Source organism: Limosilactobacillus pontis DSM 8475, assembly GCF_001435345.1.
Classification (GTDB): domain Bacteria; phylum Bacillota; class Bacilli; order Lactobacillales; family Lactobacillaceae; genus Limosilactobacillus; species Limosilactobacillus pontis.
Genome location: NZ_AZGO01000065.1, coordinates 77,550 through 135,220 on the forward strand (window position 1 = coordinate 77,550; position 57,671 = coordinate 135,220).

Consider the following 57,671-nt stretch of genomic DNA (forward strand, 5'->3'; position numbering starts at 1 on the left):
AATATGAATGAAGAACAAGCTAAACGCTATCGTCAGGCCACAACACTAATGAAGCAGGAGAAATGGGGGCGTGCTGCCGATATCCTGGATGACCTGGTCGAGGAAACCGCGGATCCCGTGGCCACCCGTCAATTGGTTCGTGCCCTCGCCGCAGACCACCAGTATGTCCAGGCTTTAAGCAACGTTTTAGAGGATCCCAACTTGTTTGGTACGGACAAGGAAAGTGCCGAACTGGTGGTGCGTTTGATGGTGCAGAACCAGCGTTTCATGTTGGCCCGACTCTTCATCGCTAATGGATCAGCAGAATGGCGGAACCCCCTGCTGATGATTGCCAAAGACGGCGAGCGGGCTGCTCAGGTGAAGTACCGCCAGACCATCCAGCAACGACTGAAAGAATTTTACCATCTCGGTGATGGCACCCTGCTGGAGCAGCGTCAACGCCTGATGGATGCCTATGACCTCCCACTGACCAGCTTTCTGTTGGGGACCCGCTTCGTTCTCCGGGATCCCTTTGTCAACTATTTGATCAAGGCCGACATCATCGAAAGCCTGCGTCGAATCGGGGTTGATACCCAGTTGAGTTACCTTTGGATTGATAATAACGAGTACCAGGCAAACCCCGCCACGTTGCCCGACCAGGAGGCGGAGCCAGCAGTCAAGGCAGTGCGGTCGATGATTGCTAAGCGTCTGGCTGATTCGGACGCGATTCGCTACCAGATGGCGAGCCAGCAACTGGATCTGCAATTGATATTTCTTTATCCGCGGGCAGGGGAAGTGATTGCTGATCCTAACGAGTGGGCGACTGTCCTGCTGGCGGCCCTTGATGGTCAGCAATTGGGGGATGCGACCCCAACGCAAAGTTGGCAGCGGCGCCTGATGAGCTTGATTTCAACCCTAGCCCAAAACGATAAATAAAGTTTTTCTAATTTAGGCGAAAAACATCGGCAAATTTATTTACAAACCGGAGGATAGTTGATATTATATTTAAGAATTCTTCTTCAAGCCTTTGATATAAAGCTTTCAATTGGCGAAAAGAAGTAGTACAATATTCCCAAGGGTGTGTCAGTTGTTTTTCTGAAATAACTGACATTATACTTGTAAATTAATAGGAGGTTCTCATTAATGGCTGAAAAAGAACATTATGAACGTACAAAGCCCCATGTAAACATTGGTACTATTGGCCACGTTGACCATGGGAAGACTACTTTAACTGCTGCTATCACCAAGGTACTGGCAGCCAAGGGTCTGGCAAAGGCAGAAGATTACGCTGATATCGATGCTGCTCCAGAAGAAAAGGAACGTGGTATCACTATCAACACTGCCCACGTTGAATACGAAACTGAAAAGCGTCACTACGCACACATCGATGCGCCAGGTCACGCCGACTACGTTAAGAACATGATCACTGGTGCTGCACAAATGGATGGTGCTATCCTGGTTGTTGCCGCTACCGATGGCCCTATGCCACAAACTCGTGAGCACATTCTTCTTGCCCGTCAAGTTGGTGTTCAATACATCGTTGTATTCCTTAACAAGACCGACTTGGTTGACGATGACGAACTGGTTGACTTGGTTGAAATGGAAGTTCGTGACCTTCTTAACGAATACGATTTCCCTGGTGACGATGTTCCAGTTATCCGTGGTTCCGCTCTGAAGGCCCTTGAAGGTGACCCAGAACAAGAAAAGGTTATCCTTCACCTGATGGACGTTATCGATGACTACATCCCAACTCCAAAGCGTCCTACTGACAAGCCATTCATGATGCCTGTCGAAGACGTCTTCACCATTACTGGTCGTGGTACTGTTGCTTCTGGTCGTATCGACCGTGGTACTGTTAAGATCGGTGACGAAGTTGAAATCGTTGGTTTGACTGAAGATGTTCTGAAGTCAACTGTTACCGGTCTGGAAATGTTCCACAAGACTCTTGATCTTGGTGAAGCCGGGGACAACGTTGGTGTCCTTCTTCGTGGTATTTCACACGATCAAGTACAACGTGGTCAAGTTCTTGCAGAACCAGGTTCGATCCAAACTCACAAGAACTTCAAGGGTGAAGTTTATGTTATGACCAAGGAAGAAGGGGGCCGTCACACGCCATTCTTCTCCAACTACCGTCCACAATTCTACTTCCACACCACTGATGTTACTGGTACGATTGAACTGCCAGATGGTGTAGAAATGGTTATGCCTGGTGATAACGTAACGTTCACTGTTAACCTGCAAAAGCCAGTTGCCCTTGAAAAGGGTCTGAAGTTCACCATCCGTGAAGGTGGACACACTGTTGGTGCCGGTGTGGTATCAGAAGTGCTGGACTAATTTTCAATTAGGCTTTCGCAAAAGGAATTCGGCTTGCCGGATTCCTTTTTTGCTTTAAAAAAGCCCGTGATGTCTGGCAATTGGTTGCAATTGCGTGACAGCTACGGTAAACTAGTAAAGTATGTAAAGACCAACCTATTAAATAGGAATGGTCAAATTGATTTGTTATTGGAGGAAATAAAATGTCAGCAAAATGGGAACGCGATAGCGATGCCAGCAAAGGTACATTGACATTTGATATCGATGTAGACACTATTAAGAAGGGGATCGACGAAGCCTTCGTTGAAACCCGGAAGAAGATCACGGTGCCAGGTTTCCGTAAGGGCCGTGTTCCACGCCAAATCTTCAACCAGATGTATGGTGAAGAATCACTCTACCAAGACGCCTTGAACAAGGTTCTGCCAGACGCATACAGCGCTGCAGTTAAGGAAACTAAGATCCAACCTGTTGCTCAACCACAAATTGAAATCAAGAGCATGGAAAAGGGCCAACCTTGGACGTTGACGGCAACTGTTGATGTTATGCCAGAAGTTAAGCTGGGTGACTACAAGGGGATGGAAGTTCCTGAACAAGACACCACGGTTTCCGATGCCGACGTTGACTCTGAATTGGAAAAGAAGCGTCAACAGCAAGCTGAACTGGTTCTCAAGGAAGATAAGCCAGCCGAAAAGGGTGACACGGTTGTTATCGACTACGAAGGTAGTGTCGATGGCAAGAAGTTCGACGGCGGTTCCGCTGACAACTACTCCCTTGAACTGGGCTCCGGTTCATTCATCCCAGGTTTTGAAGACCAGCTAATCGGCCACAACTCCGGTGATGATGTGGACGTTAAGGTTACCTTCCCAGAGGACTACCACGCCAAGAACCTGGCTGGTAAGGATGCCGACTTCAAGGTTAAGATCCACGAAATTAAGGAAAAGCAACTTCCTGAATTGGATGATGACTTTGCCAAGGACGTCGACGAAGACGTTGACACCCTCGACGAACTGAAGGACAAGACCAAGAAGCAGTTGCAAGAAGACAAGGACAACCAAGCCAAGGCAGCCATTGAAGATGCTGCTATTGAAAAGGCCGTTGCCAACGCTGAAATCCAGGCCATCCCACAAGCAATGTTGGATGATGATACTAACCGTCAGATGCAACAATACCTTGCTGGAATGCAACAACAGGGGATCAGCCCACAAATGTACTTCCAGATCACTGGTACCAAGGAAGACGACCTGAAGAAGCAATTCGCCAACGATGCTGAACAACGGGTTAAGACTAACCTGGTTCTGGAAGCCATCGTTGATGATGCTAAGCTGGAAGCTAGCGACGACGAGATCAAGAAGGAAATCGCCGACCTGGCAAAGCAATACGGCATGAAGGAAGACGCCGTTGAAAAGGCACTGTCCAAGGACATGCTTTCTCATGACATCAAGATCAAGAAGGCCGTTGACTTAGTTGCCGATTCAGCAAAGCAGGTTAAGGAAGACGATAAGAAGTCCAATAAGTAATCCTTAGCTTCTGTCACAGCTGAAGTGTCCAATCAATTATGATTGGACACTTTTTGTTTAGCTGGGAACCACTTTGTTCGAAATTACGGACTAATTTTGTTATGATTATTTCAGAACTTTAGAGGAGGTTTCTTAATGTTTGAAGATACCAGTGGAATGGATTCGATTCACTGCTCGTTTTGTGGCAAGTCCCAAAACGAGGTGAAGAAGATCGTTGCCGGTCCGGGTGTGTACATCTGTAACGAATGTGTTGACCTTTGCAAGCAGATCATTGACCAGGAACTGGCCGATGACCAGGCGGACACGGACTTTCGGGTGCCGACCCCGGAAGAAATTGTCAAGGACCTCGATGATTACGTCATCGGGCAAAGCGACGCCAAGAAGACCCTGGCGGTGGCCGTCTACAACCACTATAAGCGGGTTAACGCCATGATGGATGGTGATAACAACGATACCGAACTTCAAAAGAGTAACATTGCGGTGATTGGGCCAACCGGTTCGGGAAAGACCTACCTGGCTCAGTCGCTAGCACGGATTTTGAACGTGCCGTTTGCAATCGCCGACGCCACCACCCTGACCGAGGCCGGCTACGTCGGTGAGGACGTGGAAAATATCATCCTGAAGCTTCTCCAGGCTGCCAACTTTGACGTGGAGCGGGCCGAGAAGGGAATCATCTACATCGACGAAATCGACAAGATCGCTAAGAAGGCGGAGAACGTCTCGATCACCCGGGATGTCTCCGGTGAAGGGGTTCAGCAGGCCCTGCTGAAGATCCTGGAAGGGACCATTGCCAATGTACCACCGCAGGGCGGTCGGAAACACCCGCAGCAGGAATTTATCCAGGTGGATACCAGTAATATTCTCTTTATCGTCGGGGGAGCCTTCGACGGGATCGAGACAATTGTTAAAGAGCGGCTTGGTGAGAAGACGATTGGGTTTGGGACCGACTCCAACGAGGCCAACAACGTTACCGAGAAAAGCATTCTCCAGCACGTCATCCCCGAGGACCTGCTCAAGTTTGGGCTGATCCCCGAGTTTATCGGCCGGTTACCGGTGATGACCGCCCTAGAGAAGCTGGATGAACACGACCTGGTTCGGATCTTGACGGAACCGAAGAACGCCCTGGTTAAGCAGTACCAGGAGTTGATCCGTCTGGACGGCAGTAAGCTTACCTTCACTGAAGGCGCACTGAAGGCGATGGCCCAGCAAGCCATTGCCCGTAACACCGGTGCTCGTGGCCTGCGTTCCATCATTGAAGGGGTTATGCGGGACGTCATGTTTGAACTGCCGAGCCGCGAGGACGTGGCTGAGGTGGTCATCGACAAGCGTTGCGTCACCAACCACAAGGAGCCCCGCTACGTGATGAAGTCAGCCAAGCAGGCAAAGTGAGGGATCTCAGATGGAAGTGCATAACGTTAACCTGACCATCAGTGCAGTAGCTGCTGACCAGTACCCGAAGACCGACTATCCAGAGATTGCCCTAGTGGGGCGCTCCAACGTCGGTAAGTCATCGCTGACTAACGTTCTGATCAACCGGCGAAATTTTGCGCATACGTCCAGTCAGCCGGGGAAGACGCAGACCCTGAATTTCTATGATGTTGAAGACCGGTTCTACTTTGTCGACGTGCCGGGATATGGATACGCCAAGGTCTCCAAGAAGGAGCGCGAGCGGTTTGGCCAAATGATCGAACAGTACCTGACCCAGCGGGAACAATTGTGTGGGGTTATTCAGCTGGTGGATGCCCGCCATGTACCCACGGCTGATGACGTTTCAATGTATGAGTGGCTAGACTTTTACCACATCCCAATCCTGGTGGTGGCGACCAAGTGTGATAAGGTTAAGTCCAACGTTTGGAATCGCCAGGAGAGTCAGATTCGCAAGCGTCTAGGGATGGCTCCCGGGGCACCACTCATTCTTTTCTCGGCAACCACCAAGCATGGCAAGGATCAGGTATGGCAATGGATTGATAAACAGACGGGGATGAACTAAGTGGAGTTTAATGATTACCAAAAGGCAGCGAAGCGTACCCTCTATGGGAACGAACAGGTACTGACCAATTGTGCCCTCGGCCTGGCCGGTGAGGCGGGCCAGGTGGTCGACCTGGTGAAGAATTATACCTTCCGCAGTAAGCAACTGGACCGGCAGGAGCTAATTCACGAGATGGGTGACGTCCTCTGGTACTTATCACAGATTGCGGAATGGGCTGACATTCCCTTTGATGAGGTTGCCAAGGCTAATATTGATGAGCTGAACCGGCGCTACCCAACCGGTTTCAAGAAGTAGTAAAAAATGCGGAAACGACGATGCAGCGCCTGGTGCGCCGTGATATGCTTCAGTCATTTCCGCATTTTTATTATTTTGTCTTTTTGGTGGCATCTTTACCAGCCTTGTCTGGATCTTTTTTATCAGCTGGCTTCTTCTTCAGTGGCTTGGTTCGGGGATCAACGGCGAACTGGTCGAAGAGCTTGTCGAGCTGCTGGCTGCGACGTGTTACGAGTCCCATCTTCATCGCTCCTTTAGTGTTTTACCAAAATGCTAGCATAAACCGGCCGACTTGTCCAAACAGCTGCCAGCACATTCATTGCCTTTTCGGCGGATTTTAATCTATAATATTATGATTAGCAAGTTGATCGGAGGGTTATGATGGCAAGTGAATACCTTGAACATAAGCTAGCGTTGCTACCGGATAAGCCCGGCTGCTACCTGATGAAGAATATCAACGGCCAGATCATCTACGTCGGTAAGGCCAAGAACCTGAAGAACCGGGTCCGTTCCTACTTCAAGAGTAGCCATACCGGGAAAGTGGCCAAGATGGTCTCGGAGGTGGCCGATTTTGAGACGATCATCACCTCCACCAACAAGGAGTCCCTTCTGCTGGAGATCACGTTGATCCAGAAACACCAACCCTATTTCAATATCAAGCTGAAGCGGGGGACGGGCTACCCCTACATCAAGATCACCAACGAACGGGACCCACAGACGATGATCACTGGGAAGATTAAGAAGGACGGGGCCTACTACTTTGGTCCCTACCCGAACGTCTACGCGGCTGAGGAGACCCTCCACTTCATCCAGAAGGTCTACCCCCTGCGCCGCTGTCACGGCTACCAGGGCCGGCCATGCCTTTATTACCACATGGGCCAGTGCCTGGGAGCGTGCTTCAAGCAGGTACCAGGGGAGGAGTACGCCCGGCAGATTCACCGCATCAAGTCCTTCTTAAACGGGAACACGGCGGCGGTCAAGCGGCAGTTGACGGCCCGGATGCAGAAGGCTGCGGCAGCTCTGGAGTACGAGCGGGCGGCTGAGATCCGCGACCAGCTCCACTACATTGAGGTGACGGTTGAAAAACAGAAGATTATTTCCAATGACAAGACACCGCGGGACCTCTTTAACTTCTACATGGACAAGGGCTGGCTGTCGATCCAAGTTTTCTTCATCCGTCAGGCGCGGTTGATGAAGCGGGAGAAGCGTCTTTTCCCGATTGTCGATACCGCCGTTGAGGAGATGACCAGCTTCATCCTCCAGTTCTACAACCGGCGTAACAACATCCGACCCCGGGAGATCCTCCTGCCGGCGGGCCTGCCCAACCAGGAGATTAGTGAGATCCTGGGTATTCCGGTCCGAACACCGGAACGGGGGGAGAAGCGCGACCTGATGGAGATGGCCGCCGAAAATGCCCGGCTGACCCTCGACGAGAAGTTCCGCCTGCTGGAGATGGACCAGAGTAAGACTACCGGGGCGATGAAGGAGATTACCGACGCCCTGGGGCTACCGGCGGGGCATAAGATCGAGGCCTTTGACCACTCCCACATCCAGGGAGCCGATCCGGTCAGCGCGATGGTTGTTTTTGTTGACGGTGAGCCCGCCAAGAAGCTTTACCGCAAGTACAAGCTCCAGACGGTGATCGACCACGCCGATGAGGCGGCCAGCACCCGGGAGGTCATCCGCCGACGTTATTCGCGCCTGTTGAAGGAAAACAAGCCGATGCCGGATATGATCTTCATGGACGGGGGCGAGATCCAGATGAACGCCGTCAAGGACGTCCTGGAGAACGAGCTTGGCCTGGATATTCCGGTGGTTGGGATGGTCAAAAACGACAAGCACAAGACCGCCGACCTGCTCTTCGGTGATCAGGACCAGCACGTTAACCTTGACCCGCGCAGTCAGGGCTTTTACCTGGTCCAGCGGATTCAAGACGAGGTCCACCGCTTTGCGATTACCTTCCACCGGCGGGTCCACACCCGGCATTCCCTGAGTTCCCGCCTGGACGAGATTAAGGGGGTCGGGCCACGGACCAGGACCAAGCTGCTCAAGCAGTATGGTTCGATCACCAAGATTGCCCAGGCCTCGGTGGATGACATCCACGCCCTGGGGATTAACCGATCGACCGCCCAGCTGATCAAGCTTTCCCTGCAGAAAAATGCGGCGGTCGCCAAGGGAAGCAGTCACAATTGATTTTGACGCCTTACTGATTTTCCAATATACTAATAAGGAATAACGATAGAACGGAGACAAATCGTATGAACACGTTTGTAGATCAGATTAAAATCGAGGTGCACGCTGGCAAGGGTGGCGATGGCATGGTTGCCTTCCGGCGTGAGAAGTATGTTCCAAACGGGGGACCCGCCGGGGGTGATGGCGGCCGTGGTGGCAGCATTATCCTGAAGGTCGACGAGGGCTTGCGGACGTTGATGGACTTTCGCTACCACCGGATCTTCAAGGCGAAGAACGGTGGCAACGGGATGAACAAGCAGATGACCGGGCCCAGTGCCGCCGATACGGTGATTGCGGTACCCCAGGGAACAACGGTTCGTGACCTCGATACTGGGGAGATTATCGGTGACCTGGTAGAGAAGGGCCAGGAACTGGTCGTTGCTCGTGGTGGTCGTGGTGGTCGTGGCAACATTCACTTTGCTAGTGCCAAAAATCCGGCACCCGAGATTGCCGAAAACGGTGAGCCTGGTGAGGACCACTACCTGGAGCTCGAATTGAAGATGCTGGCTGACGTCGGCCTGATCGGCTTCCCGTCGGTTGGGAAGTCGACGCTCTTGTCAGTAGTGACGGGGGCCAAGCCAAAGATCGCGGCCTATGAGTTCACCACCCTGGTACCCAACTTGGGGATGGTGATGCTGCCAGACGGTCGTGACTTTGCCATGGCTGATATGCCCGGCCTGATTGAGGGGGCCGCCAAGGGGGTCGGTCTCGGCCTGAAGTTTCTTCGTCACATCGAGCGGACCCGGGTCCTCCTTCACCTAGTTGATATGAGCAGTGAGGATCCCGAGCAGGCTATCCAGCGCTACCGGCAGATCAACCATGAATTGGCTAACTACGATCCGGAGCTCCTCAAGCGGCCGCAGATCGTGGTGGCCACCAAGATGGACATGCCCAATGCCAACGATAACTTAGAACACTTCAAGCGGGAACTGGCCGCCGACGACACCCTTGAGCAGACACCACGGGTCTTCCCAATCTCGGCGGTAACCCACCAGGGGGTCCAACAGCTGATGCAACTGACGGCCGACCTGCTCGATAAGACACCGGCTTTCGACAGTGAGAGTCACGACGAGCAGCTGGTTGCCGAGTACAAGGCGGCCGCACCGGACAAGGAAACGGCTGACTTCACCATCAGCCGGGATGAGGACGGTACTTGGGTTCTCGGGGGAGCCAAGCTACTGCGACTCTTTGATATGACCGACCTGACCCATGAGCAGAGTCAGCTTCGTTTTGCCCGTCAGCTACGGACGATGGGTATTGACGATGCCTTGCGGGCCAAGGGAATCAAGGATGGCGACCTGGTTCGAATCAAGAAGTTCGTCTTTGAATTCGTACAATAAAGTTTTTTAGAAGGTAGGAAATAAAACCATGCAACTTGAATTTTTAGGAACGGGTGCCGGCTCACCAAGCAAGCAGCGTAACGTCACCAGTGTGGCCCTGCGCCTGCTGGAGGAGCGCAACGCCATCTGGCTGTTTGATGTTGGGGAGGCTACCCAGCACCAGATTCTCTATACAACCATTCGGCCACGTAAGATTGAGAAAATCTTCATTACGCACCTCCATGGTGACCACATCTTTGGTCTCCCTGGTCTGCTTAGCTCCCGGTCGTTTCAAGGTGGAAATGAACCGCTAACCATCTACGGTCCAGTGGGAATCAAGCGCTTCGTTCAGACGGCCCTCCAGGTCAGTGAGTCCCGGCTCAGTTACCCCCTGCACTTTGTGGAGATCGACCACGAGGGGGAGATCTTTCGTGACCAGGGTTTCACGGTCTACGCCAAGAAGCTGGATCATAAGATTACCTGCTACGGTTACCGGATCGTCGAACACGATCATCCCGGGGAGCTGCAGGTTGATAAGCTACGGGCAATGAACGTGCCATCCGGGCCGGTCTACGGACAATTAAAGGCCGGGAAGACGGTCAAACTTGCCGACGGTCGGACCCTCAACGGTCAGGACTTCATTGGTCCGTCCCAGCCTGGCCGGATCGTTGCCATCCTGGGTGATACCCGGCAGACGAAGAACGCGGTCTGGCTAGCGCGCGATGCCAATGTTCTCGTTCACGAGAGTACCTTTGGCAAGGACGAGGCTAAGTTGGCCCACAACTATTACCATTCGACTAGTAAGCAGGCGGCTGAGGTGGCCAAGAAAGCGGGGGCCAAGCGGCTCTTCTTGACCCATATCTCGGCCCGCTATGCCGGCAAGGCGGCCTACCAGCTGGCCTACCAGGTGCGTAACTACTTTCCGGCAACCCGGGTGGTCAATGACCTGGACGTCTTCGATATTCCGTTTAACAAGCAAGGGGAAAGGAATGGTGAGTGATGTTAGGACGCGTTAAAGCATTGCGATTCTTGAGAAATGAGGTCGTGCTGATCACCGGCGGCTCCAGTGGAATCGGTAAGGCCCTGGCCTTTGAGGCGGCCCGCCGCGGTGCCATCGTCGTGGTGGTTGCCCGCAACCAGGAGAAGTTGGCGGCGGTGGCCAAGAAGTGTCTAATCCTATCCGGCCGGCCAGCCTTTGCATATGCCTTAGACGTGACCTCACCGGATGCCATTGACCGGGTATTGGACAAGGTTCAACACGAGGTTGGGGCCATTGATGTGTTGATTAACTCGGCGGGGCTGGGCGAATTTACCGCCGCCGCCCACGAGAAGTACTCTACGATGGCTGAGATGGTGCACGTCAACCTCCTGGCCCTGATGTACATCAGTCGATGCGTGGCTAAGCAGATGATGAACCAGGGCTACGGGGCAATCATCAACATTTCCTCCCTGGCTGGCAAGATCCCAACCCCGAACAGCGCGGTTTATTCGGCAACCAAGGCCGGGGTGATTCAGTTTGACAATGTTCTCCGGATGGAGGTTGCCGACTACGGGGTCCAGGTTTTGACGGTCAATCCAGGACCGATCACGACCCCGTTCTTCAAGAAGGCCGATCAGACCGGTGACTACCAGGCCCACTTGCCGCAGTGGATGTTCATCGAGCCGGATGACCTGGCCACGCGGATCTGGGACAATGTCGGTCACAAGACCCGAGAAATCAACGTACCGGCCTACGTGGCCTACCTTGGCTGGGCCTACCAGGTCTTTCCGGGGCTCGGTGACTGGGCCATCAAGAAGTTCTTTGATTTTCAGCAGGACAAGAAGAACCTGTAAGTGTTTATTATCAATGTAGAGAAGTGGAGGGTTGTTATCGCAACTGGTACAGCCCTTCCTTATTGCTAGTCAAGAAGGTTAAGGGTGAAAACATGGTTAAGACACGGTTCAAATGGAAATTTGCAGATGCGGCTGATCCGGTAGTTATCAAGGAACTGGCGGCGGGCGCCCAAGTCAGCCCAGTGGTGGCCGACCTGCTTGCTAAGCGCGGTTATAAGACTACCGATGCCGTGCAGTCCTTTCTCAAGGCCGATCCGCAGACGATCCACGACCCCCACCAGTTGCACGACATGGACAAGGCGGTGGACCGAATCCAGGAGGCCATCGAGCGAGGTGAGCAGATCACCATTTATGGGGATTACGATGCCGACGGGATCACCAGCACTGCCGTCATGTATGAGACCCTCCAGGCGGTGGGGGCCAAGGTTAACTATTACATTCCAAACCGGTTCAAGGATGGCTACGGGCCCAATGCGGCGGCCTACCAACGGTTGATTGACCAGGGGACCCAGCTGTTTGTTACCGTTGATAACGGGGTCAGCGGTAAAGACGTGATCGATCCCGTGATGGCCCAGGGGGTTGACGTGGTGATCACCGACCACCATGAGCTACCGGAGGACCTGCCCAACGCGGTGGCGACCGTCCACCCGCAATATCCGGGCAGTGACTATCCCTTCGCCGGCTTATCTGGGGTCGGGGTAGTCTTCAAGGTGGCCTGGGCATTGACTGACGAATTTCCAGCGGAGCTCCTCGACCTGGTAGCGATCGGTGAAATTGCCGACGTGGTTAGTGTTGCCGATGAGAATCGGGCCCTGATCACGATGGGGCTTCAGGAGCTTCGTCAGGGGTTACGGCCGGGCCTGCACGCCCTGGTTGAGGCGGCGGGGTTGAATGAATCGCACCTGACCGACCAGGACATCGGTTTTGGGATTGCTCCGCGGCTCAACGCCCTCGGGCGGGTAGCTGATGCCAGTTTGGGGGTCCAGCTCCTGACCACCCTTGATGAGGAAGAAGGGCAACGGTTGGCCGCCCAGGTTGAGGCGGCTAACCAGCAGCGCCGCCAGCTCGTTGACCAAGTTATGGTGGCGGCCAGCACGCAGGCCCGGGCAGCCGAAAATAAGGATCAACCGGTTCTCGTCCTGCTGGGGCACGATTGGCACCAGGGCATTCTGGGGATCGTTGCCAGCCGGATTCGCGAGCAGACTGGCAAACCAACGATCGTTGCCAGCACCACGGGGGATGGTCAGGTGGCTAAGGCTTCGGGGCGCAGTGACGACCGCTTTAACCTCTTCACCGCCCTGGATGCTCACCGCGACCTGATGACGGCTTTTGGGGGGCACCCGGCCGCCTGTGGGCTCTCCTTTGCGGTTGACCGTCTGGATGACCTGCGTAGTACCCTGCGCGATGAGGCGGCCAAGCAGGACTTCGACTGGCAACAGCCCGCCCCGTTATTCCTGGCCGGGCAATTGAAATCCCAGGAGGTTAGTACCCAACTCTTCGATGAACTGCAGAAGTTAGCCCCCTTTGGCCCCGATAATGAAGAGCCGGTCTTTGAGCTTCATGACGTTCACCCAACTAAGGTAAGGACAATGGGTAAGGATAACAGTCACCTGAAGTTCATGCTACCGGGAAAGCAGGCCGATGTGGCGGTAGTGGCCTTTGGCTGGGGGGACGCTGCTCAGCTGTTTGCAGCCCAGGGCGGTCAGATTGATATTGCCGCTAAGGTGGCCATCAACGAGTGGCATGGTCAACGGCAAGTTCAGCTGATGCTGGTTGATGTTCGCGTGCACGGCACAATGATCCTGGACGAACGGACAGCCCACCTGCGCCCCGACCACTTCCAGTCCGCCGGCGAGTACGTCGTCTATGATGAACGTTTACGGGAGAACGTGGCGCCGCACGTCGGGGTCACGCACACCCTGAGCCCGACGGCAGCCCGGCAACTGGACCTGGCTGGTAAGACGGTGACCCTGGTGGATTTGCCAGACAGCCTGACGAGCTTTAAGCAACTGTTTGATAACGACAGTGGGGCTCCGGCGGTTGTCCGTCTCCTGTTGGCTAGCCGACACAGCGCTTACTTGTCCGGTTTGCCGACCCGGTCTGATTTCGCCCAGGTTTTCAAGTTCCTGAAGCGGTATTCGCAGTTACAGTGGCCCGGGCAACGATTGGCGATGAGTAAATACCTAAAAATGAATGAAGAACGATTAAATTTCGTAATTCAAGTGTTTTCTGAGGCGGGATTTGTTACAATTAGACATGGTGTTTTAAATCTGCAGCCGACGAGTGGTAAGACGGATATAAAACAGACGACACGGTATCAACAACAACTGGCCCGTTATCAGGCGGAGAAAACGTTGCTATACGAAGATGCGGCAACCGTTACCCAGTGGATACTACAGTGCCTTAAGATGAATTAAAGGAGACAATTTTTGTATGACTTTAGACCTCTATAAATACGTTGCTAGTATTCCAGACTACCCTGAAAAGGGGATCATCTTCCGGGATATCTTGCCACTGATGGCCGATGGTGAAGCGTACAAGCAGGCAACGGATGAATTATCTGACTATGCAAAGGATAAGCAGGTTGACATGGTAGTTGGTCCCGAGGCCCGGGGCTTCATCGTGGGTTGCCCGATTGCCCGTGAACTGGGGGTTGGGTTTGCTCCGGCCCGTAAGAAAGGGAAGCTGCCACGTAAGGCGATCAGCGCCAGCTACAACCTTGAGTATGGTACTGCTACCCTGCAGATGGAGGCTGATTCGATCAAGCCGGGTCAGCGGGTGCTGGTGGTTGATGACCTACTGGCGACCGGTGGTACCATTTCGGCCACGATTGAGATGGTTGAAAAGATGGGTGGTATTGTTGTTGGCTGTGCCTTTTTGATTGAGTTGAAGGACCTCCACGGCCGTGAGAAGATCAAGGACTATGATATGAAGGCCTTGATGGAGTTTTAACATGAAGAGACTGGGCATGCTCAGTCTCTTTACTGTATCTGGGCATTAGCCGTAACGGATATCGTTAGGATCCTAATGCCAAACGGTAATGACAACATAAAGAGGTATCGAGATATGATCTTTTTAGTTATTTTTGGTGCGCTGATGTTGATTCTGGGGGGCTTCTACCTAGCAAATTCATGGCAACAGTATCGTGAATGGAAGGGTGGGACGATCATTGTGGTCCTGAGTCTGGCGGCCGTAATCTACGGGACCATCAACCTACCATATTTTCACCGCAGTCAGCAGCGTAGCAGTGAACAGGCCAGTTCCTCCTCGCGGGTCATGCGAGCCGGGCAGGGCAGCAGCTCGTTTTCCAATAAGCTGGGCAGCATCAATCAGCAGAATAACCAGGCTGACACCGAGACCAAGGAGATGGCGGTCCTGCGTCAGTTGCAGAAGGGCTATGCTAAACTGGGGACGGTCTCCTTTGATGAGGATTCTAAGACCTTCAACATTAAGCCAACCGATGACAACACGGTTAAGGCACTGCAGGCCTTGGTTCAAGATCCAAGTCAGGCTGGACAAATGGGGTGGTCAAATCTGACTAAGTCGATCAAGAGCAACTCCAAGCAGGTCGACAACGTTTTGACTGATCAGTACTCAATGAGCATCGTTAATCCAGATAATACCAAGCAGGCCCTCTATACGGCTAAAAATGGCAAGACCACGTATGATATTGCTAACCAGGATAACTAGGTTAGTCCTTCAACTGTTGCACTTTACGCAGGAGAGAAAACTTGCTATAATGTAATAGTTGAATTTTGGAGAGTTGGCAGAGTGGTAATGCACCGGACTCGAAATCCGGCGAACCCGTGTTGAGCGGGCGCGCAGGTTCAAATCCTGTACTCTCCTTTTTCTAAGAATTGTGAAGAATCATAAAAGACGCAAACCCTTTAATATCAAGGGCTTGCGTCTTTTATGAATCATGAGAAAACACCATGAATAATACAACTGCCACACAATCGCCACACATTTACGAAAAAAGCTACCGTTTTGTGTGGCAACTTTGGGTTCGTGTGGCAAATCCGGTCTCATCCTTAGAGCTACAGGGACTTCAGTGCATCGACAATTTGTTCGTCCGTCTTGTTCTTGTACTCGTCAATCAGGGAAGCATAGGTGTTCGAGGCGGTAGACAAATTAGAGTCATTGATATCTGATTCCGCAAAATATTTAAACAACTGGAAATGAACACAACAGGTCCGACAGTAAAACCACCATTCCCAGTGTAAAGTGTGTTAAGATATTAACGTAAGATACGTGGTTGCCCCTTTATCAACATGCGTTGACAATGAGCGACCTTTTTATTTGGAGGCATCACTAGTGGCACATAAATTCTACGCGGTGAAGAAGGGTTATCGACCGGGAATCTACAGCTCCTGGCCGGAATGCCAGAGCCAGGTTAGTGGTTTCACCGGGGCAGTTTACAAAGGCTTTCCCGACTATCGCTCGGCATCTGCCTGGCTGAAGGGGACAGATCGTCGGTCGTCGGAGCACCAACAGTTGAGCCTTTCGCTAGGCGCCAGCACTCCGCCCACTGCGCCAACCATCCGTCTCTACACGGATGGTGGCTCACGGAATCATGGTAACAAGCGCGGCCAGCACGTTAAGGACAATGACAAGGCGGCCTGGGCATACCTGATCGAGTGTCGCCAACAACAGATCACGGGAACTGGCGGGGAGTTTGGTGCGACCAACAACAAAATGGAGGTGACCGCCCTAATCCGCGCCCTGGAATATTTGATTGACCATCAGCTAAATGATGAGCCAATCGTAGCGACTCTGGATTCGCATTATGTCCTGGACCCGATCACCAAGGGCTGGCTCTACGGCTGGCGTCGGCGTGACTGGGTTACCGCTAGTGGGAAACCGGTTGCCAACCAGGAGCTGTGGGCGACTGTCCTCCGCCTGCTACCGCATTTCGCCAAGCTTCACTTTGCCTGGACGAAGGGGCACGCCACCAACCAGGGTAACAACACGGTCGACGAATTGCTGAATAAGACGATGGATCGAATGGAAAGGGATTGAGTGAGTAGGATGAAAATCGGAATTGACAAGATGGCCTTTGCCAGTACGGACCAGTACATTGACTTAACTGAGCTGGCTGAAAAACGTGGCGTCGACCCCAATAAGTACACCATCGGGATCGGTCAGGATCGTCAGGCCGTGGTTCCGCCAACCCAGGACATTGTGACATTGGGGGCACGGGCCGCACAGAAGCTGTTGACCCCTGAGATTGCGCGCCAACTGTCGACGGTCATCGTGGCTACCGAATCAGGGATCGATAATTCCAAGGCCAGTGCCATCTACATCAAGCACCTGTTGGGGCTCGATGACTATGTGCGGACCGTTGAGCTTAAGGAAGCCTGTTACTCCGGAACCGCGGCCGTGCAGTTTGCCCGCGGCCTGGTAGCTCTCAACCCGCAGGAGTCCGTCCTGGTGATTGCGGCAGACATTGCCCGCTACGGTCTTAACACTCCCGGCGAAGTGACCCAGGGGGCGGGAGCGGTCGCCATGCTGATCAGTGCTAACCCACACGTCCTGGCGATCGAGCCGACGAGTGTTGCTTATAGTCGTGACGTCATGGACTTCTGGCGGCCGCTCTACGCTACTGAGGCCCTGGTCGATGGTAAATACTCCACCAACGCCTACATCGACTTCTTCAAGAACACCCTGGCCCGCTATCAGCAACGAACCGGGCGCCGATTAGCGGACTTTGCTGGAATCGCCTTTCACCTGCCATTTACCAAGATGGGGAAGAAGGCCCTGGAGGCGGTGCTGCAGGGCCGTAACGATGAGGTCGCTAACCGCCTTCGCGCCCAGCTGACGGCCAGTCAGACTTACAGTCGGCAGGTCGGTAACCTCTACACGGGTTCGCTCTACCTTAGCCTGATGTCCCTCTTGCAAAACGGCCAAGTCACACCCGGCGATCGCTTAGGGCTCTTCTCCTATGGTTCCGGTGCGGAAGGGGAGTTCTACAGTGGTATTGTCCAGCCGGGCTTTGCCAACTACCTCAGTGACGTTGCGCACGACCTGGCCGGGCGCCGCCAGGTCACGGTGGCCGAGTACGAGCAGTTGTTTAACGGTCAGCTGGGGATGCGAGAGGATGACGTCCAATTCGATACCCAAGCTGATGGGGCCCCGTTTGTCCTGGCCGGACAGAAGGACCACCAACGAATCTACCAACGTCAATAGAAAAAACAACCATCCCCGTGGTTTGACCGCCGGAGATGGTTATTGTGTTTTAAAAAATGTGGTCACGGAAAAGGCCAATTACCTTACCGAGAATTTTAACGTTTTGCAGGAAAATGGGGTCCATTGTGTCGTTTTCAGGTTGGAGGCGGAAACGGTTTTTCTCCTTGAAGAATCGTTTGCAGGTTGCCTCGTTGTCGTCGTTCATCGCAATTACGATATCTCCATTACGGGCGGTCGACTGCTTACGGACGATCACGTCGTCGCCATTGAGGATCCCGGCCTTAATCATACTGCTTCCGCGGATCTTCAGCATAAACAGGTCGTTGTTGTCCTGGATTGACGGGGGGATGGGGAAGAAGTCAGTTGCGTCTTGGACGGCGAGAATCGGCTGCCCGGCGGTGACCACCCCAAGCATTGGGATCTTGGTCTGAATTGGCTTAACCCCTAGCAGGTCAAGCCCCTTTGGTGTGATCTCAAGTGCCCGTGGCTTGGCGGAGTCCTTGCGCAAAAAGCCCTTGTCGATCAGGCGAGTGATGTGACCATGAACAGTCGATGTCGACGAGAGCCTGACCGCACTACAGATTTCTCGAACTGTCGGTGGATAACCGTGTTCGGTAACCTGCTTGTGAATGTAGGAAAGGACCGCCATCTGTTTGTTTTTAGCGGATCGTGGCATAATAACACCTCATTATCATTCTTATTATGTTTAGGATAGCATAGTAATAATGATATTTCAAACGTACGTTCGCAATTATTTTACCGTTAACGGAAAATTTGCAATTAGCCACCAAATTCGGTAAAATCAAGCCGTTGACGGTGTTAGACCAATTGGAGGGAAGACAGTCATGGCTGAATCAGAAGAACAAGATAAGTTATTAAAACGGATCAACGAACTAGCCCATAAGAACAAGAAAGAGGGGCTGACTGAGGCAGAAACGCGGGAACGCGAACGCCTGCGCCGGGAATACATCAAGAACTTCCGTGAAGCAATGCGTAGCAATATTGAGATGATGCGGATCTTCAACAAGGAAGGCAAGGAGGTCACCCCCGAAAAGGTGCGGGAAATCCAACACAAAAAGGGCCTGCGTGACGACTAAGACCCGATTTTCTCTTTTCAAGCCCCTTTCTTTCGTGTAAGATGGAAAGGTAACTAACCAAAGGAGGAATTAGTCGTGGGTATGACAATTTTATGGGCCATCATCGCATTGGTGATTGGCCTGGTTGCCGGTTTCTTCGGCGCTCGTAAGTACATGGAAAATTACCTTAGTAATAATCCACCAATTTCAGAAGAAATGCTGCGGACAATGATGCTCCAGATGGGGCAAAAGCCTTCTAGCCGTAAGCTTCATCAGATGATGCAAACCATGAAGGCACAAGCGCGGAAAGCAAACCGCAAGTAACAAAAAAGGATGCGTTGCCGCATCCTTTTTCTTTTAGAAGTCGTCGTCCGCCGGCTTTGGTGGCATGACATAGTGAAAATCCGGGTTGATCTGCTTGTCCAACTTATCGAAGGCCGTCTGCATCTCTTGTTCGATCTTGGCCTGGTTCTCATCGGTCAGGCGTTGCTTGCGGTCGATGTAGATCGGCTTACCAAAGGCAATGTGCCGGTGCTTACGGGTGAAGAGCTGGCCAAACTTCAATGGTCCCTGATAGACCGCCGGAACGAGGGGTACGTTGGCCAGCTTGGCGATGACAATTGCACCACCCTTGAGCTTGGCGGAGTAACGGGACCCGGACGGGAAGATGATCGTCGATAGGTCGGTCTTACGCAAGATGGTGACTGGCTTCTTGACTGCCGAGGGACCAGGGTGCTTCCGGTCAACCGGGAAGGCGTTGAGTTTCTTGAGAAACCAACCAGCAACCGGATTGGCGAAGAGCTCCTTCTTGGCCATGAAACTAAACTTCTTTGGCCAGACGACTAGGGCGATCAGGACCGGGTCCATCCAGGTCCGGTGGGGGGCCACGATGATGTAGTTGCCATCAGGCAGATTTCCCCGGTTGTAGACCCGGGTACACCCGTTGATTAGGTTGAGCAGGGGGTTGATGAGGTGTACTAAAAAGTTGTAAAGCATGATTGTTCTTCCAATCTTCGAATAATTTTTAATCTCTAGCCTTTAAGTATGACGAAAAAAGCTTCCAGATGCAAGGGGCGAATCACGAAAGGAGCATGACAAGATGGAATCCGCTTCCCTATTAAAAGACGATGAACGCATCGACCAGCTGTACAGCCAGGACGTCCAGATCATCCAGAGCCCGACCTGCTTTGCCTTCTCACTCGACGCGGTCCTGCTGGCCGATTTTGTCCGGCCCAACCACCGGCATAAGCTGCGGACGGTCGATCTCTGTGCTGGCAACGGGGCGATCGGCCTCTTCCTCCACAAAAAACTCGGCGGAACCTTTGCTGAGGTGGAGCTGCAACCACGGATTGCTGACATGGCCCGCCGCAGTGTTGAACTCAACCGGCTTACCGACCGCTACCGGGTCCTCAACATGGATATAGCCGACGTCTTCACGGCGGTACCCAAGGACTCGGCTGATGTTGTTATGTGCAACCCGCCTTACTTTCCGGTGAGTGCCAAGAGTCAGAAGAATCCTAACCACTATCTGGCGATTGCCCGCCACGAGATTGCGACTAACCTAGCCACGGTGACTGCTCAGATGAGCGGGCTGCTGAAGATGAACGGTCACGGCTACCTGGTTCACCGCCCTGACCGGCTGACTGAGATCCTGACGACGATGCAGGCTCACCGTCTGGTTCCCAAGCGGCTACGCTTCATCCATCCAAAGCCGGGGCGGGATGCTAACATGCTCCTGCTTGAGGTGATCAAGGATGGTAAACCGGGTGGATTGAAGGTGGTGCCGCCACTGACCGTTAGTGATGAGGATGGTCACTACCTGCCGGCGGTTCAAGAGATGCTCTATGGCCAGTCGTAATTACTATATATACGTTCTCTACTGCGCCGACGATACCCTCTACTGTGGCTTCACCACCGACGTTGCCCGCCGCTTTGCCACCCACCAGGCGGGGAAGGGGGCCAAGTACACCCGGGTACATGCCCGTCACCCACTCCGCTTGATCTATCAGACCGCCTTTGACAGCAAGCATGCCGCCCTGAGCGCCGAGTACCACTTTAAACACCAGTCCCGGACAAAAAAGGTAGCCTACCTGGCCGCACACGGGGTTAGTGTTGCCCGGTTTTACCGATTAAACCATCACCACCATTCAAATTAGGCATTCAAAAAGCTTGTCAATGGACAAGCTTTTTTGTATACTATTAAACGGTGTTTAACAACATATAACACACCCATGGTGATAATTCGAGACGTGCCCTTGTGAAGGGTTCTTGGGTTAGCAGAGCCATGGGGAGGAAAAAACAATTTGGAGGTTTATTATGTCTGTTGTTACTATGAAGCAATTGCTTGAAGCCGGTGTCCACTTCGGTCACCAAACTCGTCGTTGGAACCCAAAGATGGAAGAATACATCTTCACTGAACGTAATGGGATCTACATCATTGACCTGCAAAAGACGGTTAAGATGATCGACACTGCTTACAACTACATGAAGGACGTTGCTGCTAACGGCGGTGTAGTTCTTTTTGTTGGTACCAAGAAGCAAGCTCAAGACTCCATCGAAGAAGAAGCTACCCGTGCCAGTCAATACTACGTTAACCACCGTTGGTTAGGTGGGACCTTGACCAACTGGAAGACCATCCAATCACGGATCGCTCGTCTGAAGGAACTCAAGAAGATGGCCGAAGACGGTACCTTTGACGTTTTGCCAAAGAAGGAAGTTGTTGTGCTGACTAAGCAACGCGAAAAGCTGGAACGGTTCCTTGGTGGTATCGAAGACATGCCACGGATCCCAGATGTTATGTACATCGTTGACCCACACAAGGAACAAATCGCGGTTAAGGAAGCACAAAAGCTCCACATCCCGATCGTTGCCATGGTTGACACCAACACGGACCCAGATGACATCGACTACGTAATTCCATCAAACGATGATGCCATCCGTGCCGTTCGTCTGATCACTTCCAAGATGGCTGATGCCATTGTTGAAGGTAAGCAGGGCCAAGATGACGCACAACAAGCAGATGCCGCTGCTGACGACAACGCCGAAGAAAAAACTGTTAGTGAAGATTCCCTGAAGAACCTCAAGAACAGTGTTGAAGGCAAAGACTAACATTAAGTTATTAAATACTTGGGCTGTTTTGTGTTATGGACCATAGTGGCCCTAAGTACAAACAGCCCTTTTTTTGAAAATCCCATTGATTATTTAAAGGAGAGATTTAGTCATGGCTGAAATTAAAGCTGCTCAAGTTATGGAATTACGGAAGAAGTCTGGCGCTGGGATCATGGATGCCAAGAAGGCCCTGGTTGCCAGCGACGGTGACATGGACAAGGCAATGGACTACCTTCGCGAAAAGGGAATTGCCAAGGCCGCCAAGAAGAGTGACCGGGTTGCTGCCGAAGGTCTGGCAGACGTTGCCATCAACGGTAACACCGCAGCTATTGTTGAGTTGAACTCCGAAACGGACTTCGTTGCTGCTAGTGACCCATTCAAGGCCCTGCTCAAGGAAGTTACCAAGCTGATCAGCGAAAACAAGCCAGCTAACGTTGACGAAGCCCTGGCTATCAAGACGGCCAATGGTACCCTGAAGGATGACATCATCAGCACCACCCAGAAGACCGGTGAAAAGGTTAGCCTTCGTCGGTTCAGCGTGGTTGAAAAGGATGATGGCGACAGCTTCGGTGCCTACCTGCACCAGGGTGGCCAGATTGCGGCCTTAGTTGTTCTCGAAGGCGGCGATGAAACGACTGCTAAGGATGTAGCAATGCACGTTGCCGCTATCAACCCTGAATTCATGACTCGTGACGACGTTTCCAAGGACCGTCTCGACCACGAACGTTCCGTCTTCAAGGAAGAAACGCTGAACGAAGGCAAGCCGGCTAAGATCGTTGACAAGATTGTTGAAGGTCGTCTTAACAAGTTCTTATCCCAAATCTGCCTTGCAGACCAAGACTTTGTTAAGAACCCAGACCAGACGGTTGCCGAATACGTTTCTGCTAACAATGGCAAGCTGAAGTCCTTCATCCGTTACGAAGTCGGTGAAGGAATCGAAAAGAAGCAGGATGACTTTGCTCAAGAAGTAAAGGACCAAATGAACTAAGGTTCGCTTGGCGAAAGGACGTGCTGGGTTCAGTGCGTCCTTTTTTACAATACTCAAACGTTCAGATAATCTGAGGAGGAAAATCATGGCTGATATTAAGTACAATCGTGTTATCTTGAAGCTGAGCGGTGAGGCTCTGGCCGGTGAGAAGGGCTTTGGCATTAACCCACCAGTTTTAAAAGACGTTGCCAAGGAGCTCAAGGCCGTTCATGACCTGGGCGTTCAAATTGCCATCGTGGTCGGTGGCGGTAACATGTGGCGGGGCGTCACTGGTGAACAGCTCGGTATGGAGCGGGCCCAAGCTGACTACATCGGGATGCTGGCCACCATCATGAATGCTCTTTCCCTGCAGGATGCCCTGGAGTCCATCGATGTTCCAACCCGGGTGCAGACGTCGATTGAGATGCGGCAGATTGCTGAACCATACATCCGGCGCAAGGCCATCCGGCACCTGGAAAAGGACCGGATCGTGATCTTTGCTGGTGGGACCGGGAGCCCGTACTTCTCAACCGATACCACGGCCGCCTTACGGGCAGCTGAAATCAACGCCGACGCAATCCTGATGGGGAAGAATGGGGTTGATGGTGTCTACTCTGCTGATCCAAACAAGGATGCCAGTGCGGTCAAGTTTGATCACCTGACCCACATGGACCTGATTGAAAAGAACCTGCACGTCATGGACACGACGGCCAGCTCATTGTCAATGGACAACCACATTCCATTGGTCGTCTTTAATCTGAATACACCAGGAAACATTATGAAGGTCGTTACCGGCGAGCAGGTCGGCACGACCATTGAGGGGGACTAATAATGGCTAATAGTAAGGATATTTTAAACGGTGCTAAGGACAAGATGAAGAAGTCCGGTGAAGCCCTGCAACGGACGCTGGCGGACATCCGGGCCGGCCAGGCCAATGCCAGCCTGCTCAATTCCGTTAAGGTTGAATACTACGGGGCACCGACCCCGCTGAACCAGGTGGCCTCAATCACGATTCCCGAGGCTCGGCAACTGCTGATCACGCCATATGACGGCAGCATCCTGGAAGAAATCGAACGGGCCATCTACGCTTCCAACCTTGGCCTGACGCCGCAAAACGACGGTAGTGCCATCCGGCTGATTATTCCACAACTGACGGAAGACCGGCGTAAGGAACTCGTCAAGGACGTTAAGGCCGAGCTGGAGAAGGCTAAGGTGGCCGTTCGAAACGTCCGGCGTGAAGCCATGGATGACCTGAAGAAGGGTAACAAGAACGGTGACTTCAACGACGATGAATTCCATGATCTCGAAAAGAAGGTTCAAGACGAGACCGATGCCGGGATCAAGAACCTGGAAGACATTGCCAGCGCCAAGGAAAAGGAATTGCTCGAAGGATAATTGAACCATGTTCACGATTGACGAGGATGGGCGACCCCACCCTCGTTTTTTTGCTTTTTGGTCAAGTAGCTTTTTAATCCCAAGAGCCTTATAATTAATGGGTGATTATTTGTCAAAACCAACTAATGGAGGCGAAGTCGGTGTTTTCTAATAAAAAGGACACAAACACGGAACAAAAATTGGACATGGATCGAATTCCAGCCCACATTGCTATCATCATGGACGGTAACGGCCGTTGGGCCCAGGCCCGGCACCTGCCGCGGGTTGCCGGTCATAAGCAGGGGATGCAGACGGTCAAGAAGGTGACCATTGCGGCTAGCGATCTCGGGGTCAAGGTGCTTTCCCTATACGCGTTTTCCACCGAAAACTGGAAGCGCCCAGCCACGGAGGTCAACTACCTGATGCAGTTGCCGATCCGTTTCTTTAAGACTTTCGTCCCGGACCTGGTCAAACACAACGTCAAGGTTATGGTGATGGGGGACATCACCCGTTTGCCAGCGGAAACACAACAAGCGGTTAAAGATGCCATCAAAGACACCGCCGATTGTGACGGGATGATTCTGAACTTTGCCCTGAACTATGGTAGCCGGGATGAGATCACCCGGGCAGTCCAGGCAATCGCCACGGCGGCCCAGGATGGTCAATTGGATCCCACCACAATCACGGAGCAGACAATTAGCGACCACCTGATGTCGTCCCCGCTGGGCGAGTTGGCTGATCCCGACCTGCTGATTCGGACCAGTGGTGAGGAACGAATTAGTAACTTCATGCTCTGGCAGATTGCCTACAGTGAGCTTGAATTCGTACCAGAACACTGGCCGGACTTTGACGGTGAAGCCCTGAAGCGGGCGATCATTGGCTTCCAGGGTCGACACCGGCGCTTTGGCGGCCTAGTAAATAAGTAAAGGAGTAAGTAATAATGAAAACACGGATAATTACGGCGGTGGTTGCCCTGGCAATCTTCATCCCGTTGATCGTCTACGGCCGCTGGCCGCTGACCATTGCAGCGGTTGCCCTGGGAATCATTGCCATGTCGGAGATCCTGGTCATGAAGAAGATGTTTGTGATCTCCTTTGAGGCGATCGTCAGCTACCTCGGGGTGGCCCTTTTGATCCTGCCAGACAATTGGTTAGACTTCCTGCCGAGCGTGACTACGCGCTGGTTTGGCTTCTATGTCCTGGTGGTATTGCTCTTGTTGCACACGGTCCTGCGCAAGCAACGGTTTACTTTTGATGATGTTGGTGTGCTGACGCTGGGGATGCTCTATATTGGAATGGGCTTCCACTACTTTATCACCGCCCGTTCAATCAACTTCATCACCCTCCTGTACGGGATGCTGATTGTCTGGTTGACTGATAGTGGTGCCTACCTGATTGGTCGGCAGATCGGTAAGAACAAGCTGGCGCCGAAGATCAGTCCCAACAAGACCTGGGAGGGTTCCATCGGTGGGACGGTTGCGGCCACAGTTATCCTGGCCATCTACCTGTACTTCCTGCCGGTCGGTGGTGCTTGGCTGCCAATGATCCTGTTGACCATTGTTCTTTCGATCATGGGGCAGTTTGGTGACCTGATCGAGTCGTCACTGAAGCGCTACTACGGGGTCAAGGATTCCGGAAAGATCCTCCCCGGTCACGGTGGTATTCTGGACCGGTTTGACAGCATGCTTATCGTGATGCCAATGTTGCACCTGCTCGGGATTATTTAATAACTACAGCATTAAAGAGGGGATCATGTGATAGTAACAATTATTACCTTTATCTTGGTATTCGGTATCCTGGTCCTGGTTCACGAATACGGCCACTACTACTTTGCTAAGCGGGCTGGCATCCTGGTTCGGGAGTTCTCGATCGGGATGGGCCCCAAGCTCTGGTGGCACCGTAAGAATGGGACCACCTATACCATCCGGCTCCTGCCGATCGGTGGCTATGTCCGGCTGGCCGGCAACGACGACGAGGACATGGATGAGCTACGGCCCGGGACCCCGGTGACCGTCCAGCTCAACGATTCTGGCAAGGTGGTCACCATCAACGCGAGCAACAAGGCAGCCCTCTTTCGGGGGATTCCATTGCAACTTGTTGACTGTGACCTCACCGACGGCCTCTGGATTAAGGGCTACGTCAACGGTGATGAAGATCAGCTGAAGAACTATGATGTCGATCATGATGCCGTGATTATTGAGCGTGACGGTACCCATGTGCAGATTGCACCGCGCGATGTCCAGTTCCGTTCCACCAGTCTGTCCGCCCGGATGATGACAAACTTTGCTGGGCCGATGAATAACTTCATTCTATCGCTGATTGTGTTCGTCATCCTTGGCTTCACCCTCAGTGGGGTGCCGACCAACAGCAACCGGCTCGGTAAGGTCAATAGCGGTTCGGTGGCTGCCAAGGCGGGGCTGGTTGCCGGTGACCGGATCACCAAGGTCGGTAATGCCACGGTCAACAATTGGGGTGAACTGGCCACCAAGATCTCCAGTCAGCCGGGTAAGCGAGTTCGCCTGACCTATGAGCGTAATCACCACCAACACCAGGTTACCGTCGTACCGAAGACGGTTCACCAGGGCAAGGAGAAGGTCGGCCAGATCGGTATCATTGAGGAGCAGAAGACTGGGATCAAGGCCCGCCTGCTCTTTGGCTGGCAGCAGTTTATCCAGGCCGGAACCTTGATTTTTAGCGTGCTGGGGAGTATGTTTACACATGGCTTTAGTCTCAACGATTTGGGTGGCCCCGTTGCCATCTACGCGGGGACGTCCCAGGCGACGGCGCTGGGGGTCAATGGGGTGTTGAACTTCCTGGCCCTGCTGTCGATCAACCTGGGGATCGTCAACCTGCTGCCGATTCCGGCCCTCGATGGTGGCAAGCTGCTCTTGAACATCATTGAGGCCATCATCCGGCGCCCGATTCCCGAGAAGGCTGAGGGCGTGGTGACTATGATTGGCTTCATGCTCTTGCTGCTGTTGATGATCCTTGTTACCTGGAACGACATTCAACGTTATTTCATTCATTAAAATTGATTTTGTGAGGAGTAGTATTTTTTATGAGACAATCAAAGATTTTGATTCCAACCAAGAAAGAGGTACCGAGTGATGCCGAGGCCCTGAGTCACAAGATGATGATTCGGGCCGGTTACATCTACCAGGTATCCGCCGGGGTCTGGTCATACCTGCCGTTGGCCTACCGGGTCATCCGCAAGGTTGAAAACATCATCCGTGATGAAATGGCCAAGGCCGATGCTGTCGAGATGATGATGCCGGCCCTCCTGCCAGCTGACCTCTGGAAGGAATCTGGTCGTTACGAGAGCTATGGGGACAACCTCTTCAAGCTCAAAGATCGGCGCGATCGGGACTTTATCATGGGGCCGACCCATGAGGAGACCTTCACCGAGGTCATCCGAGACAGCATCAAGTCCTACAAGAAGCTGCCCCTGGTGGTCTACCAACTTCAAGACAAGTTCCGGGATGAGGACCGGCCGCGTTACGGGATCCTGCGGGGAAAGGAATTTGAAATGCTGGATGGCTACTCCTTCTCTGCCGATCAGGCTGGCCTGGATGAAGCCTACGATAAGCAGGCCCAGGCCTACCGTAACATCTTTGACCGGGTTGGGTTGAACTACAAGGTCATCCTGGCCGATTCCGGCACGATGGGCGGGAAGAATTCTCAGGAATTCTCCGCCCCAGCCAAGGTGGGTGAGGACGTGATCGCCTACACCGATGGGGACTACGCGGCCAACCTAGAAAAGGCCACCAGCAAGTTCACCGGGGTTCAACAAACGGCGGAACCAGCTGAACTGACTAAGAAGGCCACCCCGGGCGCCCACTCCGTTGATGAGGCAGCGGCCAGCCTGGGCATTGATGCCGACCAGATTCTGAAGGCAATGTTCTTCATGGCTAAGATGGGTGAGGATGACTACCAGCCGGTCATGGTCCTGATGCGGGGCAACGACGAGGTCAACGAGGCGAAGGTGACCGATGCACTTGACTGTGAGGAATTGACCCTGGCTAGTGAGGAACAGGCCGTCAAGTACCTGGGTGCTCACCCGGGTTCCTTGGGTCCCGTGGGCGTTGGCGAGGATGTTAAGATCCTGGCCGACAACTACGTCAAGGTCCTGGTCAACATGGCATGTGGGGCTAACGATGATGGTCACCACTACGTCAACGCTAACATCGACCGTGACTTCCGGGTCGATCAATTTGGTGACTTCCGAAACGTCAAGGAGGGGGAGATCGCCCCAGATGGTCACCCAATCAAGTTCACGCCGGGAATCGAAATTGGTCACATCTTTAAGCTGGGGACCCATTACTCCGATAAGCTGGGCGCCAAGGTATTAAATGAGAATGGCCGTCTGGTTGACGTGATCATGGGCTCCTACGGGATCGGCGTTACCCGCCTCCTGTCCGCGGTTGCCGAGCAAAACGCCGACGAGAATGGGCTGGTCTGGCCCGACAGTATTGCGCCGTTTGATGTCCACGTCATCCCGGTCAACGCCAAGAAGGATGACCAGATGGCGATGGCTAACGCGATTGACGAGCAGCTGACGGCAGCCGGCTACGAGGTTCTGGTGGATGACCGGAAGGAACGGGCCGGGGTCAAGTTTGCTGATTCCGACTTGATTGGATTGCCAATCCGGATCACCATCGGTAAGAAGGCTGCTGACGGGATCGTCGAGGTCAAGATCCGCAAGACCGGTGAAACCATCGAGGTCAAGCAGGAGGAGGTCGCCAACACGGTTGGCATCCTGCTGAAGCAATTAAACAGTCAGAACAACTAGTTAAATACTGAAATATTCAATGTGGTCGCAAAGCTGAATCAGATGGGTTTGCGCCACATTTTTAGATAGGAGGACATTAGTGTGGGATTGAATCGGCATGAACTGTTTGCCAAACTACTTGAGCAGATTCACTTTCCAGAAAAGAATGCGGCGGCCTTCCAAAGTGCGGCGATTCAGTCGGTCGTCGTTCATAAGAGTTCCCGGGTATGGGAGTTTCACCTGATTTTTCGCCAGGCACTTCCCTTCAGCCTTTTTTCGGAATTTACTGTGGCCCTGGAGCGAGGCTTTAGCGATATCGCCGGCGTCCAGGTCAAGATTAGCAGTCCGATGACCGAACTTGACCAGCAGAAAATCGCCGACTACTGGGAATATATCGTCAACACGACTGCCCATGACTCGGCGATGCTCCAACAGGCCTGTCTGCAGACCAGTCCCGAGGTTAAGGACGGCCGGGTGACCCTGGTGGTTGAAAACGAGATCGTCAAGAAGATGCTGGTTGAGAAGTTGCTCGACCGGATCGAGCACCGTTACCAGGAACTCGGCTTTCCCCAGTTCCGGATCCACCCCTTCGTTGACCAGTCGGCATCTCAGGAGAAGATCAAGGAATTAAAGGCCAAACACGAGGCCGATGACGCGGCCCTGGCGGCCAAGGCGATGGCGCAGATTAAGAAGAACAACGCCCGGGCCAAGACCAAGCAGAAGCAGGCCGCTGCTCCTGCCGAAGGACCGGCGCAGTTGGGCCGGGTGATCAACGATAAGGAGAATGTCACCCAGATGAAGGACATCCAGGGCGAGGAGCGGTCTGTTGTGGTTGAGGGCTACGCCTTCAATGCCGAGGTCCGCGAATTACGTTCGGGGCGCCAGCTCTTGACCTTTGAGATTACCGATTACACCTCCTCGTTTGCGGTCAAGAAGTTCTCCCGCAATACCGAGGATGAGGCCCAGTTTGCTAACATCAAGCCCGGAATCTGGTTGAAGGTCCGGGGGCCGGTCCAGGAGGATACCTGGATGCATGACCTGGTGATCAACGCCTACGATATCAACCAGGTTCAACATACCGAACGGCAGGACCAGGCGCCGGCCGATGACAAGCGGATTGAGCTTCATGCCCACACCGAGATGAGTCAGATGGATGCCACTAACTCGATCACCGAGCTAGCCCAGCGCGCTCACCAGTGGGGACAACCGGCACTGGCGGTTACCGACCACGGCAACGTTCAGGCCTTTCCGGAGGCCTTCAAGGCGGCCAACAAGTTTGGCATCAAGATGCTCTACGGAATGGAGGCTAACGTGGTCGATGACGGGATTCCGCTGGTCTACAACGAGAATCACGACGTCCTGCTGGATAACACCTACGTAATCTTCGACGTGGAAACCACCGGGCTGTCTGCAATCTATGACAAGGTGATCGAGCTCTCGGCGGTCAAGATGAAGGATGGTAACGTCCTGGAGCGTTTCGATGAATTCATTGATCCTGGCTTCCCACTGTCGGAACAGACTACCCAGCTGACCAGTATCACCGATGAGATGGTGCACGGGTCCAAGAGCGAGGAAGAGGTCTTCAAGATGTTCAAGGACTTCTGCGACGGCTGTATCATTGCCGGGCATAACGTCTCCTTCGATATGGGCTTCATGAACACCGGGTACCGGCGCCATGGGATGGAGGAGATCACCGAACCGGTCATTGATACCCTCCCCCTGGCCCGCTTTCTCTACCCGAACCTGCGGGGTTACCGGCTGAACACCCTGAGTAAGAAGTTCAAGGTCGCCTTGGAGCATCACCACCGGGCCAACTACGATGCCGAGGCCACTGGCCACCTGCTCTACAAGTTCTTGAAGGACGCCGAAAAACGCTACGACATCCGTTACGTTGACGACCTCAATCAGCACATGGCCGAAAACGATGCCTACAAGCACGCCCGGCCCTTTCATGTCACCCTGCTGGCCCAAACCCAGGCTGGCTTGAAGAACCTTTTCAAGCTGGTCTCATACTCTAACGTCAAGTACTTTCACCGGGTCCCACGGATTCCACGGACCCTGCTCACCAAGTATCGTGAAGGGCTCCTGCTGGGAACGGCCTGCTCGTCCGGGGAGGTATTCACGGCGATGATGGAGAAGGGGTACGCCCCGGCCCTGAAGAAGGCCCGCTACTACGACTTTATCGAGGCCCAGCCTAAGGCCAACTACGCCCCACTTTTGGAGCAGCACGTGATCACGGATGAGGCCCACCTGGAGGACATCCTGAAGAACATGGTCAAGTTGGGTGATGACCTGGATAAGCCGGTGGTTGCCACCGGGGATGTCCATTACCTCGACGAGCACGACGGGGTTTACCGGAAGATCCTGATCAACTCCCAGGGGGGTGCCAACCCGCTGAATCGGACCCACCGTCCCGACGTCCACTTCCGGACGACCGACGAGATGTTGAAGGCATTCAGTTTCCTGGGGGACGAGAAGGCCCACGAGATCGTGGTTGACAACACCCACCGGGTCGCTGACATGGTCGACGACGACATCCGGCCGGTTAAAGACCGCCTCTATACCCCGCACATGAAGGGGGCGGAGCAGGAGATCCAGGACCGGACCTGGCACACCGCCAAGGCCTGGTACGGTGACCCATTGCCGAAGCTGGTCCAGGACCGGGTACGCCTGGAGTTAAATAGTATCGTCAAGAACGGGTTCTCGGTCATTTACCTGATTGCCCAGCGGCTGGTTGCCAAGTCCAACAAGGATGGCTACCTGGTTGGGTCCCGGGGGTCGGTCGGCTCCAGTGTGGTGGCCACCCTGTCAGGGATCACCGAGGTCAACCCACTGCCACCGCACTACCGCTGTCCGAAGTGTCAGTACACTCATTTCTACACCAAGGGGGAGTATAGCTCGGGCTTTGACTTACCGGAGCGCCACTGTCCAAAGTGTGGGGCCCTCCTGGTCAAGGACGGGCACGACATCCCATTCCAGACCTTCCTTGGGTTCAAGGGGAACAAGGTCCCGGATATTGACCTGAACTTCTCCGGGGACTATCAACCGATTGCCCATAACTACATGAAAGTCCTCTTCGGTGAGAAGAACGTGTTCCGGGCCGGGACGATTGGTACCGTGGCGGATAAGACCGCCTATGGTTACGTAAAGGCCTACGAGCGGGACAAGGACGTCCAGTTCCGCGGCGCCGAGGAAGACCGCCTTGCCAAGGGGGCCACCGGGGTTAAGCGGACGACCGGGCAACACCCGGCCGGGATCATCATCGTGCCCGACGACATGGACATCTATGACTTCACCCCGGTTCAGTATCCGGCCGATGACCAGAGTGCCGCCTGGGAGACGACGCACTTTGATTTCCACTCAATCCACGATAACATCCTGAAGATGGATATCCTGGGTCACGATGACCCAACGATGATTCGTGCCCTCCAGGACCTGTCCGGCATCAATCCACGGACCATCCCGATGAACGATCCAGGCGTGATGTCGCTCTTTTCCAGCCCGAAGCAGCTCGGGGTCACTGAGGAGCAGATTCAGAGTAAGACCGGGACATTGGGGCTGCCCGAGTTCGGAACCCGGTTTGTCCGGGGGATGCTGAACGATACCCACCCGAAGAACTACTCCCAGCTCCTCCAGATTTCTGGCCTGTCTCACGGGACGGGTGTGTGGTTGGACAACGCCCAGGAGCTGATCAAGGAGGGGACGGCGACGATTGCCAATGTGATCGGCTGTCGTGACAACATCATGACCGACCTGATCCACTACGGATTGGATTCTGAAACCTCCTTCCAGGTGATGGAATCCGTTCGTCACGGGCGGGGAATCCCTGATGAGTGGCAGGCCAAGATGCGCAAGGCCAACGTGCCCCAGTGGTACATGGACTCCTGTCTGAAGATCAAGTACATGTTCCCGCGGGCCCACGCGGCGGCCTACGTCTTAATGGCCCTGCGGATCGCCTACTTCAAGGTCTACTTCCCGCTGGTTTACTACTGTGCCTTCTTCTCCGTCCGGGCCGACGACTTTGACGTGGTCGCCATGGCCCACGGTAAGGACGCGGTTAAGCACCGGATGGCCGAGATCAACGAGCAGGGCAACGACGCCAGTGCCAAGGACAAGAGCCTGCTGACGATCCTTGAATTGGCCAACGAAATGCTGGAGCGGGGTTTCAAGTTCAAGATGGTCGACCTTAACAAGTCAGACGCCGCCAACTGGCTGATCGACGGCGACAGCCTAATTGCCCCATTCCGGGCCGTGCCCGGGCTGGGCTTGAACGTGGCCAAGCAGATTGTGGCCGCCCGGGAGGAGAAGCCCTTCCTGTCTAAGGAGGACCTCGCCGAGCGGGGGAAGGTCTCCAAGACTCTGATTGATTTCTTCACAATCAACCATGTCCTGGATGATTTGCCAGATGAGAATCAGCTGAGCCTCTTCTAGGCAATTTGAAACGAACGCGTGGCGAATGCAGGAAGCTTCGTCGACGTGCTCGTTTTCGTTTGTCATCAGCGATCTTTTATGCTAAAATAAACTATGGTAAATAACTCGTGGGAGTGAGCAGTGATGCTCGCTCTTTTTATTGCAAACGATGGAGGTGACACATTTGAGTACTGTTGTCGAAACGGTAACGGCGCTTGTTAAGCCGATTCTGGATGAGCACAACTTCTACCTGTACGATATGGAATTCGTCAAGGAGGGGAAAAGCTGGTACCTGCGCGTCTACATCGACAAGGACGGCGGGATCACCCTGAATGATTGTGCCGCGGTCAGCGACCAGCTGAGCGAGGCCCTGGACAATGTCGAACCCGACCCGATTCCTCAGGCCTACTTCCTGGAGGTTTCATCACCGGGTGCTGAACGGCCGCTGCGCAACGAAGAAGATTATCAGCGGGCGGTCAACGACTACATTCACGTCTCCCTGTACCAACAGATCAACGGTAAGAAGGTCTACGAGGGAACCCTGACCAAGCTGACGGATAAGGAACTAACCCTCGACTACCTGGATAAGACCCGGCACCGGCAGGTCGTCATCGACCGGAGCAAGGTTGCCCAGGCCCGGTTGGCAATCAAGTTTTAGTTAAAGGAGTGTCTCAAGTGAGCAAATCAAGAGTCAATGAGGAAATGATTGGCGCCCTCAATTACCTGGAAAAGGAAAAGGGAATCAAGAAGGAAGTCGTAATCGAGGCCTTAGAGCAGGCCCTGGAGACGGCTTACAAGCAGAACTACGGTGAAAAGAACGTTGAGGTTGAATTTAACTCCTTGACTGGTAACATCAAGGTCTACGCCGTCAAGACGATCACCGATGACGAGGACGCCGTGGCTGAAGACAGTAACGAGTACATGAGTCTGGCGGATGCCCGTAAGCTCCCCCACGGTCAGGGTTACGACGTCGGCGACGAGATCCGCGAAGAGGTAACACCACGCAACTTCGGCCGGATCGCTGCCCAAACTGCTAAGCAGGTGGTCATGCAGCGGCTGCGTGAGGAAGAGCGCAAGATCGTCTACGACAAGTACAAGACCTACGAAAACGAGATCATCACCGGTGAGGTTTCCAGAGAGGACCGTCGCTTCACCTATGTCGACCTCGGTGATGGCGTCGAAGGTGCGATGGGCTTCCGTGATAAGATGCCAAACGAACACTACCACGTTCACGACCGGATCCAGGTCTACGTTTCCAAGGTCAACGATGACCGGCGGGGCCCGCAGATCTACGTCAGCCGGACCGCTCCAGAACTGTTGAAGCGGCTCTTTGAACGTGAGGTTCCCGAGATCAAGGACGGTACGGTCCTGATTGAAAATATTGCGCGGGAGGCCGGTGACCGGGCCAAGGTTGCGGTCTACTCCAATGACCCCAACGTTGACCCAGTCGGCACCTGTGTTGGCCCCCGTGGTTACCGTGTCCAGGCGATTGTCAACGAGTTGGATGGCGAGAACATGGACATCGTGGAGTACGTCAAGGACCCGGCCAAGTTCATCGCCAACGCGTTGAACCCGGCCGACGTCTTGGACGTGATCTTCAATGAACCAGCACCGGCGGAGGAACCAGTACCGGAACCGGTTGAAACGCCCGCTGATGATGTGGACGCTACTGCTGACGAGGACACTACCGAAACGACGCCTTCAGAAGCACCACGGGAAGCAGAACGTTCCTGCACGGTCGTGGTTCCCGACAACCAATTGTCTCTGGCCATCGGCAAGCGGGGGCAAAACGCCCGTCTGGCGGCCCGGTTGACCAAGTACAAGATCGACATCAAGTCCGAATCCGAGATGGAGGAACTCCAAAACCAGGAGGACAGCGATGTCGATGGCACCGTTGCCGACAATGATGACCAATCATCAACTGAAGCAGAATAATCAAGCTTAAGCAGCGGGGTGAAAATAATGAAAAAGAGAAAAGTACCGATGCGCAAGGATATTGTCACTGGTGAAATGATGCCCAAGCGGCAACTGATCCGGGTGGTCAAGAACAAGGAGGGCGAGGTTTCCCTCGACCCGACCGGTAAGAAGGCTGGCCGGGGCGCCTACATCGCGGTCGACGTTGAGATCGCCAAGCGGGCCAAGGCGGAGAAGACCTTTGAGAAGGCCTTCCACGTTACCCTGGACGATGGATTCTACGATGAATTGATCCAGTACACGGACCACCTGCAGGCACGGCAGGAATTATTTGGAAAAGATGCCCAAAAATAATCAACAAGCAGTCCTCAACCTGCTGGGGTTAGCGCGGCGTGCCGGTCAGCTGACCAGCGGGGAAGGAATCGTTTTAAAAAATGTTCAAACAAATAAGGCAAAGTTTGTGTTTTTAGCAAGTGATGCTGGGGCGGCGAGCGCCAAGAAGTTTACTGACAAGTGCAACTTCTACCACGTTCCGTTCTGCCAGCAATTTACTAGAAAGCAGCTCAGTCAGGCAACGGGTCAGGCAAGAACCGTTTTTGGTGTGATGCAATCTGGATTTGCAAGAAAGTTTGAGGATTTAATGACAATGGAATAAGGAGTGTGAGCGTATGGCCAAGGAACGAATTTACGAACTAGCAAAAGAGCTCAAGATGACAAGCAAGAACTTGGTAACGGTGGCTAAGCAACAGGGGATGGTAATCAAGAGCCACATGTCCTCGGTGACCCCCGAACAGGCCAACCAGTTACGGAAGGTAGTCAAGGGTCAGCAGTCAGCCAAGAAGAACCCGAGTGCCAAGAGCAAGCCGGTCAACAAGAAGCACGAGAACAATTCGGGCAAGAAGGCAACCAAGCCAGCTGGCAAGCACCAGGAGCACAAGCAGGGTGACCATCATGACAAGCATGCTGCTAACCAGCACCGGCATGCAGAAAACAAGGGACACCGTGCTAACGACCAGGGCCAGGCAAAGGCCGAACACAAGGGGCACAAGGCTGACCACAACAATAATAACCAGCACCGCAATGGCGGCGGCCGGTTCGGTGGTAGTTTGAACGCCAACGACAACCGGCGGGGTGGCCGCTTCAACAAGAAGAACAAGAAGCGTAACAAGCATAACAAGAACCGCCGGATGCGCGAGGTTGAACACAAGCAACCAACCCAGCGCAAGGATAAGCCGTTACCGGATGTGCTGGAGTACAGTGAGGGGATGAACGCCCAGGGCCTGGGTAAGATCCTCCACCGGTCCCCAGCCGAGATTATCAAGAAGCTCTTCATGCTCGGGGTCATGATCAACCAGAACCAGTCCCTGGATAAGGACACGATCGAGCTGCTGGCGACCGACTACGGCATTGAGGCCAAGGAGAAGGTCGAGGTTGACGTTTCCGATATTGACAAGATCTTCGAGGAGGAGCAGAGCAACACCAACCACCTCGTTTCCCGGCCACCAGTCGTTACCGTTATGGGTCACGTTGACCACGGTAAGACGACCCTGCTGGATAAGCTGCGTCACTCCCACGTCACCGCACACGAGGCCGGTGGGATCACCCAGGAAATCGGTGCCTACCAGGTCCACTACAATGACCACCTGATCACCTTCCTGGATACTCCAGGACACGCGGCCTTCACCGAGATGCGGGCCCGGGGTGCCAACATCACCGACATCACCGTCCTGGTGGTTGCCGCCGATGACGGGGTCATGCCGCAAACTGTTGAGGCCATTCACCACGCCCGGGCTGCCAAAACGCCGATTATCGTGGCGGTTAACAAGATCGATAAGCCGGGTGCCAACCCTGACCGGGTCACTGAGGAACTGGCCAAATATAACCTGATCCCAGAAGACTGGGGCGGGGACACGATCTTCGTCAAGATTTCCGCTAAGTTCGGCAAGAACCTGGACGAACTGCTCGACATGATCCTCCTCCAGGCCGAAATGATGGAGCTGAAGGCCAACCTAGACCAAAATGCTGCGGGTTCTGTTGTGGAAGCCCGGCTGGATCAGGGTAAGGGTTCCGTGGCCACTGTGCTGGTCCAACAGGGGACTCTCCACGTCGGCGACCCAATCGTGGTTGGTAACACCTATGGTCGGGTGCGGACAATGACCAATGAAAATGGTCGTCGGATCAAGGCCGCAACGCCAGCTACACCAGTCGAGATTACCGGGCTCAACGAGGTCCCAGAAGCCGGGGACCGGTTCGTCGTTTTCGATGATGAAAAGACGGCCCGGGCTGCCGGTGAAGCACGGGCAAAGCGGGCCCAGGATAAGGAACGGCAGAAGACCTCCCACGTTACCCTGGACAACCTCTTTGCCACGATGAAGAAGGGGAAGATGAAGACCCTGCCGATCATCATCAAGGCCGACGTGCAGGGTTCCGTTGAGGCCCTGAGCCAGAGCCTGCAGAAGATCAAGGTTGATGGTGTCCGGGTTGACATCATTCACCAGGCCGTCGGGGCTATCAGCCAGAGCGACGTTACCCTGGCGGAGGCTTCCAACGCCGTCATTATTGGGTTCAATGTCCGGCCGACCCCGGTTGCTAAGTCCCTGGCTGATTCCAGCAACATCGATATTCGTCTTCACCGGGTTATCTACAAGGCCATCGAAGAGGTTGAGGATGCCATGAAGGGGATGCTGGAACCGGTCTATGAGGAAGAGACGATCGGTGAGGTTGAGGTTCGTCAGATCTACAAGGCCTCCAAGGTCGGCACGATTGCCGGTGGGATGGTTACCTCTGGAAAGATCACCCGGGACTCCAAGGTTCGTCTGGTCCGCGACGGGGTGGTTGTCTACGAGGGTGAACTCGGCAGCCTGAAGCGGTTCAAGGACGACGTCAAGGAAGTCAAGGCCGGTTTCGAATGTGGGCTGACGATTGCCAACTACAATGACATCAAGGAAAAGGATGTCATCGAAGCCTACCGGATGAAGGAAGTTCCAGTTAAGTAAAACTTAAGGAGAATAATATGCCAAGCAAACAATTTCGGGTTGACCGGCTTGCCGGTGAGATCCAGCGCGAAGTTGATGATATCCTCTTGAAGCGGGTGCGTGATCCCCGGGTTAAGGGCATTACCATCACGGGTGTTGACGTTACTGGGGACCTGCAGCAGGCCACCATCTACTACAGCCTGCTCTCGGACCTGGCTTCGGACGGTGAGAAGGCCCAGGCCGGTCTGGATAAGGCGACCGGCCTGATCCGTAGTGAGCTGGGGAGCCGGCTCAACATCTTTAAAACTCCGGCAATCAAGTTCGAACGGGACAAGTCGATTGCCTATGGTAGCAAGATTGACCAGCTGATCAACAAGTTGCACCAACAGGAGAAGTAAGTAATGGTGGCTGGGAGAAAACAGTGTTTTCTCCCAGCCACTGTCAGTTTTTCAATATTACAATGTGGTTACGGAAAATAAGCGCGTCCCTAGCGTCTAGCTACGAACACAGGCCGGCGCTGTTAGTGTCAACCCCCGTCCTAGGCTAGCCGTACAGGACGCCGCGAAGCTTATTTTCCAGCCTCTTTTATTGTGGAGGAACAAGTTATGGATGGAATTATCCCGTTGTACAAGGAGCGGGGAATGACCAGTTTTGACTGTGTCAGCCGCCTGCGCCGAATTCTGCACACCAAGAAGATCGGCCACTCTGGCACCTTGGATCCGTCCGTGGATGGGGTCCTGCCGATCTGCGTGGGTAGCGCAACCAAGGTGGTCCCCTACCTGATGGCGTCCGGCAAGAACTACCAGGGGGAACTACTGGTCGGTGAGGCCACCACCACCGAGGACCTCGACGGTGAGGTTATTGCCGCCCAGCCGGTCACCGACGAGATTCCGGCGGCTGCTATTCAGGAGCAGATGGCCACTTTGACCGGGAAGATTACCCAGATTCCGCCGATGTATTCTGCGGTCAAGGTTAAGGGTAAGCGCCTCTACGAGTATGCCCGGGCCGGCGAGACGGTGGAGCGGCCGGTGCGCCATGTCACCGTCGACAAGTTTGAACTACTGGGCAGCAAGTATGACCCGACCGTCAAGCAGCAGCGGATCTGTTTCAACGTGGTCTGCAGCAAGGGGACCTACGTCCGGACCCTGGTGGTCGAGTTGGCCAAGCGCCTCGGCTACCCGGGGACGATGAGTTGGCTGACCCGGTTGGCTAGTGGTGGCTTCACCCTCGACCAGACGCTGAGCCTGACCGATGTGCAAGATGCAGTGACGGCCGGAACGATTAACCACTATCTCTATCCCCTTGACTATGCCCTACATGACTATCCGGCCGTTGACTTGACCGATACTCAGTGGCGGGCGGTCCAGAACGGGGGCTGGTTGAAACCAGCTGAACTGGCTACTGATGCAGTCGAGCTGGTCCTGAAGTATAATAAACAGGTAAAGGCTTTGTACCACCTTGACCAGCAACAGGGGGCCTACAAGCCGACCAAGATGTTTTCGACAAAATAGGAGGCAACAAGATTGCAGGTTATCAGAGTTCATCACCCGATCGATCCAAGAATCATTCCGGCAGGGCCGGTGGTACTCGCCATGGGCTTCTTCGACGGGGTGCACCGGGGACACCAGGCGGTCATCCGGCGGGCCAAGCGGCTGGCTGACCAGCAGGGACTGCCACTGGCGGTGTTGACCTACAGTCACGCTCCGGGGGTTGCTTACCGTCAGTATCCTGGTGGTTTCAAGTACCTGTCGACGACTAAGCGGAAGCTGGACCTGCTCGATCAGCTGGGAGTGGACCTGGTTTACCTGGTCAGCTTCACCTCCAGCTTTGCCAGCCTAGCCCCCCAGGACTTCGTCGACCAGTACCTGGTTGCCTTTCATAGTCGGGTCGTTGTGGCCGGCTACGACCACACCTATGGCCCGGCAGACGTGGCGACCATGGACCGGCTGCCCGGTTATGCCCGGGGCCGGTTTGCTGTGGTGACGGTACCCAAGTTTACAGCTGACGACTCTACAGCCAAGGTTGGTTCGCGGACAATCCGCCGGCTGATTGATGCCGGGGACGTTCAGGAAGCTAATCAGGAGCTCGGTTACCACTACCAAACCACCGGTCTGATCGTCCACGGTCTGGCCCGGGGGCGGACCCTGGGTTTTCCGACCATCAACGTCGAGACGCCGACCCCGGAACGCTTGCCGGGGATCGGGGTTTATGCCGTCAGCGTGCAGATTGGGGATCATTGGTACGGTGGGATGGCCAGTGTCGGTCACAACATCACCTTTGGCGAACACAATCAGTTGACGGTCGAGATTTATCTCTTTGACTTCGACCGGATGGTCTACGGCGAGGAGGTTAAGGTGCGCTGGTACCAGTACCTGCGCGGTGAAGAAAAGTTCGCCGGTGCCGAGGAACTGGTGACCCAGATGAAACGCGATGAACGGGCAGCCCGGACCGTCGTTCAGGATCCACCAGTGTTGGGGGACCAACTGGTTCATTAGTAAGATATAGAAAAAGCGTCGATCTGCAAGTTGAATTGCGGACCGGCGCTTTGTTTTTGATGAGAGTGATAGCTTTTCTCCCTTACCTTATTTATTCTAATTCGACTTTTTCACGCTGGTCATGTTGGCAAGCTCAGTAAAGATTTCTTCCGTTTTCACGCCCGGCTTGAGTTCACCAAACAGGCGACAGGAAACCGTGCCGTTTTGGTAGCTGTAGACCGTATGCTTTAGGGGCGCCCGGAAGTCCTGGTGGTTGAGCTGGTCAATGACCTCATAGAGCCGTTTGGTTCCGCCATCCAGCAGTAGGAAGCAGGAAAACTCACGGCCCCGCCGGAGGGCAAATTGGTCGATGTACTTACCCAGCATCTCGGCGATCAGCACGCAGATCGTCCCGGTGACGCCGATGCTGTAAAGGCCACTTCCGTAAGCGAGGCCAATCGCCCCGGTTACCCAGATTCCGGCAGCGGTGGTGAGGCCGTTGATGACGTGATCGTGGCGGTTGAGGATGGTTCCGGCCCCCAGGAACCCAATTCCACTGACGACCTGGGCGGCGATCCGCGAGGGGTCCACCGACCAGTTCTGGTGGGTAATTCTCAATAGATCAAAGAAGCCATATTTGGAGACGATCATTGCCAGGGCGGCCCCGAGGGCGATGAGAGCATGGGTGCGGATCCCCGCCGTCTTGGCCTTGCTCTTGCGTTCAAAGCCAATAATCCCGCCGCAAAGGGCTGCTAACAGCATCCGCAGACACCAGTCAAGTTCTTGCAAGCCAGTCACTTCCCAAACGAAAACAGTATTATTTTAGTTATTATTACAACTCCACTACAACGCGTTTACTGATTTAAAGCTAAGTATAGTAAAGAAAAATCAGGCTTAATGTCGGCTGGCGCGGTGGCTATTACCATGGTGGATCTTATGAACCCGCCGCTTAAACTTCGGCCCGTCATCGGTGACCAGCTTGAAGCGACGCAGCTTGCCCTGGAAGGGGTGGCCGGTCAGCTTAAGGTTGGTCCAGGACCGCATCACGTCGGTCATTGAGTTGAGCTGGTCAACCAGGTCGGGATTACCTTCTTGTTGGGCAGCCTGCATGATGTCGGACTGAAGACGGTAGATTAGGTTGTTATGATAAGCGAGCAGCTCGTTGGTTAGCGGGGCGTTTCGGTACTTGTTAAACAGGTGCTGGATAAGCTCCATGGCCTCTTTGGCACTGTGCGGTTGGACGTAACGATGGTCGTCTGTACTCATTTTAAAATCTCCTCGGAAAATCTTTGACATTTCTTGACTTTTAGGACGGTGGTTGGTATATTATACAGTGTGTTTAGCACTTAACCCTAAAGAGTGCTAAAAGGGGAAGTGATAACAATGCTAACACAGCGTCAAAATAAGATCCTGCAAGCGATTGTACGTCAATACACGTCGACTGGTCAACCGGTGGGGTCCAAGCACCTGGCCGAGGAGTTGCCATTTAAGGTCAGTTCCGCGACCGTCCGCAATGAGATGGCCGTCCTTGAACGGGCCCACCTGATTGCCAAGGAGCACTCCTCATCGGGACGGGTGCCATCCAAGGAGGGTTATCGTTACTACGTTGACCACCTCCTGGACCCCCAAGCGGTGACGGATAATGACCTGGTCGTTATCCAGAACTCGCTGGGCACCAGCTTTCAGAAGATTGACGAGATCATCTCGCACTCGGCTGATATTTTGTCAAACCTCACTTCGTACACGGCGTTCACCCTTAAGCCTGAGCAGGCGGACGTGCGGTTGAGTGGTTTCCGACTGGTGCCGTTGGGCAACCACAAGGTTATCGCCATCCTGGTTACGGACAGTGGGGATGTCGAGAGTCAGGCATTTACCCTGCCGCGCAATCTCGACCTAGATGCTCTCCAGGCGGTCATTCGGATGATTAATGACCAACTGGTCGGCCTCCCGCTGACGAGCGTCATGAAGCGCTTAAACGACGACATCCCATTGCGGGTGATGCACTATATGCACAGCGCCGATGGGTTTCTGGATCTCTTTGACAATGTCGTTTCAAAGGCTGCACGGGAGCAGTTCTTTATCGGCGGCCGATTAAACCTGTTGGACTTCTCGAACACCCGTGATCCCCAGGCGCTGCAGACCATGTACCGCCTGCTGGACCACAACGATGAGCTTTCGCACCTGCTCGATGCCGGGAAGACCGGCGAGGGGGTCAACGTCCGCATTGGGTCCGAGATCTCTAAGGACAAGGTGCTCGATAACTACAGTCTGATTACGGCGACCTATGATGTCGACCAGTACGGCAAGGGAATCATTGCCGTACTGGGGCCGACGCGGATGCCGTATTCCCGGACGATCGGTTTGGTAAATGCCTTTCGTCAGGAACTGGCCAAGCGCCTGTTGGACTTTTATTGGCATTACTATGATTCATAGGAGGCGAGTTAATTGGCAGAAAAGGATAATAAGAAGACGGCTGAGCAGCAACCGACTGCAGAGGAGCAGGTAGCTGCTAAAAAGACAACTAACGCCCAATCTAAAGATAAGAAGAAATCAGCAACCAGTCAGGTTGATGAATTAAAAGCAGAAATCAAGGACCTCAAGCAGCAATTGGCTGACAAGGACGACAAGTACCTGCGAGCCGAGGCCGAGATCCAGAACATGACGACCCGGTTCAAGAAGGAGCGGGCCCAGATCCTCAAGTACGATGGACAGGACCTTGCCAAGGCTGTTTTACCGGTTCTCGATAATCTTAAGCGGGCACTGACAATTGAGGTGACCGATGAGAACGGTAAGCAGTTGAAGAAGGGGATTCAGATGGTTCATGACCACCTGACCAGCGCCCTGACTGATCACGGTATCACCGAGATCGAAGCCGACGGGAAGCCGTTCGACCCGACCCTGCACCAGGCGGTTCAGACCGTCCCGGCCCAGGACGGGCAGAAGCCGGACACCGTCGTGCAAGTCCTTCAGGCTGGTTACCAGCTCAAGGACCGCGTCTTACGGCCAGCAATGGTTGTTGTGGCACAATAAAAATTAAGTAAAAAGAGGGAATTTAACAATGGCAAGTAACAAGATTATTGGTATTGACTTAGGTACTACTAACTCCGCCGTTGCCGTCATGGAAGGTAACGAGCCGAAGATCATCACGAACCCAGAAGGCAGTCGGACGACGCCATCTGTTGTTTCGTTCAAGAATGGTGAGACCCAGGTTGGTGAAGTTGCCAAGCGGCAAGCAATCACGAACCCGAACACGATCTCATCCATCAAGAGTCACATGGGAGAAGCCGGCTACACGGTTGAAGTCGATGGTAAGAAGTACACGCCACAGGAAATTTCAGCCATGATCCTGCAATACCTGAAGAAGTACGCGGAAGACTACATCGGTGACACGGTTGACAAGGCCGTCATCACGGTGCCAGCATACTTCAACGATGCTCAACGTCAGGCGACCAAGGATGCCGGTAAGATTGCCGGCCTGGACGTCAAGCGGATCATTAACGAACCAACCGCTTCTTCTCTGGCTTACGGCCTGGACAAGAAGAACAAGAATGAAAAGATCCTGGTTTACGATCTTGGTGGTGGGACCTTCGATGTCTCCATCCTGGAATTAGGTGACGGGGTCTTCCAAGTCCTCTCCACGAACGGTGATACCCACCTGGGTGGTGACGACTTCGACCAGAAGATCATGGACTGGCTGATTGATGGCTTCAAGGAAGAAAACGGTGTCGATTTGTCCAAGGACAAGATGGCCCTGCAACGGTTGAAGGATGCCGCTGAAAAGGCTAAGAAGGACCTTTCCGGTGTTCAAGAAGCTCAGATCAGCCTGCCATTCATCTCCGCTGGTGAAAACGGTCCATTGCACCTGGAAAAGACCCTGACCCGGGCTCAATTCAACCAATTGACCAACGACCTGGTTGAACGGACGAAGCAACCAGTATTGAACGCCTTAAAGGATGCCGACCTGTCATTTGATGACATCGATGAAGTCATCTTAAACGGTGGTTCAACCCGGATTCCAGCCGTTCAAGAAATGGTTAAGGAACTGACTGGCAAGGAACCAAACCACTCCATCAACCCTGATGAAGCCGTTGCCCTTGGTGCCGCTATCCAAGGTGGGGTTCTGACCGGTGATGTTAAGGATGTTGTCCTGCTCGATGTTACGCCACTGTCCCTTGGTATTGAAACCATGGGTGGGGTCTTCACTAAGCTGATCGACCGGAACACGACCATTCCAACCTCCAAGAGTCAGATCTTCTCGACCGCCGCTGATAACCAATCTGCCGTTGACATCCACGTTCTCCAGGGTGAACGGCCAATGGCAGCCGACAACAAGACCTTGGGGAACTTCCAGCTGACGGACATTCCAGCCGCCCCACGTGGTGTTCCACAGATCAAGGTTACCTTCGACATCGACAAGAACGGGATCGTTAACGTTTCTGCCAAGGATATGGGAACTGGTAAGGAACAAAAGATCGTCATCAAGTCCAACTCTGGGCTGTCCGATGACGAAATCGAACGGATGAAGAAGGATGCCGAGGAACACGCCGAAGCCGACAAGAAGAAGAAGGAAGAGGTTGACCTGAAGAACGAAGTCGACCAGGAACTCTTCCAAGTCGACAAGACCCTGAAGGAAGTCAAGGGCAAGGTTCCAGAAGAGGACATCAAGAAGGCCGAAAGTGCCCGTGATGATCTGAAGAAGGCCAAGGAAAGCGGTAACCTCGACGACATGAAGGCCAAGAAGGATGCCTTGAACAAGGTTATTCAGGACCTCAGCGTCAAGCTCTACAAGCAGGCCCAGGATGCCCAAGGTGGTGCCCAGGGCGGCCAAGGCGCAAACAACGGTGATGCCAACAACGACAACAACCAAAATGGTAATGGCGGTGACACCGTTGACGGTGACTTCAAGGATGTAACGCCTGACGACAAGAAGTAATCTCAACTGTTGACAAGAGTAATGTAGAAGCCAAAGGCCATCGTTTGCGGACTTTGGCTTTTACTTTCGTTTGCCAACTGTGGTATAACTAAACCAAATCGACTTGTGAGGGATGTATATGGCAGAAAAAGATTACTATGACATTTTAGGTGTCTCCAAGGACGCGTCCGAGGCCGATATCAAGCACGCTTACCGGCGCCTGGCAGCGAAGTACCACCCCGATGTCAACCACGCACCTGGGGCTGAGGAGAAGTTCAAGCAGATCAACGAGGCCTACGATGTCTTGAGTGACCAGCAGAAGCGGGCCCAGTATGATCAATACGGGTCGGCTGGTCCGCAGGCTGGTGCCGGTGGCTTCGGCGGCTTTGGCGGCTTTGGCGGTGGCCAGGGCGGCTTCAACCAGGGCTTCGGTGGCGGCGGCTTCGACGACATCTTCAGCCAGTTCTTCGGTGGTGGCCAGCGGCGTCAGGATCCGACCGCACCACGCCCGGGTCGTGACCTCCAGTACGCGATGACGCTGAAGTTTATGGATGCTGTCTTTGGTAAGACGACGACCATCAAGTACGACCGCGACGAGGAGTGTAAGACCTGTCACGGGACCGGTGCCAAGCCGGGCAAGTCGGCGACGACCTGTCAGCGCTGTGGTGGCCAGGGCTTCATCGTCACCATGCAACGGACACCACTGGGTAACATGCGGTCCCAGACGACCTGTCCCGAATGTCACGGGACGGGGAAGGTCATCAAGCCGGAGGACCGGTGCACGACCTGTCACGGGACCGGTCACGTTCAAGAGAAGCACGAGCTGGAGGTTAAGGTGCCAGCCGGGGTTGACGATGGTCAGCAGATGCGGCTCCAGGGCCAGGGTGATGCCGGGGCTAACGGCGGACCGGCCGGTGACCTCTACATCGTCTTCCGGGTAACGCCAAGCCGGGACTTCCGGCGGGATGGGTCGACTATCTACGTCGATCGTGACATCTCCTTTGCCCAGGCGGCCCTGGGTGACGAGGTCAAGGTCAAGACGGTTCACGGTGATGTCGACCTGAAGATTCCTGCTGGTACCCAGTCCGAGACCAACTTCCGCCTGCGCGGTAAGGGGGTCCCGCACCTCAACGGCAATGGCAACGGTGATGAGCACGTCACTGTTCACGTCCGGACGCCAAAGAGCCTGAATAAGCGGCAGCGGGAGGCCATGATGGCCTTTGCCGCCGCCAGTGGTGAGGACGTCAAGGGCGTCCAGAAGTCCGTTTTGGACAAGCTCAAGGATGCTTTTGAGGATCGGTAAAATTTAAGCTGAGGACGACTGCTGAGGGCGGCCGTCCTTTTGTGTTTTCATCGTGCCCCAGATTTTGTTATACTAAAAATAGTATTTTCGTAGAAAGAGTGACAGAGCAGATGACAATGAGTCTAGACGAGATGAAGGCGCGGCAGAAGCGCATTCGCAACTTTTCAATTGTGGCCCACATTGATCACGGTAAGTCGACTTTGGCTGACCGGATCCTTGAGATGACCGATTCGATTAGCAAGCGGGAGATGAAGAACCAGATCTTGGATGACATGCCCCTGGAACGGGAGCGGGGGATCACCATCAAGCTGAATGCTGTGGCCCTGACCTACCATGCCAAGGACGGTCAGGACTACATTTTCCACCTGATTGACACTCCAGGGCACGTCGACTTCTCCTATGAGGTCTCACGGTCCCTGGCGGCCTGTGAAGGGGCCATCCTGGTCGTCGACGCCACCCAGGGGGTCGAGGCCCAGACATTGGCCAACGTTTACCTAGCCCTGGACAATAACCTGGAGATTTTGCCGGTCATCAACAAGATTGACCTGCCGTCCGCTGATCCGGAGGGGACCAAGAAACAAATCGAGGACGAGATCGGCCTGGACACAAGTGAGACCGTCGACGTCAGTGCCAAGACTGGGCTGGGGGTCGACAAGGTCCTGGAGAAGATCGTCCATGACGTGCCGGCGCCAACTGGTGACCTGACCGCCCCGCTGAAGGCCCTGATCTTTGATTCCAAGTATGATGACTACCGTGGGGTGGTCCTCAGCGTACGGGTCTTCGAGGGGACCGTCAAGAAGGGTGACCGGATCCGGCTGATGAATAGCGGGACCGAGTACGAGGTGGCCGAGGTCGGGATCAATTCGCCCAAGCCCTTGGCCCGTGACGTCCTGATGGCTGGAGACGTTGGTTATATCACCGCCGCTATCAAGGATATCAAGGATACCCGGGTTGGGGACACGGTCACCAATGCCGACCGGCCAACCGACAAGCCCCTGGAAGGCTACCGACAGATGACACCGATGGTCTACGCCGGGCTCTACCCGACTGACAATGCCAAGTTCAACGACCTCCGGGATGCCCTGGAGAAACTACAGCTAAATGATGCCGCCCTGACCTTTGAGCCGGAGTCATCCCGGGCCCTGGGCTTCGGGTTCCGGTGTGGCTTTTTGGGGTTACTGCACATGGACGTGGTTCAGGAACGCTTGGAGCGGGAGTTCAACCTCGACCTGATCACCACTGCGCCATCGGTTACCTACCACGTTGACCTGGCGGACGGGACGATGAAGGAGGTCGAGAACCCGGCCGAGATGCCGGATGCTTCTGCCATCAAGGACATTAAGGAGCCGTACGTGCAGGCCTCGATCATGGTGCCCAACGATTACGTCGGCCCCGTGATGGAGCTCTGCCAGCGCAAGCGGGGGATTTTCGACACGATGGAGTACCTCAGCGATACCCGGGTCAACGTGATCTACCATATCCCGTTGTCGGAAATCATCTTCGACTTCTTCGATAAGCTGAAGAGTTCCACCCGCGGGTACGCTTCCCTGGACTACGAGATTGACGATTACAAGCCAAGTAACCTGGTCAAGATCGACATCCTCCTGAACGGGGACAAGGTCGATGCCCTGAGCTTCATTGCCCACAAGGATTTTGCAGTCGAGCGGGGACGGGATATCACATCGAAGTTGAAGAAGATCATTCCCCGGCAGAACTTTGAGATTCCGATCCAGGCGGCCATCGGTTCCAAGATCATCGCTCGGACCAACATCAAGGCCTACCGGAAGGACGTTACGGCCCGTATCCACACCGGGGACCCTGACCGGCGTGCCAAGCTGCTGGAAAAGCAGAAGCGCGGTAAGAAGCGGATGAAGGCGGTCGGTAAGGTCGACATCCCACAGGAAGCCTTTATGGCCGTTCTGAAGACCGATGAGCAACTGGATGATAAGTGATCGTTGATGTGACGGTATTCTCAATTCTTAAAATTCACAAAGTAAGACCAATATTCTAACGGTTTTCCCTTAATCTTCCCCTACGCGGGATTGTAAGAGAGAAAATAAAATTAGGATGTTGGTCTTCTTTAATTGTGTTCAATAATCCGCTGGGGGACAAGGAATTCAATCGGTGGAACCAGAATGGAACCAAAATGGATCCACAGGTTAGGTTAGAGTAAGGTTAGGTAAGGTAAGGATAGGTTAAATTTAATTAAGACTAGTAGTGCCGAAGCCAAATTTAAGGAATGACACGTCAAGCTCAACCGGGGCCAAGCATAGATCATGTTCGAGTATAATTTTGAAGTTAGCTACTTTCTTATTGACAATGCAGGGGTACCATACGTTTATAATCGTGGGGCCCTTTTCTTCTCCGGGTATTTAATAATTTGAAAAAGTGGGTATGTCTGAGTAATTTATGCGATCATGGTGCAGATTGCTGCACGAAGCAAACAAAAAAGCAGCCCAGCCTGGGACTGCCATTCGTATTAGTTATTCGTTGGCTGTGTCGGTTGCGTTGCCGAACCGACCACCTCCTGCTGACGAGTAGTCAGGGAGTGCTTGAGCTGCCGGTTTTCGTCCTGCAGCTGCTTGATTTCCCTTTTTAGCCGTGTAATCTCCTGCTTATTAGGTTGCTTCTGCAATTCCTTGATTTCCTTGTTGACCTTGATGTGGTTGGAGAAGGAGAAGAGGTAGATGATCAGGGCGCCAATCAATAGACAAACTAAAATCAATAGAACTAGTGGTGTATTGACCCGACTGAAGAGTAGGTTGACCTCGACCGTGGCCGTGTTGAGTAGGGCAAAGATGACGAAGACGATTAATAGAATGATGGAAACGATCATCGTTGATTGCTTTTTCATGTGCTTTGGACTTCCTTTGATAATTGCTTTATGTTCAGTATACCATTTCAATAGATCAGCGGTGCAACAACCTCAGTAAACCAGCGCTTAGCAACGACGTCTTGGGGACCGGTAACGGGGGCCGGTTTGATCAAGTGGTCATCAACGTTGAAGAGGCCTAGCTGCCCCTTGACCGGGATTGGCTCAATCCAGTATGAACCACTGAGACCAAAAGGGGCAAGGCGCCAGCCATAGTCGTGGTCGCCATACCGGTCAATTTTAACCAACTTAGCAACACAAGTAGCGTAGCCAGGGATGCCGCCGTGAACTTTCTTGGCGGTACCACAAATTAGCAGATCCCCCCGATAGTTGGTTGACCAGCTACGGTACTCAATGGTCTTCTTCCCCCAGAAGATGTCCATCACATAGTCGGATCGAATCGATAGTGCATTCATGATTCCTCCCCAAATAAAAAACGACCGGTCAGACGACCAGTCGTTTTAACGGATTAGGTTATAACTAATGAGGATTAGTTGTTACCTTCAAGCTTTGCCCAACCGTCCTTAGCAACCTTAGCAAGGGCAGCGGCAGAAGCATCCATGGCCTTTTGTTCACGTTCGTCAAGTGGAACTTCAATAATCTTGGCAATCCCGTTAGCGTTGATAACGGCAGGGGTACCAAGGTAGATTGGTTCGTTGACACCGTATTGACCGCTCATTGGAGCACCAACCGGCAGAACAGCGTTTTCGTCACGCAAAATAGCACGGGAAATCCGCATCAAGCAGGTAGCAACACCGTAGTAGGTAGCACCCTTACGGTTAATGATTTCGTAAGCCTTGTTACGAACATCGTCTTCGATCTTAAGAAGTTGGTCCATGGAAACGTTGTTTTCCTTGGCAATGTCAAGAAGTGGCTTGCCACCGATCGTAGCGCTGGAGTAGGCAGCAAATTCGGAGTCACCGTGTTCAGCCATGATGTTTGCCATAACGTCACGTGGATCAACGTCAAACAGCTTGGCAAGGGCAATCCGCAGACGGGATGAGTCCAGTGAAGTACCGGAGCTGATAACCTTGTTCTTTGGGAAGCCGGAAAGCTTTTGAACAGCGTAGGTCAGGATGTCAACTGGGTTGGCAGCAACCAGGAATACACCGTTGAAGCCGGACTTGACGATTGGGTCAACGATGGACTTCATGATCTTGAGGTTCTTGTCAACCAATTGAAGACGGGTTTCACCTGGCTTTTGAGGTGCACCGGCAGTGATAACTACCAGGTCTGCATCCTTGCAAGTGTCGTAGTCAGCGGCGTAGATTTTCTTTGGGGCAGTGAAGACAGTAGCATCTTCGAGGTCCAAAGTGTCACCTTCAGCACGCTTCTTGTTGATATCAACAATGGCCAATTCTTCAGCCAGACCTTGTTGTACCATTGCGTAAGCGTAACTTGAGCCAACGGCACCGTCACCGACGAGAACAACTTTTTGATGATTCTTAGACATAATTTAACAGTCTCCCTTTCATCCTATATGTGCTATTTTGAGATTCCTCTCATAATTAATTATAGCATTCCTTGTGAAAAAAGCTATCAATTTGTGAAATGAGATTCAATTTTGCCCGAAAATTTAACATTCACCGCTTAGATTGTCAGTTGAAGGCAACATAACCAGCCACTAGGAGGGCTACCACAACCATCGGCCAGAGCAGGACGTGAATCAGGGCGCCGACCAGCAGGATCACAAACAGGATTCCCAGGACCTTGAGGGTGAAGATCCCTAACTTCCATAGGATCCACAGGGCGAGCAACAGGATCAGGATACTCATTTTCTTTCCTCCATATTTGATGGTGCCAAGTATATCACCAGCTTCGGCCGAGGGTGAAGCTGGTGAATTAAACTTTGGCACTTTCTTAACCTTGTGATAAAATATAGTTATCTAAATGGCTAATTAGCCGCGAAATAACGATGGAGGAGGTGGTTACCATTCTGAATCGAACGAAGCAGTTTATGCGTGAAAATGATTTAATGTATAAGAAAGAATACATTCGTCCAATGATGACGCCACAGCACGTCTATGTCTTTCGGTTTGGTAAACACAGGCTAAACAATCGGGTAATCATTCGGTATTCCCACACCTGGACGGGCCGTTTGAAGATTAACGAAATTGACGTCCGACTTCATCATCAACATCACCCGCGCATCTTCTTGACCGAGGCCGACCTGATCGACTACCTGAAGCACCATATGGAAAAGGAAAAACGGTGGGAAAAAGAACGATCACATGCCGATGATGGTGAAGCAGAATAGGTGATCGTTGCACAGATCGTGACCATGATTTTGTGGCCGCGATTTTATTATTTAAGGAGGCTTTTTAAGTGGAATGGACAGCAGTAACCGTAACTACGTCTAGCGAGGCCGTTGAGGCGGTCAGCTATATTTTAACTAACGAGGGAGCCCAGGGCGTTCAAATTGATGACGCCGCCGACTTTGCCCAGCTCAAACCCGGTCGTTATGGTAAAAACGGCGAGATCGTCGACCTCACGACAATCCCCCACCGGACGTCTGGAGCGGCGGTGACGGGCTACTTCCAGGCCAACACCTTCGTTCCTGAGCTCCTGCCGACAATTCGTCAACGGGTGGCTAAGCTGCGTGACTATGGTTTGAATTCCGGCGACAATGAGGTCACGTCTGCGGTGGTCGACAACCAGCAGTGGGCGACCGTTTGGCAGAAGTATTACCACCCGCTGCGGGTTACCAATGAATTGACGATCGTCCCCCAGTGGGAGGATTACCAGCCGGAGCAGGATCAAGAGAAGCTCCTGGTGCTCGATCCGGGGATGGCCTTTGGTACCGGGACCCACCCGACGACTAAGCTGATGCTGATGGCACTGGAAAACGTCATCCGGGGCGGGGAATCGTTGATTGACGTTGGCACCGGGTCCGGGGTGCTGAGCATTGCCGCCAAGCAACTGGGAGCCGGGGATGTTCAGGCCTACGACATTGATGAGGTGGCTGTCCGGTCCGCCCGGAAGAACCTGGACTTGAACCCGGTCGCTGCGGACGTCAAGTTGGGCGTCAACAGCCTGCTTGACGGGATCCATACCCAGGTTGACGTGGTGGTGGCCAACATCTTAGCCGAGATCATCGTACCGCTGATTCCCCAGGCCTTTGCTAACCTGAAGCCGGGTGGTCACTTTCTGGTCTCGGGGATCATCGACGATAAGGCGGCCATGGTCCGGCAGAAGATGGTTGATCAGGGCTTTGTTATTGACAGTGAGACCAAGATGGGTGACTGGCATGGGATTATCGCCCACAAACCGACGGAGGATGAGGACTGATGCAACGCTACTTTATCAATCAACCGGCTGACGGGCAGGAATTGGCACTGCCTAAGGACGTTGCCCACCACCTGGTTACGGTCTTACGGGCGACGGTCGGCAGCCAAGTTGAACTTGTTTTAGCCGACCACCGGGTTTACCTGGCCACGGTGACGGCTACCAACCCGGCCCAGGTCAAGATCGTTCAAGACCTTGACCGAGACAGTGAATTGCCGCTACGGGTTACCCTGGTCTGCGGCCTGCCCAAGACCAAGGAGAAGCCGGAGCTAATTGTCCAGAAGGCCACCGAATTGGGGGCTGATCGGATCGTCTTCTTCGAATCGGCCCGGTCGATCAGCCACTGGGCGAAAAACAAGCAGGCCAAGAAGCTGGCCCGTCTGCAGAAGATTGCCGATGGGGCAGCCGAGCAATCCCACCGCAACCGTCAACCCCAGGTGGCCTATTACCCAGACCTGGAATCGGCGCTGGCTGCCAACCCAGCCGATCAGCGGGTAGTTGCCTGGGAGGAGTCAGCCAAGCAGGGGGAGACGAGTGCCCTCCACCGCCTGCTAGTGGGGATGACAACGGGCCAGTCCCTACTGGCGGTCTTTGGTCCCGAGGGTGGGTTGACCGGCCAGGAAGTCGAACGGATGCAGGAGGTTGGGGTGGTCCCGGTTGGCCTAGGTCCGCGGATCCTGCGCACGGAAACGGCCCCGCTCTACTTCATGGCGGCGGTCTCCTACGCCAGTGAATTGGCGACCACCCAGCGTTAATGATTACACTGGATTGTGCTACAATGAGAAAAATCAGTAAGAAAGAGAATATTGATAATAAGGTGTTGTAAAATGGCAATCTTCAAAAGTAAATGGCAAGCGATGGATAAACTGCTCTGGGAGCTGGGGGTCGTCTTTGGGATGCTAGTACCCGTTTTGACCGACCAGCTATCGTTCTTGACCCGGGTCCACTGGGTTGTCTGGTTCCTACTGGTCGTCAATGGTATCTATAGTATCTGGATTGGAAATCGGGTTGCCAAACGGCAGCTGAGTGTGCTTAACCTGTTAGTCTTTCCCGTGCTGTTTCTGCTGGCGGCTTACTTCTTCATGCCACACTTTACCTACTATTTTGCACCAGCTTACTGGGCGGTAAGCTACCTGGCCTGGGCCAGTCGGCAACAATAATTTGACGAAGGGGGAATGGGAATGTCACAGACAAAAGAATTAACGCATGAAGACGTGCGGCGGATGGTTGCTTCCTACATGAATGATGAACATGTGGCCCTGGTTGAGAAGGCCTACCGCTTCGCCGCCGTTTGCCACCATGACCAGCGGCGCAAGTCCGGCGAGCCATACATCATCCACCCAATCCAGGTTGCCGGAATCCTGGCTGACCTCCAGATGGACCCGGAGACGGTCTGCGCGGGTTACCTCCACGACATCGCTGAGGATACCGGTGCAACTTTGGACGACATCAGGGAGCTATTTGGTCCGACCATTGCCATGATCGTTGACGGTGACACCAAACTGGGCAAGATTCACTACAAGTCCAATCGGGAACAGATGGCAGCAACCCACCGGAAGCTGCTTTTGGCGATGTCCAAGGATATTCGGGTAATGATTGTTAAGCTGGCTGACCGTCTGCACAACATGCGGACCCTCCAGCACCTGCGGCCGGACAAGCAACGGCGGATCTCCAATGAAACGCTGGAGATCTACGCCCCAATTGCTGACCGGCTGGGGATCAGTACGATTAAGTGGGAACTAGAGGACCTGTCCCTGCGCTACCTCAACCCGCAGCAGTATTACCGGATTGTTCACCTGATGAACTCACGGCGTGACCAGCGGGTTGACTACATCAACAGTGCAATCGAACTGATCAAAAACGCCCTGGGGGACCTGAAATTGGGCCCCAACGTTGAGATCTACGGCCGGCCCAAGCATATCTACTCGATCTACCGTAAGATGGTGACCCAGCACAAGCAGTTCAGTCAGATCTATGACCTGCTGGCGATCCGGGTGGTGGTTGACACCATCAAGGATTGCTACGCCGTTCTTGGGGCCATCCACACCAATTGGAAGCCAATGCCGGGCCGGTTCAAGGACTACATTGCCATGCCCAAGACCAACGGCTACCAGTCACTGCACACCACGGTGATTGGACCCGAGGGCCGGCCACTGGAGGTTCAGATCCGGACCCACAAGATGCACGAGGTTGCGGAATACGGGGTCGCTGCCCACTGGGCCTACAAGGAGGGTAAGACCAACGGGGTTCAGCAGACCCGTGACAGTCAGAAGCTGAACGTCGTCAAGGAAATTCTCGAACTGCGTCAGGACAGCAACGGCACCGATGAGTTCATGCAGGGTGTCCAGAGCGATATCTTCACCGACAAGGTCTACGCCTTTACCCCCAAGGGCGACGTGATTGAGATGCCCAAGGGGTCTGGTCCCCTGGACATGGCCTATCAGATCCATACCGAGGTTGGCAACCACACGACCGGGGCCAAGGTCAACGGGCGGATCGTGCCCCTGGACTACGAGATCAAGAACGGTGAGATTGTCGATATCCTGACCTCACCATCTTCGGCGGGGCCGAGCCGGGATTGGCTTGACCTGGTTAAGACGCGGCGGGCCCGCAACAAGATTCGTCAGTTCTTCCGTGCCCACTACCGGGAGCAGAACATTGAGCAGGGGAAGCAGATGGTTGAAACCGAGCTGCGCGAAGCCGGCTATGACCCGTTTGCCCTGCTGACGGATAAAAAGGCGGCCGACGTGGCCCAGGCCCTGCACTACAGCACTGCCGATGACATGTACGCCGCAATTGGCTTTGGTGACTTGGCACCGGTGGGGGTCAGGAACCGTTTCACGGCCGATATTCGTCAAAGGGAGGAAAACGACCGTCAGGAGGCTGCCCAGCGGGCCCTTCTCGAGGAACACAAGACCCTGGAGAAACCCGATGAGCGGGCTAAGCAGAAGCAGGCTAAGGCTTCCAGTGAGGGGGTCGTGGTCGAGGGGGTTGACAACCTCCTTGTCCGGCTCAGCCACTGCTGTGACCCCGTTCCCGGCGATGAGATCGTCGGCTACATCACCAAGGGGCGTGGGGTCTCCGTTCACCGTAAGGACTGCCCGAACATCAAGGCGGCCGAGAAGAGCGGCCAGCGAATCGTCAGTGTCTACTGGGCCGACCCACGCGGGGACAAGACCAACTATGACGCTGACATCGAGGTGCAGGGCTATAACCGCAATGGCATGCTCAACGATGTCCTGCGGTCGATCAACAACAGTACCCGTTTCCTGAACTCAGTCAACGGGAAGGTCGACCACAACAAGATGGTCACGATCAGCCTGACAATCGGCGTTCGTAACCTGCAGCAGCTACAGCTGATCATGAACGCTCTGAAGAACATCCGGGATGTCTACGTGGCCAAGCGGGTCATTCGCTAGGAGGAGAATTATGCGTGTTGTATTACAAAAAGTAAACCGGGCCCAGGTAACAATCGACGGGACGGTTGTCGGCAAGATTGGTAGGGGTTATATGCTCCTGGTCGGTTTTGCTCCCGAAGACGGGGACAAGCAGCTCGACTACCTCGTTCACAAGATCGTCAACCTGCGGGTCTTTGAGGATGAGAGCGGCAAGATGAATAAGGGACTGAAGGACGTCGACGGGGCGATCCTGTCGATCTCCCAGTTTACCTTGTATGCTGATACCCGTCACGGTAACCGGCCGGGCTTCACTGATGCTGCCAAGCCGGAGATCGCCGCGCCACTGTACGAGCGGTTCAACCGGAAACTCGCTGCTACCGGCGTTCATGTTGAGACCGGCCGTTTCGGCGCCGACATGCAGGTCGACCTGGAAAACGACGGGCCAACCACCATTATCTATGAGAAATAAAAAAATTCGTGATCTCAAATGAGGTCGCGAATTTTTTTGCTCTAGTACTGGGCCAGGATCTGGTCGACGGCGCCACCGTAGCTTTCACCGAATAAGACCAGGTGCATGCAGAGATAGTAGAAACGATACCAGGGCAGGCGGTCGTTGATCCCTGGCGTGAACGGGTACTGGGCGGCGTAGGATTGGTAAAAGTTGTTGTCAAAGCCACCAAAAACTGTCGTCATGGCTAGGTCAAACTCCCGGTCACCGTAGACGGCGTCGGGGTCGATCAGGTAGGGCTGGTCGTTGGCAAACATGAAGTTACCCGCCCAGAGGTCACCGTGCAACAGGCTTGGTCGTATGTCATGGCCTTGATAGTAGGCGTTGAATTGTTTGACCATCTGGGCGAAGTGCTCCTGGCGCCACCGGTTCCAGCGGACGCGGTCACTGGCCACCTGGACCTCGGGGAGGAGACGCTGGTGGACATAGAAGTCGCGCCAACTGCTGTTCCAGGAGTTGTCCTTGACCAGGGCCTTGGTACGGTGGTTATCGGTAAAGCCAAACTGGTTATTGGCACTATACTGCTGGTGCATGGTGGCGACGGCCCGGCCGAGGTCGGCTTGGCTGCCGGTGCTCTCGTCTAGCCAATTTAAGACCAGGTAGGCATTGCCGTTGATCTCCCCGTTGTGGACGGGGGTTGGGGTGTTAGTGACCTTACCGATTGCCTTTAGCCCGTTGATCTCGTG

Annotated in this window: 56 protein-coding genes, 1 tRNA gene and 2 pseudogenes (1 of these 59 only partly in view); 49 read left to right on the forward strand and 10 right to left on the reverse strand. The window is 53.9% G+C overall.

Features of this window, described 5'->3' with window-relative positions; translation table 11 throughout:
- The 6 genes from FD34_RS07310 to FD34_RS07335 form a co-directional block, all read left to right on the forward strand.
- The coding region (locus FD34_RS07310; RefSeq protein ID WP_235806013.1) for a hypothetical protein at positions 1–915 on the forward strand (915 nt) is incomplete at its 5' end.
- A gap of 207 nt (positions 916–1,122) precedes the next feature.
- Positions 1,123–2,313, forward strand: a complete 1,191-nt coding sequence (gene tuf, locus FD34_RS07315) for an elongation factor Tu (protein WP_057808178.1) — start codon at positions 1,123–1,125, stop codon at positions 2,311–2,313.
- Positions 2,314–2,495: 182 nt separating this feature from the next.
- On the forward strand, positions 2,496–3,809 hold the full coding sequence (gene tig / locus FD34_RS07320; protein WP_057808179.1) for a trigger factor: 1,314 nt from the start codon (positions 2,496–2,498) through the stop codon (positions 3,807–3,809).
- 135 nt (positions 3,810–3,944) lie between these two features.
- On the forward strand, positions 3,945–5,198 hold the full coding sequence (clpX, locus tag FD34_RS07325; protein WP_057808180.1) for an ATP-dependent Clp protease ATP-binding subunit ClpX: 1,254 nt from the start codon (positions 3,945–3,947) through the stop codon (positions 5,196–5,198).
- A gap of 10 nt (positions 5,199–5,208) precedes the next feature.
- Positions 5,209–5,799 (forward strand): ribosome biogenesis GTP-binding protein YihA/YsxC, encoded by a 591-nt coding sequence (gene yihA / locus FD34_RS07330; protein ID WP_057808181.1) that lies wholly within the window; start codon positions 5,209–5,211, stop codon positions 5,797–5,799.
- Positions 5,800–6,093: a nucleoside triphosphate pyrophosphohydrolase family protein gene (locus tag FD34_RS07335; protein WP_057808182.1), complete on the forward strand. Its 294-nt coding sequence runs from the start codon at positions 5,800–5,802 to the stop codon at positions 6,091–6,093.
- A 70-nt stretch (positions 6,094–6,163) separates the two neighbouring features.
- On the opposite strand, the gene FD34_RS08635 is transcribed toward FD34_RS07335, so the two are convergent.
- The gene (locus FD34_RS08635) at positions 6,164–6,313 is read right to left on the reverse strand and encodes an SPJ_0845 family protein (protein ID WP_169788924.1); all 150 of its coding nucleotides are present in this window, start codon (positions 6,311–6,313) and stop codon (positions 6,164–6,166) included.
- Positions 6,314–6,453: 140 nt separating this feature from the next.
- On the opposite strand from FD34_RS08635, the gene uvrC reads away from it, so the two are divergent.
- From uvrC to FD34_RS07385, 10 genes are all read left to right on the forward strand, one after another.
- On the forward strand, positions 6,454–8,265 hold the full coding sequence (uvrC, locus tag FD34_RS07340) for an excinuclease ABC subunit UvrC (RefSeq protein WP_057808183.1): 1,812 nt from the start codon (positions 6,454–6,456) through the stop codon (positions 8,263–8,265).
- A 65-nt stretch (positions 8,266–8,330) separates the two neighbouring features.
- Positions 8,331–9,644, forward strand: a complete 1,314-nt coding sequence (obgE, locus tag FD34_RS07345; protein WP_057808184.1) for a GTPase ObgE — start codon at positions 8,331–8,333, stop codon at positions 9,642–9,644.
- Between the two features lie 28 nt (positions 9,645–9,672).
- Positions 9,673–10,623 carry a ribonuclease Z gene (gene rnz / locus FD34_RS07350; protein WP_057808185.1) on the forward strand — a complete coding sequence of 317 codons (951 nt, stop codon included), beginning with the start codon at positions 9,673–9,675 and terminating at the stop codon, positions 10,621–10,623.
- A complete protein-coding gene (locus FD34_RS07355; RefSeq protein WP_057808186.1) occupies positions 10,623–11,456 on the forward strand; it encodes an SDR family NAD(P)-dependent oxidoreductase in 834 nt (277 codons plus the stop codon). The genes rnz and FD34_RS07355 overlap by 1 nt, the downstream gene beginning before the upstream one ends.
- Positions 11,457–11,518: 62 nt before the next feature.
- Positions 11,519–13,873: a single-stranded-DNA-specific exonuclease RecJ gene (gene recJ / locus FD34_RS07360; protein ID WP_235806014.1), complete on the forward strand. Its 2,355-nt coding sequence runs from the start codon at positions 11,519–11,521 to the stop codon at positions 13,871–13,873.
- Between the two features lie 16 nt (positions 13,874–13,889).
- A complete protein-coding gene (locus tag FD34_RS07365) occupies positions 13,890–14,408 on the forward strand; it encodes an adenine phosphoribosyltransferase (RefSeq protein WP_057808187.1) in 519 nt (172 codons plus the stop codon).
- 114 nt (positions 14,409–14,522) lie between these two features.
- Positions 14,523–15,146: a hypothetical protein gene (locus FD34_RS07370; protein WP_057808188.1), complete on the forward strand. Its 624-nt coding sequence runs from the start codon at positions 14,523–14,525 to the stop codon at positions 15,144–15,146.
- Between the two features lie 67 nt (positions 15,147–15,213).
- A tRNA-Ser gene (locus FD34_RS07375) sits at positions 15,214–15,302 on the forward strand.
- 468 nt (positions 15,303–15,770) lie between these two features.
- Positions 15,771–16,475, forward strand: coding sequence for a ribonuclease H family protein (locus tag FD34_RS07380; protein WP_057808189.1), 705 nt, complete (start codon positions 15,771–15,773; stop codon positions 16,473–16,475).
- 9 nt (positions 16,476–16,484) lie between these two features.
- A complete protein-coding gene (locus tag FD34_RS07385) occupies positions 16,485–17,642 on the forward strand; it encodes a hydroxymethylglutaryl-CoA synthase (protein WP_057808190.1) in 1,158 nt (385 codons plus the stop codon).
- 49 nt (positions 17,643–17,691) lie between these two features.
- Here FD34_RS07385 and lexA read toward each other — a convergent pair whose 3' ends face one another.
- On the reverse strand, positions 17,692–18,318 hold the full coding sequence (gene lexA / locus FD34_RS07390) for a transcriptional repressor LexA (RefSeq protein ID WP_057808191.1): 627 nt from the start codon (positions 18,316–18,318) through the stop codon (positions 17,692–17,694).
- Positions 18,319–18,487: 169 nt separating this feature from the next.
- On the opposite strand from lexA, the gene FD34_RS07395 reads away from it, so the two are divergent.
- Both FD34_RS07395 and FD34_RS07400 read left to right on the forward strand, forming a co-directional pair.
- Complete coding sequence (locus tag FD34_RS07395) at positions 18,488–18,739, forward strand: DUF896 domain-containing protein (RefSeq protein ID WP_057808192.1); 252 nt, start codon at positions 18,488–18,490, stop codon at positions 18,737–18,739.
- An 81-nt stretch (positions 18,740–18,820) separates the two neighbouring features.
- A complete protein-coding gene (locus tag FD34_RS07400; RefSeq protein ID WP_057808340.1) occupies positions 18,821–19,042 on the forward strand; it encodes a YneF family protein in 222 nt (73 codons plus the stop codon).
- A gap of 33 nt (positions 19,043–19,075) precedes the next feature.
- On the opposite strand, the gene FD34_RS07405 is transcribed toward FD34_RS07400, so the two are convergent.
- Complete coding sequence (locus FD34_RS07405) at positions 19,076–19,714, reverse strand: lysophospholipid acyltransferase family protein (protein WP_057808193.1); 639 nt, start codon at positions 19,712–19,714, stop codon at positions 19,076–19,078.
- Positions 19,715–19,817: 103 nt separating this feature from the next.
- On the opposite strand from FD34_RS07405, the gene FD34_RS07410 reads away from it, so the two are divergent.
- From FD34_RS07410 to ribF, 20 genes and pseudogenes are all read left to right on the forward strand, one after another.
- Positions 19,818–20,576, forward strand: a complete 759-nt coding sequence (locus tag FD34_RS07410) for a tRNA1(Val) (adenine(37)-N6)-methyltransferase (protein ID WP_057808194.1) — start codon at positions 19,818–19,820, stop codon at positions 20,574–20,576.
- On the forward strand, positions 20,563–20,874 hold the full coding sequence (locus tag FD34_RS07415) for a GIY-YIG nuclease family protein (protein ID WP_057808195.1): 312 nt from the start codon (positions 20,563–20,565) through the stop codon (positions 20,872–20,874). Before FD34_RS07410 ends, FD34_RS07415 begins: the two co-directional genes overlap by 14 nt.
- Before the next feature lie 160 nt (positions 20,875–21,034).
- Positions 21,035–21,826 carry a 30S ribosomal protein S2 gene (gene rpsB / locus FD34_RS07420; protein WP_057808196.1) on the forward strand — a complete coding sequence of 264 codons (792 nt, stop codon included), beginning with the start codon at positions 21,035–21,037 and terminating at the stop codon, positions 21,824–21,826.
- A 112-nt stretch (positions 21,827–21,938) separates the two neighbouring features.
- The gene (tsf, locus tag FD34_RS07425; protein ID WP_057808197.1) at positions 21,939–22,814 is read left to right on the forward strand and encodes a translation elongation factor Ts; all 876 of its coding nucleotides are present in this window, start codon (positions 21,939–21,941) and stop codon (positions 22,812–22,814) included.
- Between the two features lie 85 nt (positions 22,815–22,899).
- Positions 22,900–23,622 (forward strand): UMP kinase, encoded by a 723-nt coding sequence (pyrH, locus tag FD34_RS07430; RefSeq protein ID WP_057808198.1) that lies wholly within the window; start codon positions 22,900–22,902, stop codon positions 23,620–23,622.
- 2 nt (positions 23,623–23,624) lie between these two features.
- Positions 23,625–24,188, forward strand: a complete 564-nt coding sequence (gene frr, locus FD34_RS07435) for a ribosome recycling factor (RefSeq protein WP_057808199.1) — start codon at positions 23,625–23,627, stop codon at positions 24,186–24,188.
- Positions 24,189–24,313: 125 nt separating this feature from the next.
- Positions 24,314–25,093, forward strand: coding sequence for an isoprenyl transferase (locus tag FD34_RS07440; RefSeq protein WP_057808200.1), 780 nt, complete (start codon positions 24,314–24,316; stop codon positions 25,091–25,093).
- A 14-nt stretch (positions 25,094–25,107) separates the two neighbouring features.
- Entirely contained in the window at positions 25,108–25,893 is a 786-nt protein-coding gene (locus tag FD34_RS07445; RefSeq protein ID WP_057808201.1) for a phosphatidate cytidylyltransferase, read from the forward strand.
- Between the two features lie 27 nt (positions 25,894–25,920).
- Entirely contained in the window at positions 25,921–27,195 is a 1,275-nt protein-coding gene (rseP, locus tag FD34_RS07450; RefSeq protein WP_057808202.1) for an RIP metalloprotease RseP, read from the forward strand.
- 29 nt (positions 27,196–27,224) lie between these two features.
- Positions 27,225–28,955 carry a proline--tRNA ligase gene (locus FD34_RS07455; RefSeq protein WP_057808203.1) on the forward strand — a complete coding sequence of 577 codons (1,731 nt, stop codon included), beginning with the start codon at positions 27,225–27,227 and terminating at the stop codon, positions 28,953–28,955.
- An 81-nt stretch (positions 28,956–29,036) separates the two neighbouring features.
- Complete coding sequence (locus FD34_RS07460; protein ID WP_057808204.1) at positions 29,037–33,365, forward strand: PolC-type DNA polymerase III; 4,329 nt, start codon at positions 29,037–29,039, stop codon at positions 33,363–33,365.
- Between the two features lie 163 nt (positions 33,366–33,528).
- On the forward strand, positions 33,529–34,002 hold the full coding sequence (rimP, locus tag FD34_RS07465) for a ribosome maturation factor RimP (RefSeq protein ID WP_152936729.1): 474 nt from the start codon (positions 33,529–33,531) through the stop codon (positions 34,000–34,002).
- 17 nt (positions 34,003–34,019) lie between these two features.
- Positions 34,020–35,279, forward strand: coding sequence for a transcription termination factor NusA (nusA, locus tag FD34_RS07470; protein ID WP_057808206.1), 1,260 nt, complete (start codon positions 34,020–34,022; stop codon positions 35,277–35,279).
- 27 nt (positions 35,280–35,306) lie between these two features.
- Positions 35,307–35,612 (forward strand): RNase P modulator RnpM, encoded by a 306-nt coding sequence (rnpM, locus tag FD34_RS07475; protein ID WP_057808207.1) that lies wholly within the window; start codon positions 35,307–35,309, stop codon positions 35,610–35,612.
- On the forward strand, positions 35,599–35,913 hold the full coding sequence (locus FD34_RS07480; protein ID WP_057808208.1) for a L7Ae/L30e/S12e/Gadd45 family ribosomal protein: 315 nt from the start codon (positions 35,599–35,601) through the stop codon (positions 35,911–35,913). The genes rnpM and FD34_RS07480 overlap by 14 nt, the downstream gene beginning before the upstream one ends.
- Positions 35,914–35,926: 13 nt before the next feature.
- Positions 35,927–36,089: pseudogene (locus FD34_RS08935) on the forward strand (translation initiation factor IF-2 N-terminal domain-containing protein); the annotation flags it as partial.
- 230 nt (positions 36,090–36,319) lie between these two features.
- A pseudogene (infB, locus tag FD34_RS07485) lies at positions 36,320–38,254 on the forward strand (translation initiation factor IF-2); the annotation flags it as partial.
- 17 nt (positions 38,255–38,271) lie between these two features.
- Complete coding sequence (rbfA, locus tag FD34_RS07490; protein ID WP_057808210.1) at positions 38,272–38,631, forward strand: 30S ribosome-binding factor RbfA; 360 nt, start codon at positions 38,272–38,274, stop codon at positions 38,629–38,631.
- Positions 38,632–38,838: 207 nt separating this feature from the next.
- Complete coding sequence (gene truB / locus FD34_RS07495) at positions 38,839–39,744, forward strand: tRNA pseudouridine(55) synthase TruB (protein ID WP_057808211.1); 906 nt, start codon at positions 38,839–38,841, stop codon at positions 39,742–39,744.
- A gap of 12 nt (positions 39,745–39,756) precedes the next feature.
- On the forward strand, positions 39,757–40,728 hold the full coding sequence (ribF, locus tag FD34_RS07500; RefSeq protein ID WP_057808212.1) for a riboflavin biosynthesis protein RibF: 972 nt from the start codon (positions 39,757–39,759) through the stop codon (positions 40,726–40,728).
- 96 nt (positions 40,729–40,824) lie between these two features.
- Here the strand turns inward: ribF and FD34_RS07505 are convergent, their stop codons facing one another.
- Both FD34_RS07505 and FD34_RS07510 read right to left on the reverse strand, forming a co-directional pair.
- The gene (locus FD34_RS07505) at positions 40,825–41,496 is read right to left on the reverse strand and encodes an MgtC/SapB family protein (RefSeq protein ID WP_235806015.1); all 672 of its coding nucleotides are present in this window, start codon (positions 41,494–41,496) and stop codon (positions 40,825–40,827) included.
- Between the two features lie 105 nt (positions 41,497–41,601).
- Positions 41,602–41,973 (reverse strand): hypothetical protein, encoded by a 372-nt coding sequence (locus FD34_RS07510; RefSeq protein ID WP_057808214.1) that lies wholly within the window; start codon positions 41,971–41,973, stop codon positions 41,602–41,604.
- A 117-nt stretch (positions 41,974–42,090) separates the two neighbouring features.
- Here FD34_RS07510 and hrcA point away from each other — a divergent pair, with 117 nt between their 5' ends.
- The 5 genes from hrcA (at position 42,091) to lepA (ending at position 48,874) form a co-directional block, all read left to right on the forward strand.
- Positions 42,091–43,140, forward strand: a complete 1,050-nt coding sequence (gene hrcA / locus FD34_RS07515) for a heat-inducible transcriptional repressor HrcA (protein ID WP_057808215.1) — start codon at positions 42,091–42,093, stop codon at positions 43,138–43,140.
- Between the two features lie 12 nt (positions 43,141–43,152).
- Positions 43,153–43,737: a nucleotide exchange factor GrpE gene (gene grpE / locus FD34_RS07520; protein WP_057808216.1), complete on the forward strand. Its 585-nt coding sequence runs from the start codon at positions 43,153–43,155 to the stop codon at positions 43,735–43,737.
- A 28-nt stretch (positions 43,738–43,765) separates the two neighbouring features.
- Entirely contained in the window at positions 43,766–45,640 is a 1,875-nt protein-coding gene (dnaK, locus tag FD34_RS07525) for a molecular chaperone DnaK (RefSeq protein WP_057808217.1), read from the forward strand.
- Positions 45,641–45,758: 118 nt separating this feature from the next.
- Entirely contained in the window at positions 45,759–46,922 is a 1,164-nt protein-coding gene (gene dnaJ, locus FD34_RS07530) for a molecular chaperone DnaJ (RefSeq protein ID WP_057808218.1), read from the forward strand.
- A gap of 116 nt (positions 46,923–47,038) precedes the next feature.
- Complete coding sequence (gene lepA / locus FD34_RS07535; protein WP_057808341.1) at positions 47,039–48,874, forward strand: translation elongation factor 4; 1,836 nt, start codon at positions 47,039–47,041, stop codon at positions 48,872–48,874.
- A gap of 527 nt (positions 48,875–49,401) precedes the next feature.
- On the opposite strand, the gene FD34_RS07540 is transcribed toward lepA, so the two are convergent.
- From FD34_RS07540 to FD34_RS08640, 4 genes are all read right to left on the reverse strand, one after another.
- Positions 49,402–49,776 carry a LapA family protein gene (locus FD34_RS07540; protein ID WP_057808219.1) on the reverse strand — a complete coding sequence of 125 codons (375 nt, stop codon included), beginning with the start codon at positions 49,774–49,776 and terminating at the stop codon, positions 49,402–49,404.
- A gap of 47 nt (positions 49,777–49,823) precedes the next feature.
- A complete protein-coding gene (locus FD34_RS07545) occupies positions 49,824–50,210 on the reverse strand; it encodes an ASCH domain-containing protein (RefSeq protein ID WP_057808220.1) in 387 nt (128 codons plus the stop codon).
- A 74-nt stretch (positions 50,211–50,284) separates the two neighbouring features.
- Positions 50,285–51,247 carry an L-lactate dehydrogenase gene (locus FD34_RS07550; protein WP_057808221.1) on the reverse strand — a complete coding sequence of 321 codons (963 nt, stop codon included), beginning with the start codon at positions 51,245–51,247 and terminating at the stop codon, positions 50,285–50,287.
- 145 nt (positions 51,248–51,392) lie between these two features.
- The gene (locus FD34_RS08640) at positions 51,393–51,569 is read right to left on the reverse strand and encodes a hypothetical protein (protein ID WP_169788925.1); all 177 of its coding nucleotides are present in this window, start codon (positions 51,567–51,569) and stop codon (positions 51,393–51,395) included.
- A gap of 182 nt (positions 51,570–51,751) precedes the next feature.
- Here FD34_RS08640 and FD34_RS07555 point away from each other — a divergent pair, with 182 nt between their 5' ends.
- From FD34_RS07555 to dtd, 6 genes are all read left to right on the forward strand, one after another.
- Positions 51,752–52,051: a hypothetical protein gene (locus FD34_RS07555; RefSeq protein WP_191980211.1), complete on the forward strand. Its 300-nt coding sequence runs from the start codon at positions 51,752–51,754 to the stop codon at positions 52,049–52,051.
- 68 nt (positions 52,052–52,119) lie between these two features.
- Complete coding sequence (prmA, locus tag FD34_RS07560) at positions 52,120–53,082, forward strand: 50S ribosomal protein L11 methyltransferase (protein ID WP_057808223.1); 963 nt, start codon at positions 52,120–52,122, stop codon at positions 53,080–53,082.
- Positions 53,082–53,834, forward strand: coding sequence for a 16S rRNA (uracil(1498)-N(3))-methyltransferase (locus FD34_RS07565; RefSeq protein WP_057808224.1), 753 nt, complete (start codon positions 53,082–53,084; stop codon positions 53,832–53,834). Before prmA ends, FD34_RS07565 begins: the two co-directional genes overlap by 1 nt.
- A 72-nt stretch (positions 53,835–53,906) precedes the next feature.
- Positions 53,907–54,239 carry a hypothetical protein gene (locus tag FD34_RS07570; RefSeq protein WP_057808225.1) on the forward strand — a complete coding sequence of 111 codons (333 nt, stop codon included), beginning with the start codon at positions 53,907–53,909 and terminating at the stop codon, positions 54,237–54,239.
- Between the two features lie 21 nt (positions 54,240–54,260).
- Positions 54,261–56,498 (forward strand): RelA/SpoT family protein, encoded by a 2,238-nt coding sequence (locus FD34_RS07575; protein WP_057808226.1) that lies wholly within the window; start codon positions 54,261–54,263, stop codon positions 56,496–56,498.
- 10 nt (positions 56,499–56,508) lie between these two features.
- Positions 56,509–56,946 carry a D-aminoacyl-tRNA deacylase gene (gene dtd, locus FD34_RS07580; protein ID WP_057808227.1) on the forward strand — a complete coding sequence of 146 codons (438 nt, stop codon included), beginning with the start codon at positions 56,509–56,511 and terminating at the stop codon, positions 56,944–56,946.
- A gap of 41 nt (positions 56,947–56,987) precedes the next feature.
- On the opposite strand, the gene FD34_RS07585 is transcribed toward dtd, so the two are convergent.
- Positions 56,988–57,671, reverse strand: partial view of a fructosamine kinase family protein gene (locus FD34_RS07585; protein ID WP_057808228.1) — the 3' portion only. It continues 165 nt past the right edge of the window; only the last 684 of its 849 coding nucleotides appear in the window; its start codon lies off the right edge, out of view; it ends in the stop codon at positions 56,988–56,990.

What these genes read in the sequence shown, in the direction of transcription:
- tuf (WP_057808178.1), top strand. Translation starts at nt 1,123, where the DNA reads ATGGCTGAAAAAGAACATTATGAACGTACAAAGCCCCATGTAAACATT.
- tig (WP_057808179.1), top strand. Translation starts at nt 2,496, where the DNA reads ATGTCAGCAAAATGGGAACGCGATAGCGATGCCAGCAAAGGTACATTG.
- clpX (WP_057808180.1), top strand. Translation starts at nt 3,945, where the DNA reads ATGTTTGAAGATACCAGTGGAATGGATTCGATTCACTGCTCGTTTTGT.
- yihA (WP_057808181.1), top strand. Translation starts at nt 5,209, where the DNA reads ATGGAAGTGCATAACGTTAACCTGACCATCAGTGCAGTAGCTGCTGAC.
- FD34_RS08635 (WP_169788924.1), bottom strand. Translation starts at nt 6,313, where the DNA reads ATGGGACTCGTAACACGTCGCAGCCAGCAGCTCGACAAGCTCTTCGAC.
- uvrC (WP_057808183.1), top strand. Translation starts at nt 6,454, where the DNA reads ATGGCAAGTGAATACCTTGAACATAAGCTAGCGTTGCTACCGGATAAG.
- obgE (WP_057808184.1), top strand. Translation starts at nt 8,331, where the DNA reads ATGAACACGTTTGTAGATCAGATTAAAATCGAGGTGCACGCTGGCAAG.
- rnz (WP_057808185.1), top strand. Translation starts at nt 9,673, where the DNA reads ATGCAACTTGAATTTTTAGGAACGGGTGCCGGCTCACCAAGCAAGCAG.
- FD34_RS07355 (WP_057808186.1), top strand. Translation starts at nt 10,623, where the DNA reads ATGTTAGGACGCGTTAAAGCATTGCGATTCTTGAGAAATGAGGTCGTG.
- FD34_RS07365 (WP_057808187.1), top strand. Translation starts at nt 13,890, where the DNA reads ATGACTTTAGACCTCTATAAATACGTTGCTAGTATTCCAGACTACCCT.
- FD34_RS07370 (WP_057808188.1), top strand. Translation starts at nt 14,523, where the DNA reads ATGATCTTTTTAGTTATTTTTGGTGCGCTGATGTTGATTCTGGGGGGC.
- FD34_RS07385 (WP_057808190.1), top strand. Translation starts at nt 16,485, where the DNA reads ATGAAAATCGGAATTGACAAGATGGCCTTTGCCAGTACGGACCAGTAC.
- lexA (WP_057808191.1), bottom strand. Translation starts at nt 18,318, where the DNA reads ATGCCACGATCCGCTAAAAACAAACAGATGGCGGTCCTTTCCTACATT.
- FD34_RS07395 (WP_057808192.1), top strand. Translation starts at nt 18,488, where the DNA reads ATGGCTGAATCAGAAGAACAAGATAAGTTATTAAAACGGATCAACGAA.
- FD34_RS07400 (WP_057808340.1), top strand. Translation starts at nt 18,821, where the DNA reads ATGACAATTTTATGGGCCATCATCGCATTGGTGATTGGCCTGGTTGCC.
- FD34_RS07405 (WP_057808193.1), bottom strand. Translation starts at nt 19,714, where the DNA reads ATGCTTTACAACTTTTTAGTACACCTCATCAACCCCCTGCTCAACCTA.
- FD34_RS07410 (WP_057808194.1), top strand. Translation starts at nt 19,818, where the DNA reads ATGGAATCCGCTTCCCTATTAAAAGACGATGAACGCATCGACCAGCTG.
- FD34_RS07415 (WP_057808195.1), top strand. Translation starts at nt 20,563, where the DNA reads ATGGCCAGTCGTAATTACTATATATACGTTCTCTACTGCGCCGACGAT.
- rpsB (WP_057808196.1), top strand. Translation starts at nt 21,035, where the DNA reads ATGTCTGTTGTTACTATGAAGCAATTGCTTGAAGCCGGTGTCCACTTC.
- tsf (WP_057808197.1), top strand. Translation starts at nt 21,939, where the DNA reads ATGGCTGAAATTAAAGCTGCTCAAGTTATGGAATTACGGAAGAAGTCT.
- pyrH (WP_057808198.1), top strand. Translation starts at nt 22,900, where the DNA reads ATGGCTGATATTAAGTACAATCGTGTTATCTTGAAGCTGAGCGGTGAG.
- frr (WP_057808199.1), top strand. Translation starts at nt 23,625, where the DNA reads ATGGCTAATAGTAAGGATATTTTAAACGGTGCTAAGGACAAGATGAAG.
- FD34_RS07440 (WP_057808200.1), top strand. Translation starts at nt 24,314, where the DNA reads ATGGAGGCGAAGTCGGTGTTTTCTAATAAAAAGGACACAAACACGGAA.
- FD34_RS07445 (WP_057808201.1), top strand. Translation starts at nt 25,108, where the DNA reads ATGAAAACACGGATAATTACGGCGGTGGTTGCCCTGGCAATCTTCATC.
- FD34_RS07455 (WP_057808203.1), top strand. Translation starts at nt 27,225, where the DNA reads ATGAGACAATCAAAGATTTTGATTCCAACCAAGAAAGAGGTACCGAGT.
- rnpM (WP_057808207.1), top strand. Translation starts at nt 35,307, where the DNA reads ATGAAAAAGAGAAAAGTACCGATGCGCAAGGATATTGTCACTGGTGAA.
- FD34_RS07480 (WP_057808208.1), top strand. Translation starts at nt 35,599, where the DNA reads ATGCCCAAAAATAATCAACAAGCAGTCCTCAACCTGCTGGGGTTAGCG.
- rbfA (WP_057808210.1), top strand. Translation starts at nt 38,272, where the DNA reads ATGCCAAGCAAACAATTTCGGGTTGACCGGCTTGCCGGTGAGATCCAG.
- truB (WP_057808211.1), top strand. Translation starts at nt 38,839, where the DNA reads ATGGATGGAATTATCCCGTTGTACAAGGAGCGGGGAATGACCAGTTTT.
- FD34_RS07510 (WP_057808214.1), bottom strand. Translation starts at nt 41,973, where the DNA reads ATGAGTACAGACGACCATCGTTACGTCCAACCGCACAGTGCCAAAGAG.
- hrcA (WP_057808215.1), top strand. Translation starts at nt 42,091, where the DNA reads ATGCTAACACAGCGTCAAAATAAGATCCTGCAAGCGATTGTACGTCAA.
- dnaK (WP_057808217.1), top strand. Translation starts at nt 43,766, where the DNA reads ATGGCAAGTAACAAGATTATTGGTATTGACTTAGGTACTACTAACTCC.
- dnaJ (WP_057808218.1), top strand. Translation starts at nt 45,759, where the DNA reads ATGGCAGAAAAAGATTACTATGACATTTTAGGTGTCTCCAAGGACGCG.
- lepA (WP_057808341.1), top strand. Translation starts at nt 47,039, where the DNA reads ATGAGTCTAGACGAGATGAAGGCGCGGCAGAAGCGCATTCGCAACTTT.
- FD34_RS07540 (WP_057808219.1), bottom strand. Translation starts at nt 49,776, where the DNA reads ATGAAAAAGCAATCAACGATGATCGTTTCCATCATTCTATTAATCGTC.
- FD34_RS07545 (WP_057808220.1), bottom strand. Translation starts at nt 50,210, where the DNA reads ATGAATGCACTATCGATTCGATCCGACTATGTGATGGACATCTTCTGG.
- FD34_RS07550 (WP_057808221.1), bottom strand. Translation starts at nt 51,247, where the DNA reads ATGTCTAAGAATCATCAAAAAGTTGTTCTCGTCGGTGACGGTGCCGTT.
- FD34_RS08640 (WP_169788925.1), bottom strand. Translation starts at nt 51,569, where the DNA reads ATGAGTATCCTGATCCTGTTGCTCGCCCTGTGGATCCTATGGAAGTTA.
- FD34_RS07555 (WP_191980211.1), top strand. Translation starts at nt 51,752, where the DNA reads ATGCGTGAAAATGATTTAATGTATAAGAAAGAATACATTCGTCCAATG.
- FD34_RS07565 (WP_057808224.1), top strand. Translation starts at nt 53,082, where the DNA reads ATGCAACGCTACTTTATCAATCAACCGGCTGACGGGCAGGAATTGGCA.
- FD34_RS07570 (WP_057808225.1), top strand. Translation starts at nt 53,907, where the DNA reads ATGGCAATCTTCAAAAGTAAATGGCAAGCGATGGATAAACTGCTCTGG.
- FD34_RS07575 (WP_057808226.1), top strand. Translation starts at nt 54,261, where the DNA reads ATGTCACAGACAAAAGAATTAACGCATGAAGACGTGCGGCGGATGGTT.
- dtd (WP_057808227.1), top strand. Translation starts at nt 56,509, where the DNA reads ATGCGTGTTGTATTACAAAAAGTAAACCGGGCCCAGGTAACAATCGAC.